Source organism: Pseudomonas sp. SWRI81 (assembly GCF_014268545.1).
GTDB lineage: Bacteria > Pseudomonadota > Gammaproteobacteria > Pseudomonadales > Pseudomonadaceae > Aquipseudomonas > Aquipseudomonas hamedanensis.
This window is the reverse complement of the sequence record NZ_JABWQS010000045.1, coordinates 1-48,404: the sequence shown is the minus strand read 5'-3', so window position 1 is coordinate 48,404 and position 48,404 is coordinate 1. Positions and strand designations below refer to the sequence as shown.

The following is a 48,404-nucleotide window of genomic DNA, read 5'->3' as shown; positions in this document are numbered from 1 at the left end:
AGCAGGCTCACTCCTACAATTGGAATGCGTTCCCCTGTAGGAGTGAGCCTGCTCGCGATGGCGCCAGTCCAGTCACAGCACATTTCAGCCTGTGCAACATCTGGTAACGCCTTCAAAAAGTGTTCGATTGTGGTGGTAAATGTGAGTCCTTATCATTTGCCTCACAATTCCCGACCGAGAGACCACTCCCATGTTGGCACCCAAGCGTCTTCTGACTGCACTGGCCTTGACCCTGATCGGCAGCACCACGGCCCAGGCCGCCGACGAGGTGGTGGTTTATTCCTCGCGTATCGACGAACTGATCAAACCGGTCTTCGACGCCTACACCGCCAAGACCGGGGTGAAAATCAAGTTCATCACCGACAAGGAAGCGCCGCTGATGCAGCGCATCAAGGCCGAAGGCGAGAACGCTACCGCCGACCTGCTGCTCACCGTCGATGCCGGCAACCTCTGGCAGGCCGAGCAAATGGGCATTCTGCAGCCGTTCACCTCGAAAACCATCGACGCCAATATCCCGTTGCAATATCGCGCCTCCAGCCACGCCTGGACCGGTCTGAGCCTGCGCGCGCGGACCATCGCCTATTCGACCCAACGGGTGAAGCCGGGCGAGCTGACCACTTACGAAGCGCTGGCTGACAAGAACTGGGAAGGCCGCTTGTGCCTGCGCACCGCGAAGAAGGTCTACAACCAGTCGCTGACCGCGACCATGATCGAAGTGCATGGCGCCGAGAAGACCGAGAAGATTCTCAAGGGCTGGGTCAATAACCTATCCACCGACGTGTTCTCCGACGACGTCGCGGTGCTTGAGGCGATCAACGCCGGGCAGTGTGATGTCGGCATCGTCAACACCTACTACTACGGTCGCCTGCACAAGCAGAAGCCGGACCTGCCGGTGAAACTGTTCTGGCCGAACCAGGCGGATCGTGGCGTGCACGTCAACCTGTCGGGCATCGGCCTGACCAGGCATGCGCCGCACCCGGAAGCGGCCAAGGCGCTGGTCGAGTGGATGACCACACCCGAGGCGCAGAAAATCTTCGCTGACGTAAACCAGGAATTCCCGGCCAACCCGGCGGTGGCACCTTCCGAAGAAGTGGCGGCGTGGGGCAAGTTCATCGCTGATACCTTGCCGGTGGAAGTGGCGGGCAAGCGTCAGGCTGAAGCGATCCGGATGATGGATCGGGCGGGTTGGAACTGACCCAGCGTTTATACTGCGCCACGCGACACTGATCGTTCCCACGCTCTGCGTGGGAATGCATCCATCGACGCTCTGCGTCGTGCCGCTGAAAGCGTGACGCGGAGCGTCACAGGATGTGTGCCCACGCAGAGCGTGGGCACAATCATTTGAACGAGATCGTTTCTTTGGCCCACCCCGCCCAACGCCGCTGGTACCCCATAGTCTTCACCATCGCCGCGCTGGTGCTGTTGCCCCTGAGTGTCCTGCTGCTGTCGTGGCAGACCATCGATCAGCAGATCTGGTCGCACCTGTGGCAAACCCAGATGCCGCGTCTGCTCGGCAATACCCTGACGCTGATTGTCGGTGTCGGTGTCGGTGTGACCCTGCTTGGGGTCAGCCTTGCCTGGCTCACCAGCCTCTGCGAATTCCCCGGTCGGCGCTGGCTGGACTGGGCGCTGATGCTGCCTTTCGCCATTCCGGCTTATGTATTGGCGTTCGTCTTTGTCGGCCTGCTCGATTTCGCCGGCCCCGTGCAGACCCTGCTGCGCGAAGGGTTCGGCGCGGGCCTGCGCCTGCCACGGGTACGCTCGACCGGCGGGGTGATTGTGGTGCTGGTGCTGGTCTTTTATCCCTATGTTTACCTGCTGGCACGCACCGCATTCCTCGCCCAGGGCAAAGGCCTGATGGAAGCGGCGCGGGTGCTTGGGCAATCGCCCTGGCAGGCGTTCTGGCGCGTGGCGTTGCCGATGGCGCGCCCGGCGATTGGCGCCGGTGTGGCGCTGGCGCTGATGGAGACCCTCGCCGATTTCGGTGCGGTGTCGGTATTCAACTTCGACACTTTCACCACTGCGATCTACAAAACCTGGTACGGCTTCTTCAGCCTGCCCAGCGCCGCGCAACTGGCCAGTCTGTTGCTGTTGGTGGTGATGCTGGTGCTGTACGGCGAACGCCGGGCGCGTGGGGCGAACCGGGCGAGTAACGAGCGGCCCCGGGTCAAGGCGCTGTATCACTTGCGCGGGGTCAAGGCATTGGCGGCCACGAGCTGGTGCGGTCTGGTGTTCGCCTGTGCCTTCGTCATCCCGGTGCTGCAACTGATCGTCTGGTTCTGGCAGCGCGGGCGTTTCGATCTGGACGAGCGCTATGCCGGACTGATCCTGCACACCCTGTACCTGGGCGCGATGGCCGCGTTGATTACTGTTAGCGTGGCGTTGCTGCTGGCCTTTGCGCGGCGGCTGGCACCGACCCGTGCGATCGGTTCCGGGGTCGGCCTGGCCAACCTTGGCTACGCCTTGCCGGGTTCGGTGCTGGCGGTGTCGATCATGCTGGCGTTCAGTTATCTGGACCGCGAGCTGGTGATTCCGCTTTCCGCCTGGCTGGGCGGCGCGGGCAAACCGTTGCTGCTGGGCAGTCTGGCGGCGTTGTTGATGGCCTATCTGGTGCGTTTCGTTGCTGTGGCGTACGGGCCGCTGGAAAGCAGTCTGGCACGCATACGGCCGTCTTTGCCCGAAGCGGCACGCAGTCTGGGTGTCAGTGGGCCGCGACTGTTTTTCAAAGTGTATCTGCCGTTGTTGCTGCCCGGCACGCTGAGCGCTGCATTGCTGGTGTTTGTCGATGTGCTCAAGGAAATGCCAGCGACCCTGCTGATGCGCCCGTTTGGCTGGGACACACTGGCCGTGCGTATCTTTGAAATGACCAGTGAAGGGGAGTGGGCCCGGGCGTCGCTGCCAGCGCTGACCCTGGTTCTGGTCGGCCTGTTGCCGGTCATCGGTTTGATCCGCCGCTCGGCGCACCGAAACACTTAGTCGTCAGTCCTGAATCATGCGGCTACAATGCGCGGCATTCGGTGCGGTTCGTCTGACGGACCTGTTCGCTGGGATCGGCTCAAAGCCTGTAATTCAAGGCTTTCGCCCGTGCAGCGGCAGTCCGCACCTTCGCCACGCCCGGAAGGAGAAACCCATGGGACAGCGTACGCCTCTGTATGACCTGCACCTCGCGCTTGGTGCGAAGATGGTCGATTTTGGCGGTTGGGACATGCCACTGCATTACGGCTCGCAGGTCGAGGAACACCACGAGGTGCGCCGTGATTGCGGGGTGTTCGATGTATCCCACATGACTGTGATCGATGTTTGCGGCCACCAGGCCAAGGCCTGGCTCCAGCATTTGCTGGCCAATGATGTCGAGCGCCTGCACAGTCCCGGCCGGGCGTTGTACAGCACCATGCTCAACGAGCGCGGCGGCATCGTCGACGACATGATCGTCTACCGTCTCGATGAGGCGTACCGGCTGGTGTTCAACGCCTCGACCCGCGATCAGGATCTGGCGTGGATGAACGCGCAGCTCGGCGAGTACGACGTGCAACTGCATGAGCGCACCGAACTGGCCATGCTCGCCATTCAGGGCCCGCAAGCCCGGCACAAGATCGCCGAACTGGTGAGCCAGTCGCGTGCCGCGCTGATCCAGCAACTCAAACCTTTTGAAGGCCACACCGACGGTGACTGGTTTATCGCCCGCACCGGTTACACCGGTGAGGACGGCCTGGAAATCGCGCTGCCGGCGGACCAGGCGCCGGGCTTCTTCAACGATCTGGTCGGTGCCGGTATTTCCCCGATCGGCCTCGGTGCCCGCGACACCCTGCGGGTTGAAGCCGGAATGAACCTCTACGGTCAGGACATTCATCAGGACGTCTCGCCACTGGCCTCGAACATGGCCTGGAGCATCGCCTGGGAACCGGCCTCGCGCCAGTTCATTGGCCGCACCGCCCTGGAGGCGGAAAAAGCCGCTGGCGTGGCGCACAAACTGGTCGGTCTGGTGCTGGAAGAACGCGGCGTTTTGCGCGCTCATCAAGTTGTTCGCATCGCGGATGTTGGCGAAGGGGAGATCACCAGTGGTAGTTTCTCTCCTACGCTAAGCAAATCGATTGCCCTGGCGCGTGTTCCGATGGCAACTGCCGACCGCGCCGAAGTGGAAATTCGTGGCAAGTGGTACCCGGTGCGAGTGGTCAAACCGACCTTCGTGCGCCATGGCAAAACCTTGATCTAACCTTTCCCGGCGGGCCTGACCGCTGACCTGATTGCTGAGGACACCAAAGATGAGCGATATCCCTGCCGAACTGCGTTTCGCCGAAAGTCATGAATGGGCACGCCTGGAAACCGACGGCACCGTCACCGTGGGCATCAGCGATCACGCGCAAGAAGCGCTGGGCGATGTGGTGTTCGTCGAACTGACCGAAGTGGGCAAGGTGTTTGCTGCTGGCGACCAATCCGGCGTGGTCGAGTCGGTGAAGGCCGCGTCTGACATCTATGCCCCGGTCAGCGGTGAAGTCATCGCGATCAACGAAGAGCTGGGCGGCTCGCCGGAGCTGTTGAACTCCGATCCGTACGGCGCGTGGATCTTCAAGCTCAAGCCAAGCGACAAGGCCGAACTGGACAAGCTGCTGGATGCCGGCGCCTACAAGGCTGCCATCGGCGAGTAATTCGCTGGCAATGCCCAAGGCCCCGACTCGTCGGGGCTTTTTTGTGGGTGACGCAAATCCAATGCAGGAGTGAGCCTGCTCGCGATAGCGGTCTGGCAGTTATATTTTAGGCGACAGATTAACCGCTATCGCGAGCAGGCTCACTCCTACAAGGGTTTTGTGTTGAATTTGAAATCCGCGCAAAAAATGCCGCTCGATCGAGCGGCATTTGCATGTGCGCGAAGCTTATTCGGACGCCACCGCGTTCTTCGCCAGAATCGCGTTCGCCAATTCCATGTCCGATGCCTGCAGGCCCGGGTTGTCGGCGCGGACTTTCTGCATCGCCGCTTCCAGATACGGGCCGCGAATGCCGCCGTCACTGGCAACGAAGCTGCCGGCATCATCCTGAGCGGCGACGATCAGTTTGTGATCCTTGAAGGTCAGGTAAGTCGAGCCGGTTGTGGCACCGGAAGAAATGACGTTACGCCAAAAGCTGTCAGCCATGGCCGAACCAACGGGAAGCGAGAGCAGGGCCAGGGTGGCGACAGCAACTTTGAGACGCATGATGAGATGACTCCTGGGGATTAACTACGGCGTTGGATTGCCAACCCCCGATCCAGTTCCGTGCCGACTTATTTCAACTCACTTTGCGGCGTCACCCGCAGCACTTCTTCTACCGTGGTCAGTCCCGCCGCGACTTTCTGCGCGCCGGACAGGCGCAGACTGCGCATGCCTTCCTTGAAGGCCTGGCGGCGGATTGCCGTGAGGTCGGTGTCCGGGGTGATAAAGGCCTTGAGGCTGTCGCTCAATTGCATGATTTCGTAGACCCCGGCGCGTCCGCGATAACCGGTATCGCGGCACTCCAGGCAACCGATCGCCCGCTGCGCATTGCTCGGCAGCGGCGCCTGCCAGGGCCGCGTCAGCGTTTGCCAGTCTTCATCCTCAAGCGTCAGCGGCGCCTTGCAGTGCGGGCACAGGGTACGCACCAGCCGTTGGGCCATGACCCCAAGCACGGTGGCCTTGATCAGGTAATGCGGCACGCCGAGTTCGAGGAGGCGGCTGATGGCGCTGGGTGCATCGTTGGTGTGCAGGGTCGACAACACCAGGTGCCCGGTCAACGCGGCCTGAATCGCCATTTCAGCGGTTTCCAGGTCGCGGATCTCGCCGATCATGATGATGTCCGGGTCCTGTCGCATCAGCGCACGCACCCCCGCGGCGAAGCTCAGGTCGATGTTGTGTTGCACCTGCATCTGGTTGAAGGCCGGCTCGACCATCTCGATCGGGTCTTCGATGGTGCAAAGGTTGACCTCCGGCGTCGCCAGTTTTTTCAGCGTGGTGTACAGCGTGGTGGTCTTGCCCGAGCCGGTTGGCCCGGTGACCAGAATGATGCCGTTGGGCTGGCGGGTCATGTCCTGCCAGCGGCGCAGGTCATCGGCGCTGAAGCCCAGTTGGTCAAAATTCTTCAGTAGCACTTCGGGGTCGAAAATCCGCATGACCATTTTTTCGCCGAATGCCGTTGGCAACGTTGATAGACGCAGCTCGACTTCGCCGCCATCCGGGGTCTTGGTCTTGACCCGGCCGTCCTGGGGTTTGCGCTTTTCCGCGACATTCATGCGGCCGAGGCTCTTCAGGCGGCTGACGATCGCCATGGTCACCTGCGGCGGAAATTGGTAAACGTTGTGCAGCACGCCGTCGATGCGAAAGCGCACGGTGCCATGCTCGCGGCGCGGTTCGATGTGGATATCGCTGGCGCGCTGCTGGAAGGCGTACTGGAACAGCCAGTCGACGATGTTGACGATGTGCGCGTCGTTGGCGTCCGGCTCCTGATCACTGGCGCCGAGGTTGAGCAACTGTTCGAAGTTGCCGAGGTTGCTGCCCTGAGCATCGGCATTGCTGGCGCCGCTGACCGATTTGGCCAGACGAAAGAATTCGACACTGAAACGCTGGATATCCACCGGGTTGGCCACGACCCGTTTGATCGGCAGCTTCAGCACGTGGGTCAGATCGGCCTCCCAACCGTTGACATAAGGCTGGGCGCTGGCCACGGTCACCGAATCGCGATCTACGGCGACGGCGAGAATCCGGTGGCGCTGGGCGAAGGCATACGACATCAGCGGCGTGATCGCCGCGACGTTGATTTTCAGCGGGTCGATGCGCAAGTACGGCTGGCCGGCCTGTTGTGCCAGCCACAGGGTCAGGCTCTCCAGGTCAAGGTGTTTGCCCGGGCGGCTGAGGTCGTCGAGCTGCTGACTGGCGATGAATTCCAGTGGATGCATCTGGCCGTGCGCAGCGTGGCGACGGCGGGCATTGAGCGCCTGTTCCGCCGAGTCCTGGCAAATGAAGCCTTGGGCGACCAGTTCACGTAATACCTCGTTGAGGTCCAGCCAGCGGTCCTGAGTGACAAATTGAACGGACATGCGGCTTTCCTTTTTGAGCGTCATGCACAAAAGGATAGTCGTGGCCCTGCTGACCGTTGGGCCACTACCCGACGAAGCCGTTGCCGGATTTGTCAGCCGGCGGCCTGCGCTGGCGCATCCCACGCCGCGTCGGTGTTGTGCAGATTCACCGAGCAGACGCTGATCAGGTTACGAAGTTTTTCCGCGATCACTTGCGCGCGATGCCAGCTCAGGCCGCTCATGATCAGGTCGATCGACAGCAGATCGTCGCGCCGCTGCACGCTCACCTGCTCCGGCGTCAGGCATTGCAGCGCAAACAGATTCAGCACCCGCACCAGCAGATCCGGCTCGGCCTCGGCGAGAATCCGGTACTGCGCCAGGCAGTGTGCGTTATTGATATTCCAGACATCGGCGCGAGTCGGTGTGCTGTTCACGGCTTCAAGGTGCGGCATGGCGAGTCTCCAAAATCACTGGAGGAATTTTTACATTCGGTGCGGGGTATTTCTTGGCTATGATCGACGCTATTGGCGATATATCGAACTGGATAATTCGCAGTAGCTGACTTTCGAGGTTTTTTTATGCACAGCGATCTGGATGCTTACGACCGCAAGATCCTCGCCTTGTTACAGGAAGACGCTTCGCTGTCGAGCGCGCAGATCGCCGAGCAGGTGGGCCTGTCGCAGTCGCCGTGCTGGCGGCGGATTCAGCGTATGAAAGAGGAGGGCATCATTCGCGGTCAGGTGACGTTGCTTGATCGCAAGAAGATCGGCCTGAATACGCAGATTTTCGCCGAGATCAAACTCAACGCCCATGGCCGCTCGAATTTCACTGAATTCACCGAGGCGATTCGCGGCTTTCCGGAAGTGCTGGAGTGTTATGTGCTGATGGGCGCGGTGGATTTTCTGTTGCGCATTGTCGCGGCGGACATCGAGGCGTACGAGCGCTTCTTCTTCGAAAAACTGTCGCTGGTGCCGGGGATCCAGGAAGTGAACTCGATTGTGGCGCTGTCGGAGATCAAGTCCACCACCAGCCTGCCCGTGTAGCGCGGATGGCCTGTGTGGCGAGGGGATTCATCCCCGCTGGGCTGCGCAGCAGTCCCCGCTTTTTTAAGAGCGGGGCCGCTTCGCGACCCAGCGGGGATGAATCCCCTCGCCACAGGGGGGTCACATGCGCAGGAGCATTTTCCACGCGCGGTTCTGGTACACCGCAATCGCCTGCTGCTTGCGCGCATCGAGCAGTTCGTCGGTGATGGTCGGCTCGTTGGCCAATTGCGCCAGCTTGTTCAGTTCGCCGTACAGCCGATCCATTTCCGGGATGTCCAGCACATTGCGCGCATGGTGCAGCCAGACCTGAATGCGCTCGATACGCGGCAGTTGCTCAGCCAGATCTTCCGGCTGCTGCTGATAACGCTGCAACTGCAGGGCCGTGGCTTCTTCGCCCAGCAGGCGCGGCAACCAGCTGTGCAACTGCGCGCCACCCTGGCGGTTGCCGCGCACGTTACGGTCGACGGTCCAGGTGCGGGCCAGCAACCAGCGCGAAGCGTTCAGTGAGAACTGCCCCCAGCGCGGGCCTTCGAGTTCTTCGAGGAACTGCTCCGGCGCGGCTTTGCGCACGTCTTCGTCTTCGATGCCGACCTGCACCAGCGGGCGCCAGTCTTCCAGCAAGGCATCAAGGGCCACGCGCAGATCGTGGGTCGACTGACGCGGCGCCGCCTGGCCGAGGCTGCTCAGCAGGGCGCGCATTTCGGCAAGGTTCTCGACCCAGTCCAGCAGCAGGCGCCAGTGGCCGTTGAAGCGATACTGTTCGGCCAGGCGCTGGCTGCTGCCGAGCAAGTGCCAGCTCAGCGCGGCGAAGGCGTCGTCCAGTTGGGTTTCCGGCGTCAGCTCTGGCGCCGGCAGGCTCAGCGAATAGCTGTTGGCGTCGTGCAGACGATAACCGCGCTCGGCCTTGCTGATGTCACACGGCATCAACGCCAGGGTTTCGGCCAGTTCAGCGGCCAGCTCCAGCAGCGCGGCCGGCTCGCCTTCGCGCAGTTCCAGTTCCAGCTCGCAGATTTCTTCTTTCTGCTTGCCGACCACGACGTGACCCAGATCCAGCGCGGCTTCGATGACCACTTTGGTCTTGCCACGGCCCCAGGCGATTTCGGCGCGCTCGCGGACGAAATCGGTGGTGAAGATCGGCTTGAGGGTTTTCTTGTCCAGCTCGGCCAGCGACTCGGGCCAGCATTCGCCGTCGAGTTTCTTCACGTCGAGTTTGGCTTTGGCAAGTTTCCAGTCGTACTCGTTTCGCTCGGACAAACCGGCGACGCTGTGGCCACGGGTCTTGAGGGTCTGAATCACTTCGTCACCGTCTTTGCGCAGGCGCAGGGCAACTTTGGCCTGGGCCAGGTCGCGCTCGGGAGTGTCGAAGTACTGGTTCATCAACTCACGGCGTTCCCAGCCACTTTTGTTGCGTTTTTTCAGGAGCGGGTGCTCGCGCAGGGCGGCGAGGGTTTCGCGGCTGACGCGGAGTTTGATTTCGGTTTCTTTTTGCATGGCCGGAAAATCCAGGATCGGGAGCGCAGCCGGGGGAATGTGTGGCTGCCAAGGCCGTGCAGTGTACAGGACTCAAACTTCCTACGCCCTGCGGCGGTTTATTCCGAGCGCCGGATGGTTCTATGATGGACCTCAAATCGGGAGTTGGAGTCAGCGATGCCTTTGCCGTCCATGCAAGACCAGTTCGCGGCGCTGATTGCCACGCCATCGGTCAGCTGTACCCAACCGAGCCTCGACCAGTCCAATCGGGCGGTGATCGATCTGCTCGCCGGGTGGCTGGGCGAGCTGGGTTTCAACTGCGATATCCGCCAGGTCAGCCCCGGCAAATTCAATCTGCTCGCCAGTTTCGGCAGCGGTCCCGGCGGGCTGGTGCTGGCCGGACACAGCGACACGGTGCCGTATGACGATGCTTTATGGCAGACCGACCCGCTGAAGCTCACTGAAGTCGACGGTCGCTGGGTCGGTCTGGGCAGTTGCGACATGAAGGGCTTCTTTGCGCTGGTCATCGAAGCCGTGCAACCGCTGATCGATCAACCGTTCAAGCAACCGCTGCTGATCCTCGCCACTTGCGACGAAGAAAGCTCGATGTCCGGTGCCCGCGCACTGGCCGAAGCCGGGCAACCGCTGGGCCGCGCGGCGGTGATCGGCGAGCCCACCGGGCTCAAACCGATCCGCATGCACAAAGGCATCATGATGGAGCGCATCGACATCCTTGGGCAGAGCGGCCATTCCTCGGACCCGCGTCTGGGCCACAGTGCGCTCGAAGCCATGCACGATGCGATCGGCGAACTGCGCGGTTTGCGCCTGTTGTGGCAGCGTGAGTTCAACAACGCGCAATTCAGCGTGCCGCAACCGACGATGAACTTCGGCTGCATCCATGGCGGCGATAACCCCAACCGCATCTGCGGCCAGTGCTCGCTGGAGTTCGACTTGCGCCCGCTGCCGGGCATGGACCCGAGCGTGCTGCGCGCGGAAATCCTGCGCAAGCTCAATCCAGTGGCCGAACGGCATAAAGTGAAGATCGACTACAAGCCGTTGTTCCCGGAAGTGCCGCCGTTCGAGCAGGCGCAAGACGCCGAACTGGTGCGCGTTGCCGAAAAGCTTACCGGTCATCGTGCCGAAGCAGTGGCGTTCGGCACCGAAGCGCCTTATCTTCAGCGCCTTGGTTGCGAAACCATCGTGCTCGGCCCGGGCGATATCGCTTGTGCGCATCAGCCCGGCGAATACCTTGAAATGTCACGTTTGCAGCCTACCGTGCATCTGATTCGGCAGTTGATTGAACATTACTGCCTGAGCCCGGACAAACTTGTGTGAATGAATGCTGTACCTGTAGGAGTGAGCCTGCTCGCGATAGCGGTGAGTCAGTCACCGAAGATATTGACTGAAATTCCGCTATCGCGAGCAGGCTCACTCCTACAGGGGAGTTGTGTTTTGTCTGACCGAACCCGGTAAATTGCCTGCACCCCAACCCGTATTCATGAGGAGAGCGCGCGTGTCGCCAAGCCTGTTCCGACGATAACCATCAGCCCGCTGTGCGTTTTTCGTTTCGCCCCTTTTTTCGGCTGCTACTTATTTACAGGCCCAGGTTCATGCCCGAATACGTCAATTGGCTTCGCCACGCGTCTCCTTATATCAATGCCCACCGCGATTGCACCTTCGTCGTCATGCTGCCCGGCGACGGCGTCGAGCATCCGAATTTCGGCAACATCGTCCACGACCTGGTCTTGCTGCACAGCCTTGGCGTGCGCCTGGTGCTGGTGCACGGTTCGCGCCCGCAGATTGAAACGCGCCTCGCCGCACGCGGCCTGACCCCGCATTACCATCACGGCATGCGCATCACCGATGCCGCCACCCTGGAATGCGTGATCGATGCGGTCGGCCAGTTGCGCATCGCCATCGAAGCCCGCCTGTCGATGGACATGGCTTCGTCGCCAATGCAGGGCTCGCGACTGCGCGTGGCCAGCGGCAACCTCGTCACGGCGCGGCCGATCGGCGTGCTGGAAGGTGTCGACTATCACCACACCGGCGAAGTGCGTCGGGTCGATCGCAAGGGTATCAACCGCCTGCTTGATGAGCGTTCGATCGTGTTGCTGTCGCCGCTGGGCTATTCGCCGACCGGGGAGATCTTCAACCTGGCCTGCGAAGACGTCGCCACGCGTGCAGCCATTGATCTGGGCGCCGATAAACTGCTGCTGTTCGGTGCCGAACTCGGCCTGATCGACGAAAACGGCAAACTGGTGCGCGAGCTGCGTCCGCAACAGGTGCCGGCGCATTTGCAGCGTCTGGGCATGAGCAATTATCAGGCGGAGTTGCTCGATGCCGCCGCTGAAGCCTGCCGTGGTGGCGTTGCGCGCAGTCATATCGTCAGTTACGCCGAAGACGGCGCGCTGCTGACCGAGCTGTTCACCCGTGACGGTGGCGGCACGCTGGTGGCGCAAGAGCAGTTCGAATTGGTGCGCGAGGCGGCGATTGAGGACGTCGGTGGTTTGCTCGACCTGATCAGCCCGCTGGAAGAGCAGGGGATTCTGGTGCGCCGCTCGCGTGAAGTGCTGGAGCGCGAGATCGAACAGTTCAGTGTGGTTGAGCGCGAAGGGATGATCATCGCCTGTGCGGCGCTGTATCAGATTGCCGATTCCGACGCCGGCGAACTGGCGTGTCTGGCGGTGAACCCGGAATACCGCCACGGTGGTCGCGGCGATGAATTGCTCGAACGTATCGAGACACGGGCGCGGGCGCAGGGCTTGAAGACGTTGTTCGTGCTTACTACACGCACGGCGCACTGGTTCCGCGAGCGCGGCTTCGAGCCGAGCAGCGTCGAACGCCTGCCAGCGGCGCGGGCTTCGCTGTACAACTACCAGCGCAACTCGAAAATCTTCGAAAAGACCCTCTGAAAACAGCGAGGTCTCCTGTGGCGAGGGGATTTATCCCCGCTGGCCTGCGCAGCAGTCCCCTTGCGTTTCCAAGTGAAAACATAGGGGGCCGCTACGCGACCCAGCGGGGATAAATCCCCTCGCCACAGTGTTTTGCATTTCAGTCAGTGATGAATTTCGCGCTGACGTACGGCGAGTAATCCGGCAGCACCGTCTCGACCTTGCCCTGTTCCTTCAGGAATTTCGCCGTTTCAGCAATCGCCTTCGCCGTACCACCCTCCAGCAGCGCCGTGGTTTGCTGCGCCTTGGCGTCGGGGAAGGTAGAGCCGGCGAGCAATTCCGGCACATCGGCGGCATTGGCACCGGTCAGTTTGGCGATTTTCTGTACCGGCACCGAGTCGGCCGTCCAGCTGTCTTTATGCGCCGCGTAATCAGCGAACGAATCCAGCGTGACCTTGGCGAATTTTGCCACCACGTCGGGATGCTGCTCGGCAAAATCCTTGCGCGCGACCCACATCTCGAAAGTCGGCGCGCCCCACTGGCCGACTTGTGCGGCATCGGTCAGGGTCTTGCCGGTCTTGCGGATCTCACCCAGCGCTGGTGACCAGACAAACGCCCCGTCAATATCGCCACGCTTCCATGCCGCAGCGATCTCAGCGGGTTGCAGGTTTACCACTTTGACTTGCGACGTGTTCAGGCCCCAGTGCTTCAGTGCGCCGAGCAGACTGTAGTGGGATGTGGACACGAACGGCGTGGCGATGGTCTTGCCGATCAGGTCCTGCGGCTTGTCGATGCCGCTGCCGTTGCGCACCACCAAAGCCTCAGCGGCATTGATCTGCGCCGAGACGATGAACGCCACGATCGGCAGATTGCGCGAGGCCGCCGCAGCCAAGGGGCTGGAGCCGAGATTGCCAATCTGCACATCGCCGGAAGCAATGGCTGTCACAACTTCCGGGCCGCTGTTGAAACGGCGCCAGTCGATGTTCTCGCCAATGGTTTTTTCATAGACGCCGTCAGCCTGTGGCACCTTGCTCGGATCGATACCGGTCTGATAACCCACCGTCAGACCGGCGGCTTGTGTTGAAAAAGAAATCAGCACCGATACACAAACTGTAACAAATTGACTTGATAGTGCGCGTTTCGCCATGATGCGTCGCCTTTTCGATGGGATTTGACGTGTTGGGAGAACGCCAAAGCTAATCGATCTAAAAAAAGGTCAACAAATACCATTTAGGAATGAGCTTAGGCGCCGATACGCTGTCTCCCGGTGCAGATGGCCATTAATGGGCCATATATCCGAATGGTATGAAAAGGAATGAATAAATTCTTTTTCGGTTTATCAGGACGTCATTACTCTGCAGGGACCAAATCACTTGCGATTAGACGATGGTCGTAGACACACAAGGTTACGATTGACTTGTCAGTCACGGTCTGGCGCTAATCGCGCATCTTAGGATTCAGGGCAAATCGACCCCGAACCAGGAACACAAGAATTAGAAACGAGAGGAGCGATACATGAACAAGTCCACCTTGGCCCTGGCCGTGGCCGTTGGGGTTATGGCGCAGCAGGCAGGCGCCGCCGGTTTCATCGAAGACAGCAAGGCTACTCTGGGTCTGCGCAACTTCTACATCAACAACGATAACCGTGACAGTGCAGCCAAAACTGCGGCCGGCGTGCAGAGCAAAAACGAAGAGTGGGGTCAGGCATTCGACCTGCGCTTCATATCCGGTTACACCCAAGGCACCGTTGGTTTCGGTATCGACGCCATTGGTCTGTTGGGCATCAAGCTGGATTCGGGTGGCGGCACCAACGGCGCAACGGCCACCTCGTATGGGGGCACTGTTTTTCCAAGCAAGTCCAACGGCGAAGCAGTTGATAACTTCTCCAGCCTGGGCCTGACTGCCAAAGCCAAGATCTCTCAGACTGAACTGAAGCTGGGTACCCTGCAGCCGAAGAACCCAGTCATCGTAACCAACGACGGTCGTCTGGTGCCGCAAACCTGGCAGGGCGGTCAGATTACTTCGGGTGACATCAAGGACCTGACTCTGGTCGGTGGCCAGATTGAATCCGTCAAAGGTCGGAATTCGAGCAACCAGGAACAACTGTCTATCGGCGGTGCCAATAGTCCAACCATCTCGGGTCGGGATAGCAACAAGTTCATCTATGCAGGTGGCGATTACAAAATCACCAAAGACCTGACCGCGCAGTATTACTACGGCAATCTGGAAGACTTCTATAAGCAACACTTCCTGGGCTTGGTTCATAACTGGGCCATCGGTCCGGGCGTGCTGAAGTCTGACTTCCGTTACTTCAACAGCTCTGATGACGGCGCCAACAGCAATACACCTGCTTACTACAGCAGCGGGAATTACACGGGCTCCGCCAGTGGCCGTGGCAAGGTCGACAACAACCTGTACAGCGGCCTCTTCCTGTACACCGTTGCGGGTCACACCTTCGGTGGTGGTTATCAGGTTTCCAATGGCAGCAGCGACTTCCCTTGGCTGAACCAGGGTGACGGTTCGTCGAACTACACCATTACCGATATGCAGATCCAGAAGTTCAACCGCGCCGGTGAGCGTACATGGCAAGCTCGCTACTCGTATGACTTCGCAAAAGTCGGCGTGCCAGGCCTGACTGCCGGTATGGTTTACCTGCGAGGCGACAATATCGATACCGTCGGGTCCAACGGTCGTGAAAGTGGCAATGGCCGTTCCGAGTGGGAACGTGACCTGACCGTTGCTTACGTCGTGCCTGAAGGCCCGCTGAAAAACGTCGGCGTAATGTGGAAAAACGCTACTTGGCGCAACGACATTCCGGGTCAACGCGACCAGGACGAAAACCGCCTGATCGTCAGCTACTCGATCCCGCTGCTGTAATAGCGCGCTCAAGTCACTGAAGCAAAAAAAAGCCCCGTCCGGCATCGCGCCGGACGGGGCTTTTGTGTTTCGAGTCAGGCTCACCCCCGTAAGCCCTTCTCGATTCCCTCTTTGCTGCAACTCAAGGCCTTCTCGAACCTTGCGACCGATGTTCGTCGCGATGCTGGCCGGTGTCCAATGAACAGATGTTTAATATTCTGTAATGATCTAGATATCTAGTTATTTATTCTTTTTCACGCTGATTGATCCCGAGCTACAGTTGTTGTCTCCCAACCCTCATCAGGAGCAGCATCATGAGCCTCAGACTCGGCGACATCGCCCCCGATTTCGAACAAGACTCCAGCGCCGGCAAGATTCGTTTCCACGAATGGCTGGGCGATAGCTGGGGCGTGCTGTTTTCCCACCCGGCGGATTTCACCCCGGTGTGCACCACCGAGCTGGGCTTCACTGCCAAGCTCAAGGATGAGTTCAACAAGCGTGGCGTAAAGGCCATTGCGCTGTCGGTGGACCCGGTGGACTCGCACCACAAGTGGATCGAAGACATCAACGAAACCCAGAACACCGTCGTCAACTTTCCGATCCTGGCCGATGCCGATCGCAAGGTTTCTGATCTGTACGACCTGATCCACCCGAACGCCAATGACACCCTGACCGTGCGTTCGCTGTTTGTCATCGACCCGAACAAGAAGATCCGCCTGACCATCACCTACCCGGCGAGCACCGGGCGCAATTTCCACGAGATCCTGCGGGTGATCGACTCGTTGCAACTCACCGACAACTACAAAGTGGCCACGCCAGCCAATTGGCAGGACGGTGAAGAGGTGGTGATCGTGCCGTCGCTCAAGGATGAGGAAGAAATCAGGCAGCGCTTCCCGAAAGGCTATCGTGCGGTGAAGCCGTACCTGCGCCTGACGCCGCAACCGAACAAATAAGATTGCGGTGTAGTCACCGCCGCTTTCGCGAGCAGGCTCGCTCCCACAGGTGATCGCATTCCAATGTGGGAGCGAGCCTGCTCGCGAAGGCGCCAGCCCAGGCAACCGATATTCCAGAATCACAACGCAGGGGAATTTCGGCCGTTTCGACGGCCTTTTTTTTCGCCTGAATTCGGCTCAACGGCATATCTCTTAAATGCATAATCAAATGAATAAATATGATTTATGGATATATAAATCAACTGGTAAGGTCACTCCCAATGAAGCGAGATCGCAGCCCGCGAATCGCCGGTAACGCTTAAAGGAATCTGCAATGCTGGTCGTCTCACTCGGTGGCAGCCCCAGCCTGCGCTCCCGCTCCGGGGTGCTGCTGGAGCGTTCGCAACGCTGGTTGCAACAGCAAGGGGTGGAAGTGGTGAGTTATCAGGTGCGGGACTTCCCGGCCGAGGACTTGCTCCACGCCCGCTTCGACAGCCCGAAGGTCTTCGACCTGCTGCAACAGATCGAAAACGCCGACGGCCTGCTCATCGCTACCCCGGTGTACAAGGCCTCGTTTTCCGGGGCGCTGAAAACCCTGCTGGATCTGCTGCCCGAGCGTGCCTTGAACCACAAGATTGTCTTGCCGATGGCCACCGGTGGCAGCATCGCCCACATGCTGGTCGTCGATTACGCCCTCAAGCCTGTGCTGTCGGCGCTGAAGGCCCAGGAAATGCTTCAGGGCATTTTCGCCGAGGACAGCCAGATCGCTTACGGCGAAGGCAGTGCCGCCGCGCAATTGGCGCCGGCACTGGAGCAACGGTTGCACGAGGCGCTGGACCAGTTCATCGGCGCCATGGCGCGCCGGCCGAAACCGCTGGAGCCGGGCCTGCTGAACGAACGTTTGTTGAGTGCTCGCTGGAGCATTTAAGCCACCCGAAATTTGAAGTACTGGCCTTACTCGCCCGCCAACGGGCAAGCAGGTGCAGCCAAAACCCAACAGCAAAAAGGAGAGCGCAATGCGCACTGTATTTTTGCGTCGTGGTCTGGTCGCTCTGTTTGCTGCGGCTGTGTCCTTCGGCGCCATCACTCAAGCCCAGGCCGAGACGCTTCGGATCGGTTATCAGAAGTACGGCACCCTGGTGCTGCTCAAAGCCAAAGGCACCCTGGAAAAACGCCTCGCCGCGCAAGGCGTCGACGTGCAGTGGACTGAATTCCCCGGCGGCCCGCAATTGCTGGAAGGCCTCAACGTCGGCTCGATCGACTTCGGCGTGACCGGCGAGACGCCGCCCGTGTTCGCCCAAGCGGCCGGTGCCGATCTGCTCTACGTCGCCTATGAACCGCCGGCGCCGAACAGCGAAGCGATCCTCGTGCCGAAAGGCTCGCCGATCAAATCGGTGGCCGATCTCAAGGGCAAGAAAGTCGCCCTGAACAAAGGCTCCAACGTCCACTATTTGCTGGTGCGCGCGCTGGAAGACGCCGGCCTCAAATACACCGATATCCAGACTGTGTTCCTGCCGCCGGCCGACGCCCGCGCTGCGTTCGAGCGCGGTAGTGTCGACGCCTGGGTCATCTGGGATCCGTACCAGGCTGCCGCCGAGAAGCAACTGCAAGCGCACACCCTGCGCGACGGCAAAGGCATCGTCGACAACCACCAGTTCTATCTCGCGACCAAACCTTACGCGCAGAAAAATCCCGAGGTGATCAAGACCCTTGTCGAAGAAGTGCGCGCCGTGGGCGAGTGGTCGAAAGCCAATCCTGAGGACGTGACCCAACAGGTCGCGCCACTGCTCGGCCTGCCGGCGGACATCACCCTGACCTCGGTGAAACGCCAGGGTTACGGTGCGCTGTTCCTGACCCCGGAAGTGGTCGCCGCGCAACAGAAAATCGCTGACACGTTCTTCCAGCTCAAGCTGATTCCCAAGCCGTTGAGCATCAAGGACGTGATCTGGACCCCACCGGCCGCTGTGGCTAGTGCGCAGTAATTCGAATCCCCAAGGAGACCACTCCATGAGCCTCAATATCTTCTGGTTCCTGCCTACCCACGGCGACGGCCACTATCTCGGTACCGCCGAAGGCGCCCGCGCGGTTGATCACGGCTATTTGCAACAGGTCGCGCAAGCGGCGGATCGTCTCGGCTTCGGCGGTGTGCTGATTCCCACCGGGCGTTCTTGCGAAGACTCGTGGCTGGTCGCGGCCTCACTGATTCCGGTGACCCAGCGTTTGAAATTCCTTGTCGCCCTGCGCCCGGGAATCATTTCCCCGACGGTCGCGGCACGGCAGGCAGCGACGCTCGATCGTTTGTCTGGCGGGCGTGCGCTGTTCAATCTGGTCACTGGTGGCGATCCGGAAGAACTGGCCGGTGACGGCCTGTTCCTCAACCATGAAGAGCGCTATCAGGCCTCGGTGGAATTCACCCGCATCTGGCGCCGCGTGCTGGAAGGCGAAACCGTCGATTACGACGGCGAACACATCAGCGTCAAAGGTGCCAAGCTGCTTTATCCACCGATTCAGCAACCGCGTCCGCCGCTGTACTTCGGTGGTTCATCGGAAGCGGCGCAGGATCTTGCGGCCGAGCAGGTGGAAATGGTCCTGACCTGGGGGGAGCCGCCGGCCGCAGTGGCCGAGAAGATCGCACAAGTGCGGGCCAAAGCCGCCAAGCTTGGGCGCACCGTGCGTTTCGGCATTCGTCTGCATGTGATCGTGCGTGAAACCAACGCTGAAGCCTGGCAAGCGGCGGATCGGCTGATCTCCCATCTGGACGACGACACCATCAAGCGTGCCCAGGCATCGCTGGCGCGTTTCGATTCGGTCGGCCAGCAACGCATGGCCGCGCTGCACGGCGGCAGTCGCGATAATCTCGAAGTCAGCCCCAACCTCTGGGCCGGTGTCGGTCTGGTGCGCGGCGGCGCCGGCACGGCACTGGTCGGCGATGGCCCGACCGTGGCGGCGCGGGTCAAGGAATACGCCGATCTGGGCATCGACACCTTCATCTTCTCCGGTTATCCACACCTTGAAGAATCGTATCGTGTGGCAGAACTGCTGTTTCCGCACCTCGACGTCGAGCGCCCGGACCTGCCGAAAAGCGCCGGTTATGTCAGCCCGTTCGGCGAGATGGTCGCCAACGACATCCTGCCCAAAGCCGCATCGCAGAGCTGAGGCGCGGCCATGAAGAAATTTATCCACAGCCTCGCGCCTTGGGCGTTGCCGGTGTTGCTGCTGGCGGTGTGGCAGTTGTCGGTGTCGGCGGGCTGGCTGTCGACACGGATTCTGCCGGCGCCGGTGGCGGTGATCGAGGCCGGTGTCAGTCTGGTGCGCAGCGGCGAAATCTGGACGCATCTGGCGATCAGCGGCTGGCGCGCGGCACTGGGTTTCACCATCGGCGGCAGCATCGGCCTGGTGCTGGGTTTTATCACGGGTCTGTCGAAGTGGGGTGAACGCCTGCTCGACAGCTCGGTGCAGATGATCCGCAACGTGCCGCATCTGGCGCTGATTCCGCTGGTGATTCTGTGGTTCGGCATCGACGAGTCGGCGAAGATTTTTCTGGTGGCGCTGGGTACGTTGTTCCCGATTTACCTCAACACTTACCACGGCATCCGCAACGTCGATCCGGCGCTGGTGGAGATGGCGCGCAGTTATGGCCTGAGCGGTTTCAGCCTGTTCTGGCAGGTGATTCTGCCGGGCGCGCTGCCATCGATTCTGATCGGCGTGCGCTTCGCCCTGGGCTTTATGTGGCTGACGCTGATCGTCGCCGAAACCATCTCGGCCAGCTCGGGCATCGGCTATCTGGCGATGAACGCCCGCGAGTTCTTGCAGACCGACGTGGTGGTACTGGCGATCCTGCTTTACGCCGTGCTCGGCAAGCTCGCCGACCTTGCAGCCCGTGGACTTGAACGCGTGTGGCTGCGCTGGCATCCGGCCTATCAGGTTGCCAAGGGAGGTGCAGCATGACCGCTCAACAACCTCCGCGCCTGCTGCGCGGGATTCCGCTGGCCGTGCGCAACCTGCAGAAAACCTTTGGCTCACGCCAAGTGCTACGCGACATCGACCTGCACATTCCGGCGGGGCAATTCGTCGCCGTGGTCGGGCGCAGCGGTTGTGGCAAGAGTACGTTTCTGCGTTTGCTCGCCGGCCTCGATCAACCGACTGGCGGCGACCTGCTCGCCGGTTCCGCGCCGCTCAGTCAGGCGCGGGACGATACGCGATTGATGTTTCAGGAAGCGCGCCTGCTGCCGTGGAAAAAGATCATCGACAACGTCGGCCTCGGCCTCAAGGGCAACTGGCGTCAGCAAGCGCTGGATGCACTGGAAGCGGTGGGTCTGGCGGATCGCGCCGATGAGTGGCCGGCAGCCTTGTCCGGCGGACAGAAACAGCGGGTCGCGCTGGCTCGTGCGCTGATCCATCAGCCGCGTCTTCTGCTGCTCGACGAACCACTCGGCGCGCTGGATGCACTGACCCGCATCGAGATGCAGCAGCTGATCGAACGGCTCTGGCAGAAACACGGTTTTACCGTGCTGCTGGTGACCCACGACGTCAGCGAAGCGGTGGCAATCGCCGATCGGGTGATCCTGATCGAGGACGGCGAGGTCGGCCTCGATCTGCACGTCGAACTGCCACGCCCTCGGGTCCGTGGCTCGCATCGCCTCGCCGCGCTGGAAACCGAAGTGCTTAATCGTGTTCTGTCCCTGCCCGGCGAACCGCCGGCGCCGGAACCCGTTTCACCCCTGCCTACGCAATTGCGTTGGGCGCAATGACTCACTTATCCACAACGACAGGAATCAACGCCATGACTATCAAAGCCATCAACGTGCGCAACCAGTTCAAAGGCTCGATCAAGGAAATCGTCCTCGGCGACGTGCTGTCGGAAATCGACGTGCAGACCGCTTCGGGCATCGTCACATCGGTGATTACCACACGTTCAGTGAAAGAACTGGAACTGGTCGTGGGCAGCGAAGTGATCGCCTTTGTGAAATCCACCGAGGTGTCGATCGCCAAGTTGTAAGCCGGTGAGCAAAAAACAACCCCGGGGGGTGTGAGCCCTTCGGGGTTTTTTGTGCCTGGCTTGAAATCGGCGGCGCGGCCATCGCTGGCAAGCCAGCTCCCACAGAGTTATTTGTCGGTCATAAATCCCTTGTGGGAGCTGGCTTGCCAGCGATGAGGCCAGTCAGATCACTAAAGATCTTTTGGGTAGATAGGGCGGAAGATAGAGGCTGATATAGGCATCAAACACCCGCATCCCTTCCTCGGCCATGCGCGGGGTGATCTGCCCATGCTGCTGCACCGAACGTGCATAAACCCGGTCGCCCAGTTCCATCGCCAGGGCAAACACATCGACATCGTCCGGCAGCCTCGGCAGCTCGAAATGATGGTCGAACAGCTTGTGCATCAGGTCGCCCAGTTCCAGGTCGTGCTGACGGTCAGCCTGGGTCACTTCGGTCAGTCCGTGCTGCGCAAGGATCAGTTGCCGCGCAGCCGCATCTTCGCCGTAGATCTCCAACATCCGCTGCTCCACCAGCCGCGACAGATCGCGCCAGTCACGTAGCGCGTCATGGTCGATCGGCGCTTGCAGGCACGCGCGAAACGCCGCGTGGACATCCGCTGTCAGCGCTTCGAGCAGTGCCGGGACGCTGGCGAAAAAGTGATACACGGAAGAGGGCGGAATCTGCGCACGCTCAGCGACGCTGTAGATCGACAGGCTCGCCACACCCTCGGCGGCCAGCAGCGTGCGCGCGGCATCGAGTATCGAATCGATCCGCGCCTGACTGCGGGCACGGGGTTTGCGGACGGGGGCGGGACGCGTCATGGAAGTCTCCTGCGGGGCAGCGGGCATTGTACGAGGCGGTTTCGGTGTTGTCTGCCGGTACCCTGTGGCGAGGGGATTTATCCCCGTCCGGCTGCGCAGCAGTCGTAAACCCTGAGAGCCGGGTATTCCTGACACACCGAGCGGTATGGATTTGGGGCTGCTTCGCAACCCAACGGGGCGGTGCGACGGTTCGCTAAATCCCCTCGCCACAGGTTTTGTGTTCGGCCATAAAAAAACGCCGCTGGCTGAATAGCCAACGGCGTTTTCCTGAAGCTGCAAACCACTTAAACAGTATGCAGGTACCAGTTGTACTCAAGGTCGGAGATGGAGTGTTCGAACTCCTCCAGCTCGCTTTCCTTGCAGGCGACGAAGATATCGATGTACTTCGGATCGATGTACTTGGCCATCACCTCGCTGTCGTCCAGCTCGCGCAGGGCATCACGCAAGTTGTTCGGCAGGCTCTGTTCGTTCTGCTCGTAGCTGTTGCCTTCGACAGGCGCGCCCGGTTCGATCTGGTTGACCAGACCGTGGTGCACGCCGGCCAATACCGAAGCCATCAGCAGGTACGGGTTGGCGTCGGCGCCGGCAACGCGGTGTTCGATACGCACGGCATCGGAGGAGCCGGTCGGCACGCGAATCGCCACGGTGCGGTTGTCCAGGCCCCAGCACGGCGAGTTCGGTACGTAGAACTGTGCGCCGAAGCGACGGTAGGAGTTGACGTTCGGGCAGAGGAAAGCCATCTGCGCGGGCAGGGTCTCGAGCACACCGCCGATCGCGTGACGCAGCGCGGCGTTCTGCTCGGGATCCTCGCTGGCAAAAATGTTTTTGCCGGCTTTGTCCAGAATCGAAATGTGCACGTGCAGACCATTACCCGCCTGGCCCGGATACGGCTTGGCCATGAAGGTGGTGTCCATTTCATGGTCGTAGGCGATGTTCTTGATCAGACGCTTGAGCAGGACCGCGTAGTCGCACGCCTTGATCGGGTCGGCAACGTGGTGCAGGTTGACTTCGAACTGCGCCGGGGCACTTTCCTTGACGATTGCATCGGCCGGGATGCCTTGTTCTTTCGCGCCTTCGAGAATGTCCTGGAGGCAGTCGACGTATTCGTCGAGGTCGTCGATCAGGTAAACCTGCGTCGAGTGCGGACGTTTGCCCGAGATCGGCGAGCGTGGCGGCTGTGGACGGCCGTTCACGTTTTCCTGGTCGATCAGGTAAAACTCGAGTTCGAAGGCGGCGCAGATGGTCAGCCCCAGTTCATCGAACTTGGCCACTACCTGGCGCAGTACTTCACGCGGATCGGCGAAGAACGGGTCGCCTTCGAGTTCGTGCATGGTCATCAACAGCTGCGCGGTAGGGCGCTTCTGCCATGGCTCGTTGCACAGGGTATCGGGGATTGGATAGCAGATACGATCGGCGTCGCCGATGTCCAGGCCCAGACCGGTGCTTTCCACCGTGGAGCCGTTGATATCCAGAGCAAATAGAGAGGCCGGCAGGTTGATGCCTTTCTCGTAAACCTTGTGGAGGCTGGTGCGTTCGATGCGCTTGCCGCGCACCACACCATTCATATCCGCAATCAGAAGGTCAACGTACAGAACCTCAGGATGTTCCTTAAGGAACGCGTTCGCTTCGTTAAGCTGAACGGCACGCGGGGGTACCGACATGATGCAACACCTTTGTTGTTAAAAATATCAATCATTGATCTTTTCTGGTTTCAGTCAACCCGAACGGCCTGCCGAAGTCAAGCGAGGCCTTTTTTGCCCTAAAAAAGCGCTGTGAGGGCATTTATGGGGCATTTTGGGGCTGTTTTTGCCCTTGCAGATGCTCACCAACCGCGGGCTTGAGCAGGCCGTGTTGTATTTTTTACGGGGGTGTTGTGTAAAAAAATGAACAAGGCTAAGCTCCGGTCAAACCCATAACAGCAATAATACCGGGGTGCTTCATGTCTCGCCTGCCGTTAATCGGCATCACCGACTGCTCGCAACAGTCCGGTCTGCATGCTCATCACATCAGTGGCGATCAATCCGTCCGTAGCGCAGCCAGCAAGGCGCGCAACCTGTCGACGACATCGTCGTCAACAACCGGCAAAACGGCAGCGTCCGATATTCTGGACGTCGGGCATAGCATCCGCTTTATGGCGTCTCCTCTCACTATAGAACTCTTTCATGCTCAAAGCCCGTGCCGCGCGCAGCGCCGTGCTCGTGATTCTGCACGGGTGGCTGCACGTTTCGAAAGTGCACGGGAAATGCAACGCCAGCGTAAAGGGCAGGTAAGCTCTTCTTTCATTGTTTATGCGCGGTGCCAGGCGTAAGCCGGCACTGCGCGAGCAAGCCCCCTTTAACGCGACGCTCCAGGCGTCAAACTTTGCCTGACCTTGCGTCAGGAGACTCAGCCCAGAGGCATTTATGAGTAACAACCTCGACCAGCTCACCGATTGGTTGAAAGACCACAAGATCACAGAAGTCGAATGCATGATCGCCGACTTGACCGGCATCACCCGGGGCAAGATTTCGCCGACCAACAAGTTCATCGCCGAGAAAGGCATGCGTCTGCCCGAAAGCGTGCTGTTGCAGACCGTGACCGGCGACTACGTCGAAGACGACATCTATTACGAACTGCTCGACCCGGCCGACATCGACATGATCTGCCGTCCCGACCAGAACGCCGTGTACCTGGTGCCGTGGGCCATCGAGCCAACCGCGCAGGTGATTCACGACACCTACGACAAGCAAGGCAACCCGATCGAGCTGTCGCCGCGCAACGTGCTCAAGAAAGTCTTGAAGCTGTATGCCGACAAGGGCTGGCAGCCGATCGTGGCGCCGGAAATGGAGTTCTACCTGACCAAGCGCAGCGACGACCCCGACTATCCGTTGCAGCCGCCGATTGGCCGCTCGGGCCGTCCGGAAATCGGTCGCCAGTCGTTCTCCATCGAAGCGGCGAACGAATTCGACCCGCTGTTCGAAGACGTCTACGACTGGTGCGAACTGCAGGAGCTGGACCTTGATACGCTGATCCACGAAGACGGCACGGCGCAGATGGAAATCAACTTCCGTCACGGCGATGCCCTGTCGCTGGCCGACCAGATTCTGGTGTTCAAGCGCACCATGCGCGAAGCCGCACTCAAGCACGACGTGGCCGCGACGTTCATGGCCAAGCCGATGACCGGCGAGCCGGGCAGCGCCATGCACCTGCACCAGAGCATCATCGACATTCAGACCGGCAAGAACGTCTTCTCTAACGAAGACGGGACCATGAGTCAGTTGTTCCTGCACCACATCGGTGGCCTGCAGAAACTGATCCCCGAGCTGTTGCCGCTGTTCGCGCCGAACGTCAATTCGTTCCGCCGGTTCCTGCCGGACACCTCGGCGCCGGTGAACGTCGAGTGGGGCGAGGAGAACCGTACCGTCGGCCTGCGCGTACCGGACGCCGGCCCGCAGAACCGTCGTGTGGAAAACCGCTTGCCGGGCGCCGACGCCAACCCTTATCTGGCGATCGCCGCGAGCCTGCTCTGCGGTTACATCGGCATGGTTGAAGGCCTTAATCCGAGCGCACCGGTTGTCGGTCGTGGTTACGAGCGCCGTAACCTGCGTCTGCCGCTGACCATCGAAGATGCGCTGGAGCGCATGGAAAACAGCAAGACTGTCGAGAAGTACCTCGGCAAGAATTTCATCACGGGCTACGTCGCGGTCAAGCGGGCCGAGCATGAAAACTTCAAGCGCGTGATCAGTTCCTGGGAGCGTGAGTACCTGCTCTTCGCCGTCTGATACGCCGGGCGCGGCGGCCAGCCGTCGCGCCTTCACCGATAACAAGGAGAATTGGCATGACCAGCAACAACCCGCAAACCCGTGAGTGGCAAGCGCTGAGCAGCGATCACCACCTGGCCCCGTTCAGTGACTTCAAGCAACTGAAAGAGAAGGGCCCGCGGATCATCACCAACGCCAAGGGCGTTTACCTGTGGGACAGCGAAGGCAACAAGATCCTCGACGGCATGGCCGGCCTCTGGTGCGTGGCCATCGGTTACGGCCGCGATGAACTGGCCGATGCTGCCGCCAAACAGATGCGCGAGCTGCCGTACTACAACCTGTTCTTCCAGACTGCCCACCCGCCGGCGTTGGAGCTGGCCAAGTCGATCGCTGACGTCGCGCCAGAAGGCATGAACCACGTGTTCTTCACTGGCTCCGGTTCCGAAGGCAACGACACCATGCTGCGCATGGTTCGCCACTACTGGGCGATCAAAGGCCAGCCGAACAAGAAAGTCATCATCAGCCGCAAGAACGGTTATCACGGTTCGACCGTGGCCGGCGCCAGCCTGGGTGGCATGACCTACATGCACGAGCAGGGCGATTTGCCGATTCCGGGCATCGTCCACATTGCCCAACCGTACTGGTTCGCCGAAGGCGGCGACATGTCCCCGGAAGAGTTCGGCGTCTGGGCGGCCAATCAACTGGAAGAGAAGATTCTCGAAGTCGGCGTCGACAACGTCGGTGCCTTTATAGCCGAGCCGATCCAGGGTGCCGGTGGCGTGATCATTCCGCCCGACACCTACTGGCCGCGCATCAAGGAGATCCTCGCCAGGTACGACATCCTCTTTGTTGCCGATGAAGTGATCTGCGGTTTCGGCCGTACCGGTGAGTGGTTCGGTAGCGATTTCTACGACCTTAAGCCCGACATGATGACCATCGCCAAGGGCCTGACCTCCGGCTACATCCCGATGGGTGGCCTGATCGTGCGTGATTCGGTGGTAGCGGTGCTCAATGAGGGCGGCGACTTCAACCACGGCTTTACCTACTCCGGGCATCCGGTGGCAGCGGCGGTGGGTCTGGAAAACATCCGCATCCTGCGCGATGAGAAAATTATCGAGAACGCCCACAACGAAACGGCACCGTATTTGCAGAAACGTCTGCGCGAGCTGAACGATCACCCATTGGTGGGTGAAGTTCGCGGCGTCGGTCTGTTGGGGGCGATCGAGCTGGTGCAGGACAAGGCCACACGCAAGCGTTACGAAGGCAAGGGCGTCGGCATGATCTGCCGGCAGTTCTGCTTCGACAACGGCCTGATCATGCGCGCCGTGGGTGACACCATGATCATCGCGCCGCCGCTGGTGATCAGCAAAGCGGAGATCGATGAGCTGGTTACAAAGGCACGCAAGTGTCTGGACCTGACCCTCGGTGCGCTGCAGGCCTAGGTGCTAGGCTTTGAGCGGGGGAGCTGCGGCACACTCGCTCAAAGCTGTCAGAAAGGCTGGTCTTTCCTTGAAAGAGCGCCTCGGATCTTGCCAGACTAGCCGCGGTTCCAGTTGTCCGGGTTCGGCCGCTGAACACAGTGGTTCAAAAAAGAAAAAATTTGGAGCATGACGCATGAAGGCATTAGGTAAAAAGCTAGCTGGCAAGACTCTGCTCGCGCTGTCCATGGCGGGCATGATGGCGGGTGCGGTTCAGGCGGACGACAAGGTATTGCACGTCTACAACTGGTCCGACTACATCGCGCCGGACACCGTGGCCAACTTCGAAAAAGCCACCGGGATCAAAGTCGTCTACGACGTCTTCGACAGTAACGAAACCCTGGAAGCCAAGCTGCTGGCCGGCAAGTCCGGTTACGACATCGTGGTGCCTTCCAACAACTTCCTCGCCAAGCAGATCAAGGCCGGCGTTTACCAGGAACTGGACAAGTCCAAACTGCCAAACTGGAAAAACCTCGACGAAGACCTGCTCAAGGCTGTTGGCGACGCCAGCGACCAGGGCAACAAACACGCCTTCCCGTACATGTGGGGCTCGATCGGCATTGGCTACAACCCGGCCAAGGTCAAGGCTGCATTGGGCATCGACAAGATCGATTCGTGGGACGTGGTGTTCAAGCCGGAAAACATCGAGAAACTCAAAAGCTGCGGCGTGAGCTTCCTCGATGCCCCGACCGAAATGATCCCGGCGGCATTGCACTATCTGGGCAAACCGACCAACAGCAAAGACAAGGCTGACCTGAAAGCCGCTGAAGACCTGTTCCTCAAGATCCGTCCTTCGGTCGCCTACTTCCACTCGTCCAAGTACATCTCCGACCTGGCCAACGGCAACATCTGCGTCGCCGTCGGTTACTCGGGTGACCTGGAGCAATCCAAGACCCGCGCCCAGGAAGCCGGTGACAAGGTCAAACTGGCCTACACCATTCCAAAAGAAGGCGCCGGTACTTTCTACGACATGGTCGCCATTCCGAAGGATGCCGAAAACGTCGAGGCGGCCTACAAGTTCATGAACTACCTGCTCGAGCCGCAAGTGATGGCCGGCATCACCAATGCCGTGCGTTTCCCGAATGGCAACAAGGCCGCCACGCCTTTGGTGGACAAGGACATCACCAGCGACCCAAGCATCTATCCGTCGGCTGAAGTGAAGAAGCAGCTCTATGCGATCAGCGATCTGGACGCCGCGACGCTGCGTCTGATCACCCGCAGCTGGACCAAGATCAAATCGGGCAAATAAGCCGGTTTGATGCCACAACCACTGGCCGTCGTCGCCGCGACGGCGGCCAGCGGAATAATTAAATGACGGAAAGTTTTGCTGGATCGGTTTTTCGAGGGTAAGTTGCGCGCCGGTTTTGTTGTCGGGCAGCCATGGCTGTCATGCAGCGCGGGGCAACTTGGGCCCAACTAATTTAGAGGACCTCCACTTGCCTATTTTTTCTTCGTTGCGCAATGCCCTGCTGGCCGCTGCCGGCCTGACGTTCATGGTCGGTGCCCAGGCCGCCGGGACGGTGCATATTTATAACTGGTCCGATTACATCGGCGAATCGACCTTGGCCGACTTCGAGAAAGAGACCGGGATCAAACCGGTCTACGACGTCTTCGATTCCAATGAAACCCTGGAAGGCAAGCTGCTCGCCGGGCGCACCGGTTACGACGTGGTCGTGCCGTCCAACCATTTCCTTGGCAAGCAGATCAAGGCGGGCGCATTCCAGAAACTCGACAAGGCGCAGTTGCCTAATTATTCCAATCTCGACCCGGTGCTGCTCAAGCGCCTGCAACAGAACGATCCCGGCAACCTTTACGCCGTGCCGTATCTGTGGGGCACCAACGGCATCGGCTATAACGTCGACAAGGTCAAAGCCGTGCTCGGCATCGACAAGATCGATTCCTGGGCCGTGCTGTTCGAGCCGGAAAACATCAAGAAGCTGCACAGCTGCGGCGTTGCGTTCCTCGATTCGGCGGATGAGATGATGCCGACCATGCTCAATTACCTGGGCCTGAACGCCAACAGCACCAACACCAAGGACTACGAAAAAGCCACCGCCAAGCTGCTCGCGGTGCGTCCTTATGTGACCTATTTCCACTCCTCGAAATACATCGGTGATCTGGCCAACGGCGACATCTGCGTGGCCATCGGTTTCTCCGGCGACATCTTCCAGGCGAAGAACCGTGCCGAGGAAGCCAAGAAGGGCGTCAACATCGCCTACTCGATCCCGAAAGAGGGCGGCGCGCTGTGGTTCGACATGCTGGCGATCCCCAAGGATTCGTCCAACGTCAAAGAAGCCCACGCGTTCATCAACTACTTGCTGAAACCTGAGGTGATCGCCCAGGTCAGTGATTACGTCGGTTACGCCAACCCCAACCCGGGTTCGGACTCGCTGATGGAGCAATCCATTCGCACCGATGAAGCGGTTTACCCACCGCAAGCAGTCCTCGACAAGACCTACGTGTCGACCGAGTTGCCAGCCAATATTCAGCGTTTGATGACCCGCAGCTGGACCAAGGTCAAGTCGGGCAAATAACGCACAAACTATCCAGGGTTCGTCTTGCGTGGCGAACCACTGCTTCTGTTGGGAGTTTCGTAAATGGCAGTTGCCTCCGGCGCCTACAAGAAAGCCCTCGAGGGCGACCAGACACCCAAACAGGTGCTGGTCAAAATCGACCGGGTCACCAAGAAGTTCGACGAGACGATTGCCGTGGACGACGTGTCCCTGGAAATCAAGAAGGGCGAGATCTTCGCCCTGCTCGGCGGTTCGGGTTCGGGTAAGTCGACCCTGCTGCGCATGCTCGCAGGCTTCGAACGGCCCACGGAGGGGCGCATCTTCCTCGACGGCGTCGATATCACCGACATGCCGCCGTACGAACGTCCGATCAACATGATGTTTCAGTCCTACGCCTTGTTCCCGCACATGACCGTGGCGCAGAACATCGCCTTCGGCCTGCAGCAGGACAAGATTCCCAAGGCTGAAATCGACGCCCGCGTGGCCGAGATGCTCAAGCTGGTTCAGATGAGCCAGTACGCCAAGCGCAAGCCGCATCAATTGTCCGGCGGTCAACGTCAGCGGGTGGCGCTGGCGCGTTCCCTGGCGAAGCGGCCGAAGCTGCTGCTGCTCGACGAACCGATGGGCGCGCTGGACAAAAAACTGCGTTCGCAGATGCAACTGGAACTGGTGGAAATCATTGAGCGCGTCGGCGTGACCTGCGTGATGGTGACCCACGACCAGGAAGAGGCCATGACCATGGCCGAGCGCATCGCGATCATGCACTTGGGCTGGATCGCGCAGATCGGCAGCCCGATCGACATTTACGAAACCCCGACCAGCCGTCTGGTCTGCGAATTCATCGGTAACGTGAATATCTTCGAAGGTGAAGTGATCGACGACGCCGAAGGCCACGCGACCATCACCTGCAAGGACCTCGACCGGCAGATCTACGTCGGCCACGGCATCAGTACTTCGGTGCAGGACAAGTCGGTCACCTACGCAATTCGTCCGGAAAAACTGCTGGTGACAGCAGAGCAGCCGACTTGCGAATACAACTGGTCGAGCGGCAAGGTGCATGACATCGCCTACCTCGGCGGCCACTCGGTGTTCTACGTCGAATTGCCGAGCGGCAAACTGGTGCAGTCGTTTGTCGCCAACGCCGAACGCCGCGGCGCGCGTCCGACCTGGGGCGATCAGGTTTACGTGTGGTGGGAAGATGACAGCGGCGTGGTGCTTCGCTCATGAACATGCGCAAATTCAAACGGCGTATCAACCGAATCATCCCCAATGGCCGGCAGATGGTCATCGGGGTGCCGTTCATCTGGCTGTTTCTGTTCTTCATGCTGCCGTTCTTCATCGTCCTGAAGATCAGCTTCGCCGAAGCCGATGTGGCGATCCCGCCGTACACCGAGATCTACACGTACGCCGAGCAGAAGCTGCAACTGCTGCTGAACCTGGGCAACTACGCGTTGCTTGGCGATGACGAACTGTACATCGCCGCGTACCTCGGCTCGCTGAAAATGGCCTTTATCAGCACCGTACTCTGCCTGCTGATCGGCTATCCGATGGCCTACGCCATCGCCAGTGCGCGCAAAGAGCTGCAAACGGTGCTGGTGCTGCTGATCATGATGCCGACCTGGACCGCGATCCTGATCCGCGTTTATGCGTGGATGGGCATTCTCAGCAACAACGGCCTGCTCAACGGTTTCCTCATGAGCATGGGCCTGATCGACGAACCGCTGCAGATCCTCAACACCAACCTGGCGGTGTATATCGGCGTGGTCTATTCGTACCTGCCGTTCATGATCCTGCCGCTGTATGCCAACCTGGTGAAGCACGACAACAGCTTGCTGGAAGCCGCTTCTGACCTGGGGTCGAGTACCTTCAACAGCTTCTGGAAAATCACCATTCCGCTGTCCAAGAACGGGATCATTGCCGGCTGCATGCTGGTGTTCATCCCGGTGGTCGGCGAATTCGTGATCCCGGAACTGCTCGGCGGTCCGGAAACCCTGATGATCGGCAAGGTGCTCTGGCAAGAGTTCTTCAACAACCGCGACTGGCCGGTGGCGTCCGCGCTGGCGGTGGTGATGCTGGCGATCCTGATTGTGCCGATCATTCTGTTCAACCGCAGTCAGGCCAAGGAAATGGAGGGTAAAGAATGAAGCGCTTCCGTTTCTCCAGCCTGATGTTGGTGTTGGGCCTGATATTCATCTACCTGCCAATGCTGATCCTGGTGATCTATTCGTTCAACGCCTCGAAACTGGTGACGGTGTGGGGCGGCTGGTCGATCAAGTGGTACGTCGGCCTGCTCGATAACTCGCAACTGATGGGCTCGGTGCTGCGCTCGCTGGAAATCGCCTGCTACACGGCGGTCGCCGCGGTCGCTCTCGGCACACTGGCGGCATTCGTGCTGACGCGCATCACCCACTTCAAGGGCCGCACGCTGTTCGGCGGTCTGGTGACCGCGCCGTTGGTGATGCCCGAAGTGATCACCGGTCTGTCGCTGTTGCTGCTGTTCGTGGCCATGGCGCAGATGATCGGCTGGCCGCAGGAGCGCGGCATCGTCACCATCTGGATCGCCCACACCACGTTCTGTGCGGCGTATGTTGCGGTGGTGGTGTCGGCGCGTTTGCGTGAGTTGGACCTGTCGATCGAAGAAGCGGCAATGGACCTGGGGGCGCGGCCGTGGAAGGTGTTCTTCCTGATCACCATCCCGATGATCGCGCCGTCGCTGGCGGCGGGCGGGATGATGTCGTTCGCCCTGTCGCTGGATGACCTGGTGCTGGCGAGCTTCGTGTCCGGCCCGGGGTCGACGACCTTGCCGATGGAAGTGTTCTCGGCGGTGCGTCTGGGCGTGAAGCCTGAGATCAACGCCGTGGCCAGCCTGATTTTGCTGGCGGTGTCGCTGGTGACCTTCCTGGTGTGGTTCTTCAGCCGCCGCGCCGAAGAAGCACGCAAAAAAGCCATCCAGCAAGCCATCGAAGAAAGCGCGGCCGATTCGTGGAAGCAACCGGACGCCCGCCGCGCGCCAGCGCCGCAAACCGTGTGAGCCGGTCGGGTTGGCCTCATTCCCGAGGTCAACCCAAATCCAAACTGTAGGAGTGAGCCTGCTCGCGATAGCGGTGTGTCAGCCAAGCATTATTCAGCTGACACGACGCCACCGCGAGCAGGCTCACTCCTACAGGGGATTTATGCAGTCCAGGGAGAATTGCGGATGACCTCGACAAAGTTCATCGGCCTGAACCCCGGCTCCTGATCCACCAGCACATCAGTCTTCACGTTGCCAAACGTGGTCTGCGGACGATGGCGCAAGCCGTCGGCAAACGCGCAGATGATGCATTCCTTGAAACCCTCTCCGCGTGGATGCGCATGCACCACGGCTTCGCGCTGCACGTTGCTGAACGTCGCATAGTCCATACCCAGCACATCCATCTCCACACCGGCAGTAACCAGCGCCACGGTCGGGCGCAGATGCCTGGGCACGCCCGGCGTGGTGTGCAAGGCGATCGACAGCCACACTTGCTCGATGTCGTCATCGCTCAGCCCGTACGGCTTGAGAAAGGCTGCCGCGGCATTCGCACCGTCCACTTCAAAACGCTCATCGTCGCTGCGATGGCCTTCGACCAGACCCAGGTCATGAAACATCGCGCCGGCGTATAACAGCTCCGGGTTGTAGGCCAGTTGTTGGCGCTCGCCGCTCAAGGCTCCGAACAGAAATACCCGGCGCGAGTGGTGATAGAGCAGGTCGGATTCGATGTCACGGATGTATTCGGTGGTAGCCCGGGCGAGGGCGCTGTCGGGGATTTTGATGCCGGCGATGGTGCTGGACATTTTGGTTTTCCTCAGCGAAAACGCCGTTGTGGCGTTGATGGGGAAAGTCTGTTCTCGACGCTCCGAGCGAACAATCGAGGCATGGCTGCGATCCTTGCCATTGCACTTGCAAATCGTGCCAAGCTCGCTTGCCGGGTGGGATTTGGCTAGGGTTGGCTCGATCAACAAGCCAGACATGGCCCATGTGGGAGCGGGCTTGCTCGCGAAGGCGGTGTGCCATTCAACGGAGATGTTGCAGGTAATGGCCTCTTCGCGAGCAAGCCCGCTCCCACAGGGATTGTGTTTGCCACAAGCAATGAGGGCGTTTGAGCCATGAACAAATCCGTCGCCATCGTCGTATTCCCCGGCGTGCAATCGCTGGACGACAGCGGCCCCATGGATGTGTTCGCCGAGGCCAACCGTTTCCTCGCAGCGCAGGATCACTATCGGTTGGAGGTGATCGGCCTGGAGCGTGGGCCGATGGCCTGCTCCAACGGCCTTACCCTCCATGCTCATCGCCATTTCAGCGAAGTGCTCGACGCCTATGACCTGCTGCTGGTCGCCGGTGGCCCGCAATTGCCGTTCATGGATCTCGGCGCGACCTTCGACGCCTGGCTGCGCGACGCCTGTGGCCGTGCCCGGCGCTTCGGCTCAATCTGCAACGGCGGGTTCATGCTGGCGCGTGCCGGTTTGCTGGAGCGGCGCACAGTCACCACCCATTGGAACGATGCCGAGGCCTTGGCGCGGCTATGTCCGACGACGCGGGTTGAAGCGGATCGTCTGTATGTCGAAGACGACACCCTCTACACCTCGGCGGGGGTCACGGCGGGCATCGATCTGTCTCTCTACCTGCTGGCGCGCGACCATGGCACCGAGGTCGCGCTGAATGTGGCGAAACGTCTGGTGGTGTTCACCCAGCGCTCGGGCGGGCAATCGCAGTTCAGTCCTTTCCTCACGCCACATGCCGAACCGACGTCGGCGGTGGCGATGGTGCAGCTGTACGTATTGGCCAATCTCACCGGGGATCTGACGATTGCCGATCTGGCCAGTGCGGCCAACATGAGTGCGCGGAATTTTTCCCGGGTGTTCACGCGAGAGGCCAAGGTAACGCCTGCGGAGTTTGTCGAACGGGCGCGCGTGGATGCGGCGCGGGTGATGCTCGAAAGCACAGCGGCACCGCTGAAAACCGTGGCGTACCAGTGCGGGTTTCGCGATGCGCAACATATGCGCAGCGTGTTCAACCGACGGCTGGGCGTGACGCCGCAGCAGTTTCGGTTGAATTTTGCCGTAATCCTCTAAGACATGTACTGACTGGATGGGCCTCATCGCGAGCAGGCTCACTCCTACAATTGACCGCGTTTTTCCTGAAGGAATGCGATCAACTGTAGGAGTGAGCCTGCTCGCGAAGGGGCCGGTGCAGACGGCAGAACTCTATTGCCCAGCGCGCGCCGGTAACAGCCTCAACGTACTGCGCGTATTCGCCAGCACCTCTTCTTCACTGAAGTGCGCCTGTACATAAATCCCCTCGATATACGCTTCAGCCTGGTCGTCATAGTGCCGGTCAAACGGCACACCACTCTGGCCGACCGGGTTGATGGTCAAGCCATGCGCCGGATCGGCAAAATCCACCAGCCGCCGTGTCGACGGCCCGTAAGTTACCGGCCACGGTGCCGGGCCGATTTTCGCCGAGAGGTTGTTGGGTACTTCATGGCTGCCCGGCGCCGCGAACGGGCCGACATTGAACAGGCGATCCAGCGGCTTCTGCTGCCCCAGCGGATGGCCATGCGTCAGGGTGTGCGCCGCGCCCCACTGCCAGCCTGCCACATCGTCGCCAAGCGTCAGCTTGAGATGCGCCATGCTCGCCGCCCATGCCGTGCGCACAGCGTCGGCGCGGCTCTCTTTGGCCGGCGTGCTGCGATTGTCCCACCACGCTGAATCGACATTAGCCGCCAGTCGCGGCAGTGCGGAATCGACCGCCCGCGTCGACAACAGCGTCTCGAAAAAGGCATTGCCCAACTCATCGCGCATGGCCGCGTCGGCGAGGTCGTAGAGGAACTGGTTGAACACCGTCGCCGTGACCGAGTCCAGCGGGTAGTCGCCAGGCCACTGCGCCAGTTGCTCGACCAGCTTCAGTTGAGCCGGATCACTCACCACCTCACGCAACACCGGCAACAGCGGTTTCAACAGACGCGGCCCGTAGGCGGTCGCCGTGCCCAACTGCAACTTCTGATTGGCCTCGTTGCTCCACTTCACGCGGTTGTCGCTGAGCTGGAGATCGAGCTGCTGGCCGCGATCGGCGAGGTTGTAGTAACCGGGAATTTCCATCCCCGTCGGCGAGACGGGCTGGAAGTTGGCCGAAACGATATAGCCGCGCGCCGGATTTTCTTCCTGCGGATTGGCGCTGAACGGGTAGTAGCCGTCCTTGTCCGCCTCAGGCGTGCTGCCGTCAAGAATGAAACCCGGTTTTACCCCGGCCGGACGCTTGGGCAGCAAGGCCGAGGCCCACCAGGCGATGTCGCCCTTGGCGTTGGCGTAAACCAGATTCAGACCCGGCGCCTGCACCTTGGCCGCCGCAGTGCGTGCCTTGGCCAGGGTGTCGGCGCGGTTGAGCTGATAGAAGCCTTCAAGAATCGGGTTCGGCGTTTCGAGGAAGGCCCACCACATCGCAATCGGTGTTTTCCCGGCAGCGCTGCCGAGGGCATCGTTGACGATCGGTCCATGCGGCGACTGGCGCAAGGTGATGGTCACGGGCGCCTGGCCTTTCACATTGATCTGCTGCTCGGTGACGACCATGTCGGTCCACTGGCCGCGATACCAGACCTGATTGGGGTCGTCCGGGTTGACCTTCTCGGCAATCAGATCCAGGTCATCGTTCTGGAACATGGTCAGGCTCCAGCCAAAATCCAGGTTGTGTCCCAGAAACGCAAACGGCACCAGTGCCTGATGATGGCCGTACAGTTCGAAGCCCGGCGCCGACAACTGCGCCTCGTACCACACCGACGGCACCGAGAAACGAATGTGCGGATCGCCGGCCAACAGCGGCTTGCCACTCTGGCTACGGCTGCCGGCGATGACCCAGGCGTTGCTGCCTTCGAACTGCGGCAGGCCGTTGTCGATCAGTGCCTGCTCGCTGAGGCGGGCGAGGGTGTTGAGGTCTTGCCAGTCGCCAGCGGCGAGAGCTGGTTTGTGCCTGGCGTGATCGGGGGCCAGAACGCCTTTGGCTTGCCAGTCGAGATCGAAGACATTCAGGTAGTCGGCGCCGAGCTGATCGCGCACGTAGGTCAGCAGCGGCTCGGTGCGAAACGCGGCGGCAAAACTGTAGGCCATGTACCCCGCGACGCTGATGCTGTCCTCGGCAGTGAACGGCCGCTTGGCGATGCCCAGCACGTCGAACTCGATCGGCGCCGCGTGGGTGTCCTGATATTGGTTGATGCCATCCAGATACGCTTGCAGGCCCTTCCACGCCGGCGACTGCTTGTCGAGACCGGCGACGTAACTGGCCGCACGTTCACGGATGCGCAGGCTGCGGAACAGCTTATCGGTGTCGAGCAGTTTCGGTCCCAGCACTTCGGCCAGCTCACCCCGGGCGAGACGGCGCATGGCTTCCATCTGGAACAACCGATCCTGAGCGTGCACATAACCGAGGGCGCGATACAGGTCGGTTTCGTTCTCGGCGCGAATATGCGGCACACCGCGCTCGTCGTAACGCACAGTCACCGAGCCTTGCAGGTTGCGCAGTTCGACCTGGCCCTGACGTGTCGGTTGTTTGCTGTAGACGTACCCGCCGGCGGCGCAGAGCAGGACAACGATGAGCAAGGCAACAACGATCAACGCACGCTTCATGGTGACTCCTTGTGCAGGCGAGTGGGCCGCCCGTCGGGCTGCAAACATTTAGCACAGAGCATCTGTGCGGTGCAGCGCTGTCCTTGAAAAGTCCGGAATGCCTTACTTCGTCTCAACCGGCCACGGGCAATAACACCCCACCGCCAGTGTATGCGTGGCATCGACCGGGCGATCCTCGGTCAGGGCATGCAGGATCGGTTCGATAAAGCTGTTGCTGGAGTTGCAGGTCAGGCCTTCGCTGTAGGGGCCGAAGTAGGCCAGTTTGCCGCTGCGGTCCCAAATCGCCACGGCGGGGCTGGCGGGGATCTGTTCGGAACCGGGCAGGACGATGATGGTTTTCAGGCTGGTGAGGGTGGCGGGCAACTGCCCATGGCTGCCGGGCCTTTGCACGGCGAAAAACTCCACGCCGCGGGCGCCGAACTGTTCGACCATCTCGCTCAGGTGCTGCTGATTGCCGACATTGCACGGGCACGCCGGGTCCCAGAAGTGCACCAGACGAATATTGCCCGGCCCGGCGAGGTTGTCCGGCAGACGCAGCGGATCGCCGGAAAATACGGCGGTGTGTTCGCTGAACGCACGCAGATAACGCCCTTGAAACCAGTCATACGCCGCCCACAATACCCCGGCGCAGATCAGCGCGAGCAGGCTGGCGAACAGTGCGGTGCGGTAGGGCGAACGCATGGATTTGAGTCCTCAGAGGCGGGCTAGCTTGCCATGCTTGCCGCGACAGATGAATATCGCAGGCCGATAAAGTCCGTTTACCGCTTTGGAATGACCGCATGCCTGATACTTTCGACCCCGATCATTTACGCGCGAGCCTCAAGCCCTTGGCCGAGTGGCAGCCGTTATCGGACGAGGCCAAGGCTTATCAGCGCTTCTACAAAACCGACTTTGCCGAGCGCGATGTCTGGCGCGGCATGGGCCGTTTCGAGGTCGATGGCTACGAGCTGGTCAGCCATTGCTGGTGGCCGGAGAAGGTCAAGGGCACGCTGTTTCTGCTGCACGGCTATTACGATCACACCGGGCTGTACCGGCATGTGATCGAGTGGGCGCTGGATCAGGATTTTGCCGTGATCGCCTGCGACTTGCCGGGGCATGGTCTGTCGAGCGGGCCACGGGCGAGCATTCGTGATTTCGCGGAATATCAGCACATGCTGCAAGCGCTGTTCGCCGAAGCCAATTCGATTGCGCTGCCACAGCCGTGGCATTTGTGCGGGCAGAGCACGGGTGGCGCGATTGTCGTCGATCACCTGCTCAACCATGGCGAGCACAGTCCGGCGCAGGGCCAGGTGATTTTGCTGGCGCCGCTGGTGCGGCCAAGAGCGTGGGGCTGGTCGCAGCTGAGCTATTACCTGCTGCGGCCTTTTGTCCGAGGCGTCGCGCGGCGCTTCAGCGAGAACTCCAACGATCCGGACTTCTTGCCATTTTTGCAGGCCGATCCGTTACAGCCTCGACGCCTGCCGACGCAATGGGTAGGCGCGCTGTCGCGCTGGATCATTCGCGTCGAGCACGCCAGAAAAAGTCCGCGACGGCCGCTGATCATTCAGGGGCAGGCGGACATGACCGTGGACTGGCAGCACAATCTGCAGGTATTGAAATGGAAGTTCGACCGGCCGCAGATTTTGCTGCTGGCTGAGGCGCGCCATCATCTGGCCAATGAGACGGCGGAGATGCGCGAGGAGTATTTCGAGTTCTTGAGCAAGCGGATCAGGGGCCGGAATCTCTAGCATTAGCGATGGCCCCATCGCGAGCAGGCTCACTCCTACATTTGGAATGCGTACCCCTGTAGGAGTGAGCCTGCTCGCACTAGCGGTCTAAGAGGCGACGAGGATCACTGCCCGACCGCCAGCCCCGCCCGAATCGCCGCCAGCGCCGCCTGATAGTAAGCCTTGCCCTCGGTCGATTCGGCAAACGTCGCAAACTCTTCCAGCTCTTCATCCGACAAGTCGCGGTAGACATAGAGCAGGGTGTTGTTCAAATCAGCGCCAATCTGATCCATCAGGCGCTGACGCTGACCATTTAACATGCCTTGGGCCTGACCGCCGCCGAGCAACCCCGGAATCATCGAACTCAAACTGTCCGCCGCGACGCCGGCAATCGCCAGGCTGACCTCGGCGCCAGCCTCGCGCGCGGGCAGCGCCTGGGCGAGGTGGCCGATAATCAGCAGACGCGTGTCACTGGCCTGCATCTTCGGCAGGCCCTTGGCGTTTTTCGCCAATTGATCACGGCGGGTCGCGAGCAGTTCGGCGGCGACGATTTTCTTGCCCAGCGGTGACTGAAAGAACGCCAGCGCCGGCTTCGGGTCGGCGAGTTTCTGCCGCAGTTGCGCTTCGGCACGTTGATCCATGGCCTGGGGCGCGAAGCGCTGATTGCTGTTGTTCACCAGCGCCTGAAACACCGCCGGCGGCAGGCTGTTCTGATAACGCTGCTGGGCGGCGCTCAGGGCGTCGTTAAAATGCGCGCGTTGTTCTGGCCAGCCGGCGACCTTGTAGAGCTGATCGTGGCCGTCCGCCCAGGCAGGCAAAACGCAGAACATCAACAGTGAAAAAAGCAAACGGCGCATAGGGACTCCTGTCAGCAGCCGACTATTCTCCGTGCGGTGCCGGTACTTGTCGAGAATTCGTATCAAGGCGCCGCGTGGCTCTGTCGGATTTGTTGCCGCCGGCATACTATGCGCGCCATGCCGATATCCTCTGAACACCCGCTGCTGTTACGCATTGTCGACGACCTGGCCGAGCACGGCTGGTCGCAGCAGAACATTTTCCTGCCTGCCGGTTTGACCGGCGAGCTGGCGGCCGAGTGCCGTCAACGTGAAGCCGAGGGTGAACTGGCGCCGGCGGCGGTCGGCCGCGGCCCGTTTTCAGAGATCCGCGAGGGCATTCGTGGCGACCACATTCAGTGGATCGACCCGGGCCAGGCCGAGGCCACTGACCGTTATCTGAGCCTGATGGACAGCCTGCGCGAAGCGCTCAATCGCGGCCTGTTCCTGGGCCTTGAAGACTTCGAATGCCATTTCGCCCTGTACCCGCCCGGCGCGTTTTATCGCAAGCACGTCGATCGCTTTCGCGATGACGACCGGCGCATGGTCTCGGCGGTGATTTACCTCAACGAGGCGTGGCTGCCGGAGGATGGCGGTCAGTTGCGCATGTACCTCAAGGACGGACGCGTGCACGACGTGCAGCCGACCGGCGGCTGTCTGGTGGTGTTTCTTTCCGGCGAAGTGCCCCACGAAGTGCTGCCGGCCAACCGCGAGCGGCTGTCGCTGACCGGATGGTTCCGTCGCCGTGGCAACGAGCCGTTCTGAGCATGGACAAGATTCTGGTCAGTCGTTGCCTGTTGGGCCATCGCGTGCGTTATGACGGTGGCGCCAGTGGGCCGTTCGATCAACTTGAACAATGGATTGCCGAAGGACGCGTAGTGCCGCTGTGTCCTGAGGTCGCGGGTGGTTTGCCGACGCCGAGGGCGGCGGCGGAGATTCCGGGCGGGCAGGGCGCAGAGGTGCTCGACGGCGTGGCCGCAGTGATCACCACCGATGGCGAGGATGTCAGCGCGCAGTTTCTCGACGGTGCGCGACAGGCGCTGGAGTTGGTGCAGCGACACGGTATTCGCGTGGCGGTGCTGAAGGCCGGCAGTCCCTCTTGCGGGAATTTGCTGACTTACGATGGCACATTCAGCGGAGTGAAAGTCTCCGGCGAAGGCGTAACGGCTGCGCTGCTCAAGCGTCATGGGGTTCAGGTCTTCAGTGAGCTTGAGCTGTCGCAGGCCGCGCAGGCCCTGGCAGCCCTTATCTAAAGGATCGCCGAAATCCCGTGTAGGAGTGAGCCTGCTCGCGATAGCGGTGTGTCAGTCAATGGTTATCGAATGACATACCGCATTCGCGAGCAAGCCCGCTCCCACAGGTCCTGTGTTTACCGGGGGGCGGTGAACCACTTCTCGGTCAGCGCATCGAGCCGCCCATCGGCCTTGATCCGCTGCATCGCACTCTCAAGGCTGGCCTGAAACGCCGGGTTGCCCTTCTGAAACGGAATCGCCAGTTCCACCGACTGCGGCGCTTTCGGCTTTTCTTCGGTCAACGCCTGCACCAGCACCATCGGCCGGGGTGTCTCGTCTTTCTTCGCCAGTAGCTGCCCGTCGACCTCGCCGTACGGTGTGCTGACGTCGAAACGTTCCTTGAGTTCGGGTGTCAGTGCTATGTGATTGAGCGCGACGTCGTACTTGCCACTTTCAACGCCCTGGAGCAGATCGGCCTCGTCGGTGACGATGAAGTCGGCGCGCACATCCAGCTCACGGGCCAGGAGTTGCCCAAGCTCGACCTCGAACCCCGTGAGTGTGTCGCCTTCCTTGTAATTGAACGGCGGTGTATTAGCCTCAAGGGCTATGCGCAACTCGCCACGGTCGTTGACGTCATCAATCAGTTCGGCGTGAGCCAAGGGGCTCAGAAGGGGAAGCAGGCAGATCAGGCCAGGCAGAAAACGCATGGTCACTCCTTTGAAATCATTATCGCGACGCTCTGATTCAGGCTCGCTTTGCTATGGTTGTCGAGTGCCTTCGACAACGAATGGTCATGAAGTTGTCATGACCGTGCGGATTTTACGGAAAAACTGGAGAAGAAAATGAAAAGCTTTATGTCACGTGCAGCGTTGGCCGGTGTGCTGATGGGTGTTTCGGTGCTGGCCAGTGCGGCAACGCCGGCGCCCAAGGATGCTGAAGTGTTCATCGTTTCTCCCGAGGACGGGGCCACCGTCTCGCAGGAATTCAAGGTCAAGTTCGGCGTCAAGAACATCGCGCTGGCCCCGGCGGGTGACGTCACCAAAAACACCGGCCACCATCACCTGCTGATCGACGTCGACGACCTGCCGGCCGAAGGCGCGCCGATCCCGACTGACGCCCACCACATGCATTTCGGCAAGGCGCAGACCGAAGCCACGATCAAACTGGCCCCGGGCAAGCACACCTTGCAGCTGATTCTCGGCGACAGCGGCCACATGCCGTTCGACCCGTCGATCGTTTCGGAAAAAATCACCGTAAACGTGAAATAAAAAAGGGAGCCCTTCGGGGCTCCCTTCTTTTATTCAGCTTAAGTTGCTAGCTACAAGCTACAAGCTACAAGCTACAAGCTACAAGCTACAAGCTACAAGCTGCTGTTAGAACAGTACGCGACTACGGATAGTACCGTTGACGTGTTGCAGCTTCTCTTGCGCCAGCTCCGAGTATTCGGCGTCGACGTCGATCACCACGTAGCCGACCTTCTCGTTGGTCTGCAGGAACTGACCGGAGATGTTGATGCCGTTTTCGGCGAAGACCTTGTTGATCTCGCTCATCACACCCGGAATGTTCTCGTGGATGTGCAGCAGGCGGTGCTTGCCAGGGTGAGCCGGCAGGGCCACTTCCGGGAAGTTCACCGACGAGACGGAGGTACCGTTGTCGCTGTACTTGACCAGTTTTTCCGCCACTTCCAGGCCGATGTTGGCTTGCGCTTCGGCGGTCGAGCCACCGATGTGCGGGGTCAGGATCACGTTGTCGAGGCCACGCAGCGGGCTTTCGAACTCTTCGTCGTTGGAGCGTGGCTCCACCGGGAACACGTCGATGGCCGCGCCGATCAGGTGCTTGTCCTTGATCGCGTCCGCCAGCGCATCCAGCTCGACCACGGTGCCGCGTGCGGCGTTGATCAGAATGCCGCCCTTCTTGATGGCGCGGATTTCCTTCTCACCGATCATCCACTGGGTCGCCGCAGTTTCAGGAACGTGAAGGGTGACGATGTCGGACATGCCCAGCAGCTCGTGCAGGTTGTTGACCTGCGTGGCGTTGCCCAGCGGCAGCTTGGTCACGGTGTCGTAGAAGAACACCTGCATGCCCAGGCCTTCAGCCAGAACCGACAGCTGCGTGCCGATCGAGCCGTAGCCGACGATGCCCAGCTTCTTGCCACGGATCTCGAAGGAGTTGGCTGCGGATTTGATCCAGCCGCCACGGTGGCAGGACGCGTTTTTCTCAGGGATGCCGCGCAACAGCAGGATCGCTTCGGCCAGCACCAGCTCGGCCACGGAGCGGGTGTTGGAGTACGGCGCGTTGAACACGGCGATACCGCGCTCGCGGGCCGCACCGAGGTCAACCTGGTTGGTGCCGATGCAGAAACAGCCGACCGCGACCAGCTTCTTCGCGTGATCGAAGATCTCTTCGGTCAGTTGCGTGCGCGAGCGAATGCCGATGAAGTGAGCGTCCGCGATCTTTTCCTTGAGCTGGGCGTCCGGCAGAGAACTGGTGTGGTACTCGATGCTGGTGTAGCCCGCCGCCTTGAGGACGTCGACAGCCGATTGGTGGACGCCTTCGAGAAGAAGGAACTTGATCTTGCTCTTATCGAGAGAAGTCTTGCTCATCTGCGTAAACCTGTATCCCGGAGAAAAATGGCAGGAGATAGCCAGCAGACGCTGACCCGGACGACAAGAATGCCGTCACCGCGGATCAGGCCTTGGGCACTGTCCTGCGGGGTCGGTATGCTAGCATAGCCACCCCGCTAAACACTCATTCCTGCGACGTGAAGCGTTCTCAGGATGACCATGAATTGTTCGAGAGTTCTGTCGATGACCAATCCTGCGCTGATTGATGAACTGAAGTCCCTGGTCGAAGCTGGCAAGGTCTTGACCGACGCCGACTCCCTGAACGCATACGGCAAAGATTGGACCAAGCATTTTGCTCCGGCGCCGAGCGCCATTGTGTTTCCCAAGACCATCGAACAAGTCCAGGCCGTGGTCCGCTGGGCCAACGCGCGCAAGGTCGCGCTGGTGCCGTCGGGCGGACGCACCGGGCTGTCTGCCGCTGCGGTGGCGGCCAACGGCGAAGTGGTTGTCTCGTTCGATTACATGAACCAGATCCTCGACGTGAACCTCACCGACCGCACCGCCGTGTGCCAGCCGGGCGTAGTCACTGAACATCTGCAGAATGTCGCCGAAGAAAATGGCTTGTACTACCCGGTCGACTTCGCGTCGGCGGGTTCCAGTCAGATTGGCGGCAACATCGGCACCAATGCCGGCGGAATCAAGGTGATTCGCTACGGCATGACCCGTAACTGGGTGGCCGGCATGAAAGTCGTCACTGGCAAGGGCGACGTGCTCGAACTGAACAAGGACCTGATCAAGAACGCCACCGGTTACGACCTGCGACAGCTGTTCATCGGCGCCGAAGGCACCTTGGGTTTCGTCGTCGAAGCGACCATGCGCCTGGACCGCGCGCCGAAAAACCTCACCGCCATGGTCCTGGGCACCGCCGATTTCGATTCGATCATGCCGGTGCTGCACGCCTTTCAGGGCAAGCTTGATCTGACTGCGTTCGAATTTTTCTCCGACAAGGCCCTGGCCAAAGTGCTCGGCCGTGGCGACGTACCGGCACCGTTCGGCACCGAGTGCCCGTTCTACGCCCTGCTGGAATTTGAAGCGACCACTGAAGAAGTGGCCAACAGCGCGCTGGAAACCTTCGAACATTGCGTCGAGCAGGGCTGGGTGCTGGACGGCGTGATGAGCCAGAGCGAAACCCAGTTGCAGAACCTCTGGAAACTGCGCGAATACATCTCCGAGACCATTTCGCACTGGACTCCCTACAAAAACGACATCTCGGTCACGGTCTCGAAAGTGCCAGCCTTCCTGCGGGAAATCGATGCGATTGTCGGCGAGCACTACCCGGATTTCGAAATCGTCTGGTTCGGCCACATCGGCGATGGCAACCTGCACCTGAACATTCTCAAGCCGGAAAACCTCAGCAAGGACGAGTTCTTCGCCAAGTGCGCGACCGTCAACAAGTGGGTGTTCGAAACCGTGGAGAAGTACAACGGTTCGATTTCCGCCGAGCATGGCGTCGGCATGACCAAGCGCGATTACTTGACCTACAGCCGCTCGCCGGTCGAAATCGAATACATGAAAGCGGTCAAGGCAGTGTTCGACCCGAACGGCATCATGAACCCGGGCAAGATCTTTGCGGTTTGATCGGTAATCTCTGTTGAATCAATGAAGGCAGGAGTCGGTAAATGAGCTATCAGCACCAGTACGTCGACGGCACGCGCATTCACTTCCCGATCGGGAAAGTCGTGTGCATTGGCCGCAATTACGCCGAACACGCCAAGGAACTGGACAACCCGGTCCCGACCGAGCCGCTGCTGTTCATCAAGCCGGGCAGTTGCGTGGTGCCGCTGGAAGGCGGGTTCAGCATTCCGACCGAGCGCGGCTCGGTGCACTACGAGGCGGAGATCGCCGTGTTGATCGGCAAGCCGCTGTCGACCAAGCCGAGCCGCGAAGAAGTCCTCGACGCCATTTCCGGTTTCGCCCCGGCGCTGGACCTGACCCTGCGCGACAAGCAGGCCGAGCTGAAAGCCAAGGGCCTGCCGTGGGAAATCGCCAAATCGTTCGACGGCGCAGCGGTACTCGCCCCGTTTGTGGTGGGCAGCACCTTTGCCGACCTGACCGACATTGGCATTCGCCTGACCATCAATGGCGAAGTGCGCCAGGACGGTAACAGCAGCGCGATGCTCAACCCGATCGTGCCGATGATCCAGCACATGGCCGGCTGTTTCTCGCTGCAGGCCGGTGACGTGATCCTGACCGGCACGCCGGCGGGTGTCGGGCCGCTGAACGTCGGCGATGAGATCGTCCTCGAACTCCCCGGCGCGAGCCGCTTTACCAGCAGCGTGCGCTAAATCGCCCTTCCCTGATGGAATGAGCTTTTGTGGCGAGGGGATTTATCCCCGTTGGCGCGCGAAGCGGGCCCTCTTGATCTTGAAGAGGGGCCGCTGCGCAGCCCAACGGGGATAAATCCCCTCGCCACAAGGGCCATTCCATATCGATAATGTGTAGCGGCTGGCAAACGCACACGCCAATCCCGCCATTTCCCGTTTTTTTCACATCCTCTCTGGATAATTTCCGCGATTCTGGCGTCTGAGCCGGCCTCTTTGTGCTATTACCCTTAGCCTGAATTTTCGGAACGCGTCCCTTGATGTCCTCTCAAACTCAGCAGAAACCCACACGTCGCTCCCGTTTCGCCCTGCGCTGGTACGCTTGGCTGTTGTTGATCATCGCTGCGGTCTATGGGCTGGCGTTCGCCATGCACTGGGACGATCGCGGCGTGCTCTGGGTGCTGGAACGCTTCGAGAGCAAGGCCGAGCAGAAGGAGAGCGTCTGGCTGCCGGACTACCAAGTGGTGATCGATGCCAAGCCGCTGCCGGGCATGGAGAAGGACGAAGCTTCGGACCTGGCCTACAACCCGCAGACCAAAACCCTGTTTTCAGTGATGGGCAAAAATCCGTTTCTCGCCGAACTCAGCCTGCAAGGCGAGGTGCTGCGCAAAATGCCGCTGGTGGGCTGGAGCAATCCGGAAGGCCTGACAGTGATGGAGAACGGTCTGCTGGCGATCGTCGATGAGCGTCAACACACGCTGTCGATCGTCAAGGTCGATGCCGCGACTCGCGAGCTGAACATCGCCGACTTCCCCAAATACGACCTCGGCCCGTCGAAAGACCAGAACAAAGCCTTCGAAGCCATCGCTTGGGATCCGCGCAATCAGCAACTGGTGCTGGGTGAAGAGCGGCCGCCGGCGCTGTTCACCTGGAAAAGCGATGGCAGCCAGACGTTGACGGGGGACAAGCAGAAACTGCCCAGCGATGAGTTGGATATCCGCAATCTTTCGGCGTTGGCCGTCGATCCGCGCACCGGCCATTGGCTGGTGTTGTCGGCCGACTCGCACCTGTTGCTGGAACTGGACGAGACCGGTGAGCAAGTCAGCTTCATGACCCTGCTCGGCAATTTCAACGGTTTGAAAGGCACCATCCCCCGCGCCGAAGGCGTGACCATGGACGAGGCCGGCACCCTGTACATCGTCAGTGAGCCGAACCTGTTCTACCGTTTCGAAAAGCACCGGTAACTTTTCCTACGACAATCGCGGAATTGTGCGGTTGTCGTGGCAGGCAAGTGGCCATTAAGCTTCAGTTCAGACGGGCATGATATTTCATCGGCCTGTTTTGAATCCGAGCCCGCCCGAATGCGTCGACTTGCCCGTCCCAAACCGCTGGTCATCCTCTTGTCGGTAATTGCCCTGATCGCGTTGATCGTGATCGGCCAATACCTGCGCCTGTTCGAGCGCGCCTGGTTCAACCTGCACACGTTGTGGCAACCGTTGAGCAGCGAGGCGATCGGGCTGGGTCAGTATCGGGTGACGATCGAGGCGCGGCCGATCGACGGGCTCGACGATGACGTCTCGGCGCTGACCTACGATCCGGTGCGCAAAAGCCTGTTCACCGTCACCAACAAAAACTCTGAACTGATCGAATTGTCGCTGGAAGGCAAGATCCTGCGACGCATTGCTCTGGTCGGCTTTGGCGATCCGGAAGCAGTGGAGTACATCAGCGCTGACACGTATGTCATCACCGACGAGCGCCAGCAGCGACTGATCAAGATCCACCTCGACGCCGACACGACGTTTCTCGATGCCGAGGATGCCGAGCAAATGACGCTCGGCGTGCACATGGCCAGCAACAAGGGTTTTGAGGGGCTGGCTTACGATTCAGTGGGCAAGCGGCTGTTCGTGGCGAAAGAGCGCGACCCGATGCTGATCTATGAAGTCCACGGCTTTCCGCATTTCAAACCGGACAAAACCTACGCCGTGCACGTGATCAACAACCCCAAGCGTGATGCCGGGATGTTCGTGCGTGATCTGTCGAGCTTGCAGTACGACGAACGCAGCGGGCATCTGCTGGCGCTGTCAGATGAATCGCGGTTGATAATCGAGCTGGATGTCGACGGGCGGCCGTTGAGCACCATGTCGATCAGCGGGGGACGCCAGGGTTTGCAGAAAACCGTGCCGCAGGCCGAGGGGATTGCGATGGATGATGACGGGACGTTGTACCTGGTGAGCGAGCCGAATCTGTTCTACGTCTTCAAGAAACCGACACAGCCCTGACTGGCAAACCGAAACCAATGTGGGAGCGGGCTTGCTCGCGAATGCGGTGGATCAGCCAATATCTTCATTGACTGATCCACCGCATTCGCG

At 60.4% G+C, this 48,404-nt stretch carries 44 protein-coding genes and 1 pseudogene; 32 read left to right on the top strand and 13 right to left on the bottom strand.

Going from position 1 to position 48,404, the window contains the following annotated elements:
- Nucleotides 1-190 precede the first annotated feature (190 nt).
- From HU765_RS22555 to gcvH, 4 genes are all read left to right on the top strand, one after another.
- Complete coding sequence (locus HU765_RS22555) at nucleotides 191-1,195, top strand: extracellular solute-binding protein (protein ID WP_186623068.1); 1,005 nt, start codon at nucleotides 191-193, stop codon at nucleotides 1,193-1,195.
- A 164-nt stretch (nucleotides 1,196-1,359) separates the two neighbouring features.
- The gene (locus HU765_RS22550) at nucleotides 1,360-2,976 is read left to right on the top strand and encodes an iron ABC transporter permease (protein ID WP_186623066.1); all 1,617 of its coding nucleotides are present in this window, start codon (nucleotides 1,360-1,362) and stop codon (nucleotides 2,974-2,976) included.
- 154 nt (nucleotides 2,977-3,130) lie between these two features.
- Complete coding sequence (gene gcvT, locus HU765_RS22545; RefSeq protein WP_186623065.1) at nucleotides 3,131-4,213, top strand: glycine cleavage system aminomethyltransferase GcvT; 1,083 nt, start codon at nucleotides 3,131-3,133, stop codon at nucleotides 4,211-4,213.
- Between the two features lie 49 nt (nucleotides 4,214-4,262).
- Nucleotides 4,263-4,646: a glycine cleavage system protein GcvH gene (gene gcvH / locus HU765_RS22540; protein ID WP_186623064.1), complete on the top strand. Its 384-nt coding sequence runs from the start codon at nucleotides 4,263-4,265 to the stop codon at nucleotides 4,644-4,646.
- Between the two features lie 225 nt (nucleotides 4,647-4,871).
- Here gcvH and HU765_RS22535 read toward each other — a convergent pair whose 3' ends face one another.
- From HU765_RS22535 to HU765_RS22525, 3 genes are all read right to left on the bottom strand, one after another.
- On the bottom strand, nucleotides 4,872-5,192 hold the full coding sequence (locus HU765_RS22535) for a DUF2388 domain-containing protein (protein ID WP_186623071.1): 321 nt from the start codon (nucleotides 5,190-5,192) through the stop codon (nucleotides 4,872-4,874).
- Nucleotides 5,193-5,257: 65 nt separating this feature from the next.
- Nucleotides 5,258-7,042 (bottom strand): GspE/PulE family protein, encoded by a 1,785-nt coding sequence (locus HU765_RS22530; protein WP_186549574.1) that lies wholly within the window; start codon nucleotides 7,040-7,042, stop codon nucleotides 5,258-5,260.
- A 92-nt stretch (nucleotides 7,043-7,134) separates the two neighbouring features.
- Nucleotides 7,135-7,473 carry a hypothetical protein gene (locus HU765_RS22525; protein ID WP_186623063.1) on the bottom strand — a complete coding sequence of 113 codons (339 nt, stop codon included), beginning with the start codon at nucleotides 7,471-7,473 and terminating at the stop codon, nucleotides 7,135-7,137.
- Between the two features lie 126 nt (nucleotides 7,474-7,599).
- Here HU765_RS22525 and HU765_RS22520 point away from each other — a divergent pair, with 126 nt between their 5' ends.
- Complete coding sequence (locus HU765_RS22520) at nucleotides 7,600-8,064, top strand: Lrp/AsnC family transcriptional regulator (RefSeq protein WP_186549570.1); 465 nt, start codon at nucleotides 7,600-7,602, stop codon at nucleotides 8,062-8,064.
- A 120-nt stretch (nucleotides 8,065-8,184) separates the two neighbouring features.
- On the opposite strand, the gene HU765_RS22515 is transcribed toward HU765_RS22520, so the two are convergent.
- Entirely contained in the window at nucleotides 8,185-9,555 is a 1,371-nt protein-coding gene (locus HU765_RS22515) for a CYTH domain-containing protein (RefSeq protein WP_186623062.1), read from the bottom strand.
- Between the two features lie 156 nt (nucleotides 9,556-9,711).
- Between HU765_RS22515 and argE the strand changes: the two genes are divergently transcribed.
- Nucleotides 9,712-10,869: an acetylornithine deacetylase gene (gene argE / locus HU765_RS22510; protein WP_186623061.1), complete on the top strand. Its 1,158-nt coding sequence runs from the start codon at nucleotides 9,712-9,714 to the stop codon at nucleotides 10,867-10,869.
- A 275-nt stretch (nucleotides 10,870-11,144) separates the two neighbouring features.
- On the top strand, nucleotides 11,145-12,446 hold the full coding sequence (argA, locus tag HU765_RS22505) for an amino-acid N-acetyltransferase (RefSeq protein ID WP_016772647.1): 1,302 nt from the start codon (nucleotides 11,145-11,147) through the stop codon (nucleotides 12,444-12,446).
- Between the two features lie 139 nt (nucleotides 12,447-12,585).
- Here the strand turns inward: argA and tauA are convergent, their stop codons facing one another.
- Complete coding sequence (tauA, locus tag HU765_RS22500) at nucleotides 12,586-13,572, bottom strand: taurine ABC transporter substrate-binding protein (RefSeq protein ID WP_186623060.1); 987 nt, start codon at nucleotides 13,570-13,572, stop codon at nucleotides 12,586-12,588.
- Nucleotides 13,573-13,940: 368 nt separating this feature from the next.
- On the opposite strand from tauA, the gene HU765_RS22495 reads away from it, so the two are divergent.
- The 8 genes from HU765_RS22495 (at nucleotide 13,941) to HU765_RS22460 (ending at nucleotide 21,212) form a co-directional block, all read left to right on the top strand.
- Nucleotides 13,941-15,302 carry an OprD family porin gene (locus HU765_RS22495; RefSeq protein WP_186623059.1) on the top strand — a complete coding sequence of 454 codons (1,362 nt, stop codon included), beginning with the start codon at nucleotides 13,941-13,943 and terminating at the stop codon, nucleotides 15,300-15,302.
- 293 nt (nucleotides 15,303-15,595) lie between these two features.
- A complete protein-coding gene (locus HU765_RS22490) occupies nucleotides 15,596-16,234 on the top strand; it encodes a peroxiredoxin (protein ID WP_186623056.1) in 639 nt (212 codons plus the stop codon).
- 313 nt (nucleotides 16,235-16,547) lie between these two features.
- Complete coding sequence (gene ssuE, locus HU765_RS22485; RefSeq protein WP_186623054.1) at nucleotides 16,548-17,141, top strand: NADPH-dependent FMN reductase; 594 nt, start codon at nucleotides 16,548-16,550, stop codon at nucleotides 17,139-17,141.
- 88 nt (nucleotides 17,142-17,229) lie between these two features.
- Nucleotides 17,230-18,195 (top strand): sulfonate ABC transporter substrate-binding protein, encoded by a 966-nt coding sequence (locus tag HU765_RS22480; protein ID WP_186623052.1) that lies wholly within the window; start codon nucleotides 17,230-17,232, stop codon nucleotides 18,193-18,195.
- 25 nt (nucleotides 18,196-18,220) lie between these two features.
- Nucleotides 18,221-19,369, top strand: a complete 1,149-nt coding sequence (gene ssuD, locus HU765_RS22475; protein WP_186623050.1) for an FMNH2-dependent alkanesulfonate monooxygenase — start codon at nucleotides 18,221-18,223, stop codon at nucleotides 19,367-19,369.
- 9 nt (nucleotides 19,370-19,378) lie between these two features.
- The gene (gene ssuC, locus HU765_RS22470) at nucleotides 19,379-20,161 is read left to right on the top strand and encodes an aliphatic sulfonate ABC transporter permease SsuC (RefSeq protein WP_186623048.1); all 783 of its coding nucleotides are present in this window, start codon (nucleotides 19,379-19,381) and stop codon (nucleotides 20,159-20,161) included.
- On the top strand, nucleotides 20,158-20,964 hold the full coding sequence (gene ssuB / locus HU765_RS22465) for an aliphatic sulfonates ABC transporter ATP-binding protein (RefSeq protein WP_186623046.1): 807 nt from the start codon (nucleotides 20,158-20,160) through the stop codon (nucleotides 20,962-20,964). Before ssuC ends, ssuB begins: the two co-directional genes overlap by 4 nt.
- A gap of 32 nt (nucleotides 20,965-20,996) precedes the next feature.
- Nucleotides 20,997-21,212, top strand: coding sequence for a TOBE domain-containing protein (locus HU765_RS22460; RefSeq protein WP_003229256.1), 216 nt, complete (start codon nucleotides 20,997-20,999; stop codon nucleotides 21,210-21,212).
- A gap of 162 nt (nucleotides 21,213-21,374) precedes the next feature.
- Here HU765_RS22460 and HU765_RS22455 read toward each other — a convergent pair whose 3' ends face one another.
- Both HU765_RS22455 and HU765_RS22450 read right to left on the bottom strand, forming a co-directional pair.
- A complete protein-coding gene (locus tag HU765_RS22455) occupies nucleotides 21,375-22,013 on the bottom strand; it encodes a TetR/AcrR family transcriptional regulator (protein ID WP_186623044.1) in 639 nt (212 codons plus the stop codon).
- Between the two features lie 284 nt (nucleotides 22,014-22,297).
- Nucleotides 22,298-23,674, bottom strand: coding sequence for a glutamine synthetase family protein (locus HU765_RS22450; RefSeq protein ID WP_186551266.1), 1,377 nt, complete (start codon nucleotides 23,672-23,674; stop codon nucleotides 22,298-22,300).
- Nucleotides 23,675-23,952: 278 nt separating this feature from the next.
- Between HU765_RS22450 and HU765_RS22445 the strand changes: the two are divergent.
- The 8 genes and pseudogenes from HU765_RS22445 to HU765_RS22410 form a co-directional block, all read left to right on the top strand.
- A pseudogene (locus HU765_RS22445) lies at nucleotides 23,953-24,069 on the top strand (gamma-glutamyl-gamma-aminobutyrate hydrolase family protein); the annotation flags it as partial.
- A 346-nt stretch (nucleotides 24,070-24,415) separates the two neighbouring features.
- A complete protein-coding gene (locus tag HU765_RS22440) occupies nucleotides 24,416-25,774 on the top strand; it encodes a glutamine synthetase family protein (protein WP_186551265.1) in 1,359 nt (452 codons plus the stop codon).
- Nucleotides 25,775-25,830: 56 nt separating this feature from the next.
- Nucleotides 25,831-27,195: an aspartate aminotransferase family protein gene (locus HU765_RS22435; RefSeq protein WP_186623042.1), complete on the top strand. Its 1,365-nt coding sequence runs from the start codon at nucleotides 25,831-25,833 to the stop codon at nucleotides 27,193-27,195.
- Nucleotides 27,196-27,367: 172 nt separating this feature from the next.
- A complete protein-coding gene (locus HU765_RS22430) occupies nucleotides 27,368-28,480 on the top strand; it encodes a polyamine ABC transporter substrate-binding protein (RefSeq protein WP_186551263.1) in 1,113 nt (370 codons plus the stop codon).
- Between the two features lie 187 nt (nucleotides 28,481-28,667).
- Nucleotides 28,668-29,765, top strand: a complete 1,098-nt coding sequence (locus tag HU765_RS22425; RefSeq protein ID WP_186551262.1) for a polyamine ABC transporter substrate-binding protein — start codon at nucleotides 28,668-28,670, stop codon at nucleotides 29,763-29,765.
- Nucleotides 29,766-29,828: 63 nt separating this feature from the next.
- A complete protein-coding gene (gene potA / locus HU765_RS22420) occupies nucleotides 29,829-30,971 on the top strand; it encodes a polyamine ABC transporter ATP-binding protein (RefSeq protein ID WP_186623040.1) in 1,143 nt (380 codons plus the stop codon).
- A gap of 35 nt (nucleotides 30,972-31,006) precedes the next feature.
- Nucleotides 31,007-31,888, top strand: a complete 882-nt coding sequence (locus HU765_RS22415) for an ABC transporter permease subunit (protein ID WP_186551270.1) — start codon at nucleotides 31,007-31,009, stop codon at nucleotides 31,886-31,888.
- Nucleotides 31,885-32,775 (top strand): ABC transporter permease subunit, encoded by an 891-nt coding sequence (locus tag HU765_RS22410; protein WP_122748323.1) that lies wholly within the window; start codon nucleotides 31,885-31,887, stop codon nucleotides 32,773-32,775. The genes HU765_RS22415 and HU765_RS22410 overlap by 4 nt, the downstream gene beginning before the upstream one ends.
- Before the next feature lie 140 nt (nucleotides 32,776-32,915).
- Here HU765_RS22410 and HU765_RS22405 read toward each other — a convergent pair whose 3' ends face one another.
- Nucleotides 32,916-33,557: an HD domain-containing protein gene (locus HU765_RS22405; RefSeq protein WP_186623038.1), complete on the bottom strand. Its 642-nt coding sequence runs from the start codon at nucleotides 33,555-33,557 to the stop codon at nucleotides 32,916-32,918.
- Between the two features lie 312 nt (nucleotides 33,558-33,869).
- On the opposite strand from HU765_RS22405, the gene HU765_RS22400 reads away from it, so the two are divergent.
- Nucleotides 33,870-34,835: a helix-turn-helix domain-containing protein gene (locus HU765_RS22400; RefSeq protein WP_186623037.1), complete on the top strand. Its 966-nt coding sequence runs from the start codon at nucleotides 33,870-33,872 to the stop codon at nucleotides 34,833-34,835.
- 132 nt (nucleotides 34,836-34,967) lie between these two features.
- Here HU765_RS22400 and HU765_RS22395 read toward each other — a convergent pair whose 3' ends face one another.
- Nucleotides 34,968-37,379: a penicillin acylase family protein gene (locus tag HU765_RS22395; protein ID WP_186623035.1), complete on the bottom strand. Its 2,412-nt coding sequence runs from the start codon at nucleotides 37,377-37,379 to the stop codon at nucleotides 34,968-34,970.
- 102 nt (nucleotides 37,380-37,481) lie between these two features.
- Nucleotides 37,482-38,060, bottom strand: coding sequence for a DUF6436 domain-containing protein (locus HU765_RS22390; protein WP_186623033.1), 579 nt, complete (start codon nucleotides 38,058-38,060; stop codon nucleotides 37,482-37,484).
- 98 nt (nucleotides 38,061-38,158) lie between these two features.
- Between HU765_RS22390 and HU765_RS22385 the strand changes: the two genes are divergently transcribed.
- The gene (locus tag HU765_RS22385; protein WP_186623031.1) at nucleotides 38,159-39,106 is read left to right on the top strand and encodes an alpha/beta hydrolase; all 948 of its coding nucleotides are present in this window, start codon (nucleotides 38,159-38,161) and stop codon (nucleotides 39,104-39,106) included.
- Nucleotides 39,107-39,210: 104 nt separating this feature from the next.
- Here the strand turns inward: HU765_RS22385 and HU765_RS22380 are convergent, their stop codons facing one another.
- Nucleotides 39,211-39,942 carry a DUF2059 domain-containing protein gene (locus HU765_RS22380; protein ID WP_186551255.1) on the bottom strand — a complete coding sequence of 244 codons (732 nt, stop codon included), beginning with the start codon at nucleotides 39,940-39,942 and terminating at the stop codon, nucleotides 39,211-39,213.
- A gap of 108 nt (nucleotides 39,943-40,050) precedes the next feature.
- Here HU765_RS22380 and HU765_RS22375 point away from each other — a divergent pair, with 108 nt between their 5' ends.
- Entirely contained in the window at nucleotides 40,051-40,683 is a 633-nt protein-coding gene (locus tag HU765_RS22375; protein ID WP_186551254.1) for a 2OG-Fe(II) oxygenase, read from the top strand.
- 2 nt (nucleotides 40,684-40,685) lie between these two features.
- Nucleotides 40,686-41,171: a DUF523 domain-containing protein gene (locus HU765_RS22370; protein ID WP_186623029.1), complete on the top strand. Its 486-nt coding sequence runs from the start codon at nucleotides 40,686-40,688 to the stop codon at nucleotides 41,169-41,171.
- A gap of 116 nt (nucleotides 41,172-41,287) precedes the next feature.
- Here HU765_RS22370 and HU765_RS22365 read toward each other — a convergent pair whose 3' ends face one another.
- A complete protein-coding gene (locus tag HU765_RS22365; protein WP_186623027.1) occupies nucleotides 41,288-41,857 on the bottom strand; it encodes a transporter substrate-binding domain-containing protein in 570 nt (189 codons plus the stop codon).
- 135 nt (nucleotides 41,858-41,992) lie between these two features.
- Here HU765_RS22365 and HU765_RS22360 point away from each other — a divergent pair, with 135 nt between their 5' ends.
- Nucleotides 41,993-42,418 (top strand): DUF4399 domain-containing protein, encoded by a 426-nt coding sequence (locus HU765_RS22360; RefSeq protein WP_093097349.1) that lies wholly within the window; start codon nucleotides 41,993-41,995, stop codon nucleotides 42,416-42,418.
- 105 nt (nucleotides 42,419-42,523) lie between these two features.
- Here HU765_RS22360 and serA read toward each other — a convergent pair whose 3' ends face one another.
- Nucleotides 42,524-43,753: a phosphoglycerate dehydrogenase gene (gene serA / locus HU765_RS22355; RefSeq protein WP_186551251.1), complete on the bottom strand. Its 1,230-nt coding sequence runs from the start codon at nucleotides 43,751-43,753 to the stop codon at nucleotides 42,524-42,526.
- Nucleotides 43,754-43,957: 204 nt separating this feature from the next.
- Between serA and HU765_RS22350 the strand changes: the two genes are divergently transcribed.
- The 4 genes from HU765_RS22350 (at nucleotide 43,958) to HU765_RS22335 (ending at nucleotide 48,314) form a co-directional block, all read left to right on the top strand.
- Nucleotides 43,958-45,352, top strand: coding sequence for an FAD-binding oxidoreductase (locus HU765_RS22350; RefSeq protein WP_186623070.1), 1,395 nt, complete (start codon nucleotides 43,958-43,960; stop codon nucleotides 45,350-45,352).
- A 41-nt stretch (nucleotides 45,353-45,393) separates the two neighbouring features.
- The gene (locus tag HU765_RS22345; protein WP_186623025.1) at nucleotides 45,394-46,059 is read left to right on the top strand and encodes a fumarylacetoacetate hydrolase family protein; all 666 of its coding nucleotides are present in this window, start codon (nucleotides 45,394-45,396) and stop codon (nucleotides 46,057-46,059) included.
- A gap of 296 nt (nucleotides 46,060-46,355) precedes the next feature.
- Nucleotides 46,356-47,279 carry an SdiA-regulated domain-containing protein gene (locus HU765_RS22340; RefSeq protein ID WP_186623023.1) on the top strand — a complete coding sequence of 308 codons (924 nt, stop codon included), beginning with the start codon at nucleotides 46,356-46,358 and terminating at the stop codon, nucleotides 47,277-47,279.
- A 117-nt stretch (nucleotides 47,280-47,396) separates the two neighbouring features.
- Nucleotides 47,397-48,314 carry an SdiA-regulated domain-containing protein gene (locus tag HU765_RS22335; RefSeq protein ID WP_186623021.1) on the top strand — a complete coding sequence of 306 codons (918 nt, stop codon included), beginning with the start codon at nucleotides 47,397-47,399 and terminating at the stop codon, nucleotides 48,312-48,314.
- Nucleotides 48,315-48,404 lie beyond the last annotated feature (90 nt).

What these genes read in the sequence shown, in the direction of transcription:
- HU765_RS22435 (WP_186623042.1), top strand. Translation starts at nt 25,831, where the DNA reads ATGACCAGCAACAACCCGCAAACCCGTGAGTGGCAAGCGCTGAGCAGC.
- serA (WP_186551251.1), bottom strand. Translation starts at nt 43,753, where the DNA reads ATGAGCAAGACTTCTCTCGATAAGAGCAAGATCAAGTTCCTTCTTCTC.
- HU765_RS22495 (WP_186623059.1), top strand. Translation starts at nt 13,941, where the DNA reads ATGAACAAGTCCACCTTGGCCCTGGCCGTGGCCGTTGGGGTTATGGCG.
- potA (WP_186623040.1), top strand. Translation starts at nt 29,829, where the DNA reads ATGGCAGTTGCCTCCGGCGCCTACAAGAAAGCCCTCGAGGGCGACCAG.
- HU765_RS22385 (WP_186623031.1), top strand. Translation starts at nt 38,159, where the DNA reads ATGCCTGATACTTTCGACCCCGATCATTTACGCGCGAGCCTCAAGCCC.
- HU765_RS22345 (WP_186623025.1), top strand. Translation starts at nt 45,394, where the DNA reads ATGAGCTATCAGCACCAGTACGTCGACGGCACGCGCATTCACTTCCCG.
- gcvH (WP_186623064.1), top strand. Translation starts at nt 4,263, where the DNA reads ATGAGCGATATCCCTGCCGAACTGCGTTTCGCCGAAAGTCATGAATGG.
- ssuE (WP_186623054.1), top strand. Translation starts at nt 16,548, where the DNA reads ATGCTGGTCGTCTCACTCGGTGGCAGCCCCAGCCTGCGCTCCCGCTCC.
- HU765_RS22455 (WP_186623044.1), bottom strand. Translation starts at nt 22,013, where the DNA reads ATGACGCGTCCCGCCCCCGTCCGCAAACCCCGTGCCCGCAGTCAGGCG.
- ssuC (WP_186623048.1), top strand. Translation starts at nt 19,379, where the DNA reads ATGAAGAAATTTATCCACAGCCTCGCGCCTTGGGCGTTGCCGGTGTTG.
- HU765_RS22530 (WP_186549574.1), bottom strand. Translation starts at nt 7,042, where the DNA reads ATGTCCGTTCAATTTGTCACTCAGGACCGCTGGCTGGACCTCAACGAG.
- gcvT (WP_186623065.1), top strand. Translation starts at nt 3,131, where the DNA reads ATGGGACAGCGTACGCCTCTGTATGACCTGCACCTCGCGCTTGGTGCG.
- HU765_RS22370 (WP_186623029.1), top strand. Translation starts at nt 40,686, where the DNA reads ATGGACAAGATTCTGGTCAGTCGTTGCCTGTTGGGCCATCGCGTGCGT.
- HU765_RS22450 (WP_186551266.1), bottom strand. Translation starts at nt 23,674, where the DNA reads ATGTCGGTACCCCCGCGTGCCGTTCAGCTTAACGAAGCGAACGCGTTC.
- HU765_RS22525 (WP_186623063.1), bottom strand. Translation starts at nt 7,473, where the DNA reads ATGCCGCACCTTGAAGCCGTGAACAGCACACCGACTCGCGCCGATGTC.
- HU765_RS22380 (WP_186551255.1), bottom strand. Translation starts at nt 39,942, where the DNA reads ATGCGCCGTTTGCTTTTTTCACTGTTGATGTTCTGCGTTTTGCCTGCC.
- HU765_RS22360 (WP_093097349.1), top strand. Translation starts at nt 41,993, where the DNA reads ATGAAAAGCTTTATGTCACGTGCAGCGTTGGCCGGTGTGCTGATGGGT.
- HU765_RS22390 (WP_186623033.1), bottom strand. Translation starts at nt 38,060, where the DNA reads ATGCGTTCGCCCTACCGCACCGCACTGTTCGCCAGCCTGCTCGCGCTG.
- HU765_RS22440 (WP_186551265.1), top strand. Translation starts at nt 24,416, where the DNA reads ATGAGTAACAACCTCGACCAGCTCACCGATTGGTTGAAAGACCACAAG.
- HU765_RS22340 (WP_186623023.1), top strand. Translation starts at nt 46,356, where the DNA reads ATGTCCTCTCAAACTCAGCAGAAACCCACACGTCGCTCCCGTTTCGCC.
- HU765_RS22395 (WP_186623035.1), bottom strand. Translation starts at nt 37,379, where the DNA reads ATGAAGCGTGCGTTGATCGTTGTTGCCTTGCTCATCGTTGTCCTGCTC.
- HU765_RS22460 (WP_003229256.1), top strand. Translation starts at nt 20,997, where the DNA reads ATGACTATCAAAGCCATCAACGTGCGCAACCAGTTCAAAGGCTCGATC.
- ssuB (WP_186623046.1), top strand. Translation starts at nt 20,158, where the DNA reads ATGACCGCTCAACAACCTCCGCGCCTGCTGCGCGGGATTCCGCTGGCC.
- HU765_RS22365 (WP_186623027.1), bottom strand. Translation starts at nt 41,857, where the DNA reads ATGCGTTTTCTGCCTGGCCTGATCTGCCTGCTTCCCCTTCTGAGCCCC.
- HU765_RS22480 (WP_186623052.1), top strand. Translation starts at nt 17,230, where the DNA reads ATGCGCACTGTATTTTTGCGTCGTGGTCTGGTCGCTCTGTTTGCTGCG.
- HU765_RS22350 (WP_186623070.1), top strand. Translation starts at nt 43,958, where the DNA reads ATGACCAATCCTGCGCTGATTGATGAACTGAAGTCCCTGGTCGAAGCT.
- ssuD (WP_186623050.1), top strand. Translation starts at nt 18,221, where the DNA reads ATGAGCCTCAATATCTTCTGGTTCCTGCCTACCCACGGCGACGGCCAC.
- HU765_RS22410 (WP_122748323.1), top strand. Translation starts at nt 31,885, where the DNA reads ATGAAGCGCTTCCGTTTCTCCAGCCTGATGTTGGTGTTGGGCCTGATA.
- HU765_RS22520 (WP_186549570.1), top strand. Translation starts at nt 7,600, where the DNA reads ATGCACAGCGATCTGGATGCTTACGACCGCAAGATCCTCGCCTTGTTA.
- HU765_RS22335 (WP_186623021.1), top strand. Translation starts at nt 47,397, where the DNA reads ATGCGTCGACTTGCCCGTCCCAAACCGCTGGTCATCCTCTTGTCGGTA.
- argA (WP_016772647.1), top strand. Translation starts at nt 11,145, where the DNA reads ATGCCCGAATACGTCAATTGGCTTCGCCACGCGTCTCCTTATATCAAT.
- HU765_RS22490 (WP_186623056.1), top strand. Translation starts at nt 15,596, where the DNA reads ATGAGCCTCAGACTCGGCGACATCGCCCCCGATTTCGAACAAGACTCC.
- HU765_RS22400 (WP_186623037.1), top strand. Translation starts at nt 33,870, where the DNA reads ATGAACAAATCCGTCGCCATCGTCGTATTCCCCGGCGTGCAATCGCTG.
- tauA (WP_186623060.1), bottom strand. Translation starts at nt 13,572, where the DNA reads ATGGCGAAACGCGCACTATCAAGTCAATTTGTTACAGTTTGTGTATCG.
- HU765_RS22405 (WP_186623038.1), bottom strand. Translation starts at nt 33,557, where the DNA reads ATGTCCAGCACCATCGCCGGCATCAAAATCCCCGACAGCGCCCTCGCC.
- HU765_RS22375 (WP_186551254.1), top strand. Translation starts at nt 40,051, where the DNA reads ATGCGCGCCATGCCGATATCCTCTGAACACCCGCTGCTGTTACGCATT.
- HU765_RS22515 (WP_186623062.1), bottom strand. Translation starts at nt 9,555, where the DNA reads ATGCAAAAAGAAACCGAAATCAAACTCCGCGTCAGCCGCGAAACCCTC.
- argE (WP_186623061.1), top strand. Translation starts at nt 9,712, where the DNA reads ATGCCTTTGCCGTCCATGCAAGACCAGTTCGCGGCGCTGATTGCCACG.
- HU765_RS22555 (WP_186623068.1), top strand. Translation starts at nt 191, where the DNA reads ATGTTGGCACCCAAGCGTCTTCTGACTGCACTGGCCTTGACCCTGATC.
- HU765_RS22430 (WP_186551263.1), top strand. Translation starts at nt 27,368, where the DNA reads ATGAAGGCATTAGGTAAAAAGCTAGCTGGCAAGACTCTGCTCGCGCTG.